The sequence below is a fragment of the Kribbella sp. NPDC002412 genome (assembly GCF_053592935.1).
The window spans coordinates 1-54223 of the sequence record NZ_JBSFBL010000054.1; the positions used below are offsets into that span (position 1 = coordinate 1).

The window sequence follows — 54223 nt, forward strand, 5'->3', positions numbered from 1 at the left end:
GCCGCCGACTCGTGGCATCACCTCGACCGCCCGGAGAGCGAGCTCTACCGCGGCGGCCTCGGACAGTCCCTCCAGCGCGTGCTTCGCCGAGTTGTATGCGCCGTACCCGGGATATGTCTTCAGCCCACCCAGTGAGCTCATCTGCACGATGGTGCCCGAGCCCTGCGCGTGGAACAGCGGCAGGACGGCCTTGGTGACCTCGGCGGCACCGAAGAAGACGACGTCGAACTGCTCGCGCAGCTCTGCCATCGACACCTCCTCGACGGCTCCCATCACCATCGAGCCGGCGTTGTTGACCAGGACATCGATCCGGCCGAAGACGGCCACCGTCGCCTGGACCGCGGCCTCGATCGAGGTGGGGTCGGTGACATCCAGGGCGGCCGTACTGACCCGGCCCTCGCCCAGCTCGGCCAAGTCGGCCAAGGTCTCGGGCCGGCGAGCGGTAGCCATCACGCGGTCGCCGGCGGCCAGTGCGGCCAGGACGAGCTCTCGGCCGAAGCCGGTGGAGCAGCCGGTGATCAGCCAGACCCGGCCTGGTTCGCTGTGGTTTTCGTGTGCGTTGTTCACGCTTCGAGTCTTCGTCCGGACCCCGGCCGGGACCAACATCGGCTACCTGGCGCGGCAGTAGCCTGAGCCTGTGACCCCTGAGCTTCGGCAGTTGCGGTACTTCGTCGCGGTAGCGGAGGAGTCGAGCTTCACCCGGGCCGCCGCGCGATTGACGATCGCGCAGCAGTCGTTGTCGCAGCAGATCACGCTGCTGGAGCGGATGGTCGGCGCGAAGCTGTTCGACCGCGACAGCCGGGGGACTTCGCTGACCGAGGTCGGCAGGGTCTTCCTTCCCGAGGCGCAGGCCGTGCTGGCGCGGGCGGATGCGGCCATGACCGTGGTCGGCCGAGCAGTCCGCGGCGAGACCGGCCAACTCAGGCTGGCCTTCCTGGCGACGACGGCGAACTACCTGCTGCCGCCGGTCGTCCGCGCCGTCCGTGAACGCTTACCCGATCTCCACCTGGCGACCGAGGAGACCACGATCGGCCGGCTCGTCGAAGGCATCACCAACGGTTGGTACGACGTCGCCTTCTCCCGCCCGCCGCTGGTCGACGGACTCGCGACCCGGACGCTGGTCACCGAGGAAGTCTGTGCCGTCCTGCCCGAGGGACATCCCCTGGCCGGCCGGACCGAGCTCAACCTGACCGAGCTGGCTGATGATCCGTGGCTCCTGACTCCGCGCAGCTCGTGGCAGCCGTGGCACGAGTTCTACGACGAGGAGTTCCGGGCCGCCGGGTTCGAGCCGAACGTGGTGCACCGCGACCCGAGCATCCAGGTGCTGCTGGGGATGGTCGCGGCCGGGGTCGGGGTGACCAAGCTGGCCCGGTCGGCGCAGAGCCTCCGGCGTACCGGAGTGGTGTTCGTGCCGTTGGCGGGGCAGACGGTGTCGACGCAGATGGTCTGGCTGCCGGGCAACACCTCGCCGGTCCTACCGGCCGTCCGGGCGGTGGTCGTGGAGCTGGCCGAAGCCGCCGCGATCACCACTACCGGCTAGGACAGTGACGCGGGACACGGCCCATGCGCAGGAAGTGAATTTGTGAATGGAAAAGGCGGCGGGCGACAATGGGTCGGTTATGACTACCTCCCTGCCCCTTGTTTTCGATGAGCCGCGCCGTGCCAAGAAGCCGCCGCGGCACCTGGCCGACCTGTCCGGGGAGGAGCGGCGTACGGCGGTCGCCGCGCTGGGCGAGCCCGCGTTCCGGGCCAAGCAGTTGTCGAACCACTACTTCTCCCGGCTGGTGTCCGACCCGGCCGAGATGACCGATCTGCCGGCCGCGACCCGGGACAAGCTGGTCGCCGAGCTGATGCCGCCGCTGCTCACCCGGGTCCGCGACCTGGAGTGCGACAGAGGGCAGACCCGCAAGACGCTGTGGAAGCTGCTCGACGGCTCGCTGGTCGAGTCGGTCCTGATGCGGTACTCGGACCGCACGACCATGTGCGTGTCCTCGCAGGCCGGCTGTGGGATGGCCTGCCCGTTCTGCGCGACCGGTCAGGCGGGACTGACGCGCAACATGACCACGGCGGAGATCGTCGAGCAGGTCGTCGACGGCGCCCGGGCGCTGGCTCGCGGTGAGATCGCGGGCGGGCCCGGCCGGGTCAGCAACATCGTGTTCATGGGCATGGGCGAGCCGATGGCGAACTACAAGGCCGTGATCGGCGCCGTCCGGCGGTTCACCGACCCGTCGCCGGAGGGACTCGGCATCTCGGCCCGCGGGGTCACGGTGTCGACCGTCGGCCTGGTGCCGCGGATCAACCAGCTCGCCACCGAGGGCATCCCGGTCACGCTCGCGCTGTCGCTGCACGCGCCCGACGACGAACTGCGTGACGAGCTGGTGCCGATCAACAACCGCTGGAAGGTCGACGAGGTGCTGGACGCGGCCTGGGGGTACGCGCAGCAGACCAAGCGCCGGGTCTCGATCGAGTACGCGATGATCCGCGATATCAACGACCACGCCTGGCGCGCGGACCTGCTGGCCGAGAAGCTGGCGGCGCGTGGCGACTGGGGCTGGGTGCACGTCAACCTGATCCCACTCAACCCGACGCCCGGCTCCAAGTGGACCGCGTCGGACCCGGCCGACGAGCGTGAGTTCGTCCGTCGCCTGCAGGCCGGTGGCATCCCGACCACCGTCCGCGACACCCGTGGTCAGGAGATCGACGGCGCTTGCGGCCAGCTCGCGGCCTCCGACAAGACATGACGGTCCGGGCCGTCGGCCGGCTCAGCGGTCGCTGAACACGTTCGGCCGGTCGAGGATCCAGCGCCAGCTGCCGTCCGGCTGACGGCGGGCGACCTCGGCGGTCGCGATCTCCGGGCTCAGCACCGTGGACGTCAGCGCCAGGTCACCGAGCACCAGCGCCTCGGAGCGCTTGCCGAGGGCGGCCTGTTGGCCCGGCAGTTGGGCGAAGTACGCGCGGATCGCCGCCGCACCCTTGGCCAGCGAGCCGTCGGGTAGCGCCAGCACAGCGTCCTCCTCGTACAGCGCGACGATGCCGTCGACGTCCCGTGCGTTCAGCCGGTTGACGAGCAGCCGGGCCAGGTCGTTGGGATGGTGTGCCTTCTCCATCAGGCCAGTGCGGTGAGGATCTTCGCCAGGGCGGCGGGTTGGGAGAACATCGGCCAGTGGCCGGTCGGCAGCTCGACCAGGTCCCACTCCGGTGACGTGAGTTGCTCAGCGACCTCGCGGGAGGGCTCGGCGCCGTCCATCAGGCACTTGATGTAGGTGGTCGGCAGCTCGCCGATCGGCCGGACCAGCTGGGCCGGCTCGGAGATGGCTCGCCCCGGGTGCGGCGTACTGCGGCTGACGATCAGGGCGATCGCCTCGTCGGACAGGTCCTGGTCGGCGTAGTCCTCGGCGGCGAGCGGCGGCCAGAACCCGCCGGACTCGGCGAGCTGCCCTTCGACCCACGCGCGGTCCTCCTGGGACCAGCCGTCGATGAACGACCGCCCGTCGACCGGGATGTTCGAGTCGACGTACACGACCCGCCGCAGCCGATCCCCGATCCGCGCCGCCGCCTGCCCGACCGGAATCCCCGAGTAGCTGTGCCCGGCCAGCACGACATCCCGAAGCTCGTTCCCCTCCACCACCGACACGATGTCGTCTACATGCTGCGCCTGACCCACCTGCGCCGAATCCGCCCCGTGTCGCTCAGCAAGCCCAGTCAGCGTCACCGGATACACGGAATGCCCGTCCGCCCGCAGGGCCTCCGCCACCTCGTCCCAGGCCCAAGCCCCCAGCCAGGCCCCCGGCACCAACACAAAATTCACCATGCCGCGCACCGTAAACGACCGCACCGACATAACTTGAACCATGCACACAGAAGTACGACGGTACGCGGAGACCGACCGCGAGGCGGTGCTGGCGCTGGCGCCCCGGCTCACCGAAGGAGTCGCGCAGTGGCGCTCGCCCGACCGGGTGCGACAGGCCGTCATCCGCTGGGTCGAGGACGCCCTCGCACGGGCCAACGCCCCGGGCCGCTTCGTCTACGTGGCCGAGGCACGCGGGCAGCTGGCCGGGTTTGCGGCGGGGGAGGAGCGTACGCACTGGACCGGGCAGGTCGACATCTACCTCGGGGAACTCGTCGTGGACGCCGCCTGCGAGGGCAAGGGCGTCGGCCGGGCGCTGGTCGAGGCTGTGGTCGAGCATGCTGCTCGGGCTGGTGTCGAGCGGATCACTCTGGAGACCGGGGCCGCCAACACCCAGGCGCGCCGGTTCTACGCCAGTCTCGGCTTCGCGGAGGAGGACGTTCGGCTCACCAGAGTCCTCAGCTGACCAGGGCGGCTGCCTCTTCGATGGTGTCGACCAGGTGGATCGTGGCAGACATGGCGCGGTTGGTGGCCAGGGACCGGAGCAGGGGCCAGACGGGGAGTTTGGTCGTCCAGTGGTCGATGTCGACCAGGATCAGGGGGACCTGGGTGGCGGGGTCGCCGTAGTAGTTGGGGGTGACGGCCTGGAAGATCTCCTGGACGGTGCCGGCGGCGCCGGGGAGGTAGAGGATGCCGCCACGGGCGCGGCTGAGGAGGACGTCCTCGCGCTGGGCGTTGGAGAAGTACTTCGCGATGGACGACGCGAACACGTTCGGCGGCTCGTGCCCGTAGAACCAGGTCGGGATGGACACTCCACCGTTGCCGGGGAACTCACGCCGTACGCCGAGACCCGCTGCAGCCCACGCGGCCACCGACGGGCGGAAGGACGGTACGGCGGCCAGCGTCCGGAGCGCCGTGTCGACGGCGGCATCGTCGTACCCGGACAGTGAGGCGCCGAGGTTGGCCGCCTCCATCGCACCCGGACCGCCGCCGGTGACGACGGTGTGGCCGGCCCGGGCGAGCGTGCGACCGAGCAGGACGGCGGAGCGGTACGCCGTACTGCCGCGAGCGATCCCGTGGCCACCCATGACGCCGATCCAGGGCCGGTCGTCGGGAAGCTCGGTCAGAGCGTCGGCGATGGCGTGGTCGTGCAGCGCTGCCGCGAGGGTGCGGCTGGTGTCGCCCTTCTCGTCGTGCTGCCGGGACCAGGCGTAGATCCTGGCGTCCGGAGTGGCGTCGTACCCGCTCTCCAGGCCGGCGTAAAGCTCCTCGGCGTCGTACAGCGTGCCGCGGTAGGCGTCGAACGGCAGCGACGGGATGGCGGGGAAGACCAGGCCGCCGCCGTCGCGGATCCAGGCCTCGGCCTTCTCCTCCAAGGCGCAGCCGAGGAACAGCGAGCCGCGCGGGTCCAGCTCGAGGAGCTCCGCCGTACGCCCGGACAGGTCGACGGACTGCACCCGCCAGCCCTCCATCGTCTGGGCCCCGGCGGCCACGATCCGGTCGAAGTGCCCCAGCGACTCGATGTCGACGTGCGGGATGCTCGGCAATGTCACGCAGAGCACCTTAGTGCGGATAGACCGCGACTATGAGCAAGCGCCGCGATGAGGTAATGCTTAGGACATGACACATGCGGAGCTCTGGGAGCGTCACAAGGCCGTCATGCCGGACTGGCTCGCGTTGTACTACGAGGAGCCGATCGAGATCGTGCAGGGGTCCGGCCGCCGGGTCACCGACGGCCAGGGCGCCACCTACCTCGACTTCTTCGCCGGCATCCTGACCAACGCGATCGGCTACGACATCGCCGAGATCTCCGACGCCGTCCGCGAGCAGTTGTCCAGCGGGATCGCGCACACCTCGACCGTGTACCTGATCCGCAAGCAGATCGAGCTGGCCGAGCAGATCGCCGAGCTGTCCGGGATCCCGGGCGCCAAGGTGTTCTTCGCCAACTCCGGCACCGAGGCGAACGAGACGGCGCTGCTGCTCGCCACCCAGAACCGCCGCTCCAACCAGGTGCTGGCGATGCGGAACTCGTACCACGGCCGCGCGTTCGGCACGGTCGCGATCACGGGCAACCGGGGCTGGTCCGCGAGCAGTCTGTCGCCGGTGAACGTGCAGTACGTGCAGGGCGCGTACCGGTACCGCAGCCCGTTCCGCGACCTGCCCGACGCCGACTACATCAAGGTGTGTGTCGAGGATCTGCGCAACGTCATCGAGACCACCACGTCCGGCGACGTCGCCTGCCTGATCGCCGAGCCGATCCAGGGCGTCGGCGGGTTCTCGTCCCCGCCGGACGGCCTGTACGGCGCCTTCAAGGAGGTGCTGGACGAGTTCGGCATCCTGTTCATCTCTGACGAGGTGCAGACCGGGTGGGGCCGGACCGGTGAGCACTTCTGGGGGATCCAGGCGCACGACGTGGTGCCGGACGCGATGACGTTCGCGAAGGGCCTGGGCAACGGGTTCGCGATCGGCGGCGTGGTGGCCCGGCCGGACCTGATGGACAGCCTGAAGGCGAACTCGCTGTCCACCTTCGGCGGCAACCCGATCTCCACCAGCGCGGCGAAGGCGACGATCGACTACCTGCTGGACAAGGACCTGCAGGCGAACGCTGCCAAGCGCGGCGCCCAGCTCGCCGACGGGTTGCGCGGGATCTCCGAGGAGTTCCCCGAGCTCGGCGACGTCCGCGGCAAGGGCCTGATGCTGGCCGCCGAGATCGTCAAGCCCGAGGACCGCAGCCCCGACGCGGCCACCACCGCCAAACTCCAGCAGGAGACCAAGAACCGCGGCCTGCTGGTCGGCAAGGGCGGCCTGTACGGGAACGTGCTGCGGATGGCCCCGCCGATGACGCTGACCGAGGCCGAGACCACCGAGGCGCTGGAGATCATCCGCGACTCCTTCAACACGCTGCGCTGACCCCCTGGACTCCCGCGGCGACCCATGACAGTGCCCCCGGTACGGCGTACCGGGGGCACTGTGGTTGTCAGAGCGGAGCTTCTGCCGACGTGGCTGCTTCGGCGGCCGACGGTGGGGGAGTCCCACGCACCTTGCGCTGACGGCGGGAGCGGCCTTCGAGGTAGCGGGCCAGGATCGACAGCAGCGAGCACAGGCCGATGTAGATGATCGCGATGACGATGTACGTCGGGATGTACGGGAAGCCGTACTGGAGCCGGCCACCCATCTGCTTGCCCACGTAGAGCAGCTCGGCGTAGGTGATGATGAAGCCGAGCGCGGTGTCCTTCAGCAGCACGACGAGCTGGCTGACGATGGCCGGCAGCATCGACGTGATGGCCTGCGGCAACAGGATCAGCCGGACCACCTGGTTCTTGCGCAGACCGGTCGCGTACGCCGCTTCACGCTGACCCTTCGGTACGGCGGCGATACCGGCCCGGAAGATCTCCGCCAGCACCGAGCCGTTGTACAGCGTCAGCCCGAACACGACCGCCCAGAACGGGCCCAGGCCGAGGTCGAACTGCAGGTTGCCGTAGTAGAAGAAGAACATCAGGATCAGCAGCGGGATGGCCCGGAACAGCTCGACGACGAAGGTCGCCGGCGCCCGGAACCACCAGTGGTCGCTGATCCGCGCCGCCGCGAACACGGCACCGAACACGAGCGCGAGCACCGCGGCCAGACCGGCCGCCTTGAGCGTGTTGAGCAGGCCGTTCCACAGTTCCTGCTGGATCGACGAGTAGGTGAACTGGATCCAGCGGCGTTCGGCGAACTGCCCGCTCTGGTTCAGCCGGTAGATCACCCAGCCGATGGCGGCCAGCAGCACGAGGATGACGACCGCGTTGAGGATCCGGTTGCGTGCCCTGGCGCGCGGGCCGGGTACGTCGTACAGCACCGCACTCATCAGGCCACCGCCGTCCGTCGCTCGGCCCACCGCTGGAGGAAGACCAGGGGAATGATCAGGATCAGGAAGCCGACGGTGATCCAGACCAGCGTGGCGATCTGGTTCTCACCGCGCTCGGCCATCACCGCCGGGATCGCACCGGCTTCCGCGACGGAGAAACCGGCCGCGATCGTGGTGTTCTTCAGCAACGCGATCATCACGCTGGTCAGCGGCGGCACGATCGCCCGGAAGGCCTGCGGGAGGACGACGATGCCCAGCACCTGCATGAACGTCATCCCGACCGAGCGGGCGGCCTCGGCCTGGCCGGCCGGGATCGTGTTGATGCCGGACCGCACGATCTCGCAGACGAACGCCGAGGTGTAGACGGTCAGCGCGACCACCGCGGACCAGAAGAAGTCCGGCAGCGAGATCTGCATCTTCGGGGCGCCGAAGACGAGGAACGCGAACACCAGGGTCAGCGGGGTGTTCCGCAGCACGTTCACGTAGCCGGTGCCGACGGCGCGCAGCGCCGGGACCGGGGAGACCCGGAATCCGGCCAGGATCGTGCCGAGCACCAGGCTCAGCACCGCGGCGATCAGGAACAGCCTGAGCGTGGTCCAGAAACCGTCGACGAACAGTTCCCAGTTGTCGGTGAGGACCGAGAGCATCGCGACCTTCCAAATGAGTGGAGCGCGCTCCCCGGCGAGCGGAGCGCAGGCCGGCCGCGACGCCCGTCAGGACGCCGCGGCCGGAGTGGATCAGTACTTCTCGAGCGGCGGCGGCGTCGAGTCCGAACCCGACTTGCCGAGCGTCTCGTCGTAGATCGCCTTCCAGGTGCCGTCGGTGGCCGACGTCTCCAGGATGGTGTTCACCTTCTCGCGCAGTGCCTTGTCGGCCAGCGGCAGGCCGATGCCGTACTTCTCGGTGCTGAACGGCTTGCCGACCACCCGCAGCTCGTCGGGTGCGGTCGCCGCGTAGCCCTTGAGGATCGCGTCGTCGGTGGTGACGGCGTCGACCTTGCTGTCCAGCAGCTGCGAGACACACTCGGAGTACGTCTTGAACTCGGAGATGTTGCTCGCCTCGGTGAGCTGCTCGTCCTTGACCCGCTGGATCGGGGTCGAGCCGGTCGCCGAGCAGACCTTCTTGCCCTTCAGCGCGGTCTTGCCGGCGTCCATCGAGGTGTCGTCCTTGCGGACCAGCAGGTCCTGGCCGGCGATGAAGTACGGGCCGGCGAAGCCCACCTGGGTCTTGCGCTTGTCGGTGATCGAGTAGGTGCCGACGTAGTAGTCGATCTCACCACCGGCCAGCGCGGTCTCGCGGTTCGCCGACGGGATCTCCTTGTACTCGATCTTGTCCGGGTCGAAGCCCAGGTTGGCCGCGACCATCCGGGCGACCTCGATGTCGAAGCCGCAGCGCTTGCCGTCGGCGTCCTTGTACCCGAGGTTCGGCTGGTCGGCCTTCACGCCGACGACCGGGGTGCCGCGGGACTTGATCTTGGTGAAGGTCGCGCTGCCGGCGACGTCGACGCCGGAGGCAGTCGTGAACTTGTGCAGTTCGCCGCACGCGTCGGACGCGGCGCCGTCTCCGGTGCCGCCGCCACCGGCCGCGGGCTCGTCCTCTCCGCAGGCGCCGACGGTCAGCGCGAGCGCCGCGACGCCGAGGGTGGCGACGAGGTTGCGCATTCTCATGATCTGGTTCCCCTTCGTGTGGTTGCTGGTACGGCAGCGGGCGGACGTCAGTGCTTCAGGATCTTGCCGAGGAAGTCCTGGGCACGCCGCGAGGTGGGGTTGGTGAAGAACTGCTCCGGGGTGGCCTCCTCGACGATCTCGCCGTCGGCCATGAACACCACCCGGTTCGCCGCGGTCCGGGCGAACCCCATCTCGTGCGTGACCACGACCATCGTCATTCCCTGCTTGGCCAGGTCGATCATCACCTCGAGGACCTCCTGGATCATCTCCGGGTCGAGCGCCGAGGTGGGCTCGTCGAAGAGGATGACCTTCGGGTCCATCGCCAGCGCCCGCGCGATCGCGACGCGCTGTTGCTGGCCGCCGGACAGCTGAGCCGGGTACTTCGAGGCCTGGTTGGCCACCCCGACCCGTTCCAGCAGTTCCATCGCCCGCTGCTCGGCCGCCTTCGGGTCCGTCTTGCGGACCTTGCAGGGACCGAGCGTGACGTTCTGCAGGATCGTCTTGTGCGCGAACAGGTTGAACGACTGGAACACCATGCCGACGTCGGCCCGCAGCCTGGCCAGGGCCTTGCCCTCGCTCGGCAGCGGCTGCCCGTCCAGCGAGATGCTGCCGGTGTCGATCGGTTCCAGCCGGTTGATCGCGCGGCAGAGCGTCGACTTGCCGGACCCGGACGGTCCGATCACCACGACGACCTCGCCCTTGTCGATGGACAGGTTGATGTCCTTCAGGACGTGCAGGTCGCCGAAATGCTTGTTGACGTCGGTCAGGGTCACCAGACCGGCCGCCCGACTGGTGTCCTGAGTCGAGGTTCCGGAATCGCTCATGGCCAGAACCTAGCGGAGGCGGGGGTGCCGTCGCAGCGCTGGTCGGTTCCACGGTGGTAACGATCTGCAATATAGGCGAGCAGCCTGTGACCGTCCGGTCACAGGCTGCTCGAAGAGTGTCAGCAGCAACCACCTGCGGGGATCGTGGCCGCCGTCGGAGGCTCTTGCACCGCCGCCTCGACCTCGGCGAGCATCCGCTGCCGCGCTGTGGGTGAGATCACCCGGCCGCGCGTGATCACGGTGTGGATCCGGCGGGTGTTGCGGATGTCCCGCAGCGGATCCGCGTCCAGTACGACGAGATCCGCGACCTTGCGTGGTTCGACCGACCCCAGGTCGTCGCGCAGGCCGAGGAACCGGGCCGGCTCGACGGTGGCGGCGTACAGGGCCTGGCGTGGGGTCGCGCCGGCGCCGACGAGGAGCTCGAGCTCGTCGTGCAGCGCGAAACCGGGGACCGAGTACGGCGTTCCGGTGTCGGTGCCGGCCAGGATCGGGACGTCGGACGCGAAGAGCTCGCGGACGAATCGTTGCCGCCACGCCCACATCTCGTGCTGCCGGGCGATCTCCTCGGCCGGGCGGTTGGCCTTGTAGAGGTTCTCGAGCGCGTAGTCGTAGGTGAACACCGCGTCCGCGCTCAGGTACTTCCTCAGCGCCGGGTCGAGGGTCGCATAGTCGGGTTTGTCGAGCACGCTGTGCATGGTGAGCGTCGGCGTGACCCGGGTGCGGTTGCGGCGCAGCGTGCCGAACACGTCGGCGGCGCGGGCGCGGCTGAAGCTGTTCGCCGCGAACCACTCGATCGGGTGCAGCTGGCGGAACCAGGCGTTGTAGTCACCGGGTTTCACCGTGATGTCGCGGACCATCCGCCGTACCTCCACCTCCCAGGCGGAGACGGCGAGGCCGAGCGAGTGGATGTGCTCGATGCTGCGCTGGCCGGCGTTGCTGACCTGCTGCGAGGTGAGCTGGTCGGGCCCGTGGCCGTGCACGGTCAGGCCGGTCTTGCGGGCCTCGTCGAGGATGGCGCCGTACGACGCGGGGCTCAGGCGCGAGTACACCTTGACGAAGTCGGCGCCTTCGGCCTTCACCCGTCGTACGGCGGCCCGCGCGGACGGCTCGTCGTCGACCACGATCACCTGGATCAGGTTCGGGTCCCACAGGGTGGGGTCACCGTCGATGATGTTGCTCGCGACCACCATTCGCGGGCCGAGCAGGGTGCCGGCCTCGATGCGGTCGCGCCAGTCGTACAGGGCCGGGTTGGTGCCGGCCATCTCGCGGACCGTGGTGACGCCGTTCGCCAGATAGAGCGGGGGAGACACCCGCTCGTCGCCGATGCTGTGGACATGCATGTCGGCCAGGCCGGGGATGACGAACTTGCCGGTGAAGTCGAGCTCGACGGCGCCGCGTGGGACCGGGAGGTGGCGGCCGACGCCGATGATCCGGTCCCCGCTGATCAGGACGGTCTGGTTGCGGTCCCGGCGGCCGGTCGCGACGTCGATGACGGTCACCTTGGTGAGGGCGGTGACGTGCTTCGGACTTCCCACAGCCTGACCGGCCGTGAAGGTCGTGCCGCCGGCGATCACAGCGGCGCCGGCGGCGGTGCGGGCGAGGAACTGACGGCGAGAACTGTTCATGCCCTTCACTATTCTCGCGCGGCGCGGCCTGGTCAGGGGGTGCAGGCTGCGCATCCCAGGTAGGGATTTGTCTACCGCGGCACGTACTCTTGGTGGCTGTCATGCGTACTTATGAGGTCCGCACCTACGGGTGCCAGATGAACGTCCACGACTCCGAGCGGCTGCGCGGCCTGCTGGAGGACGCGGGCTATGTCCGCGCGCCCGAGGGTGACCAGGCAGACGTGGTCGTCTTCAACACCTGCGCGGTCCGGGAGAACGCCGACAACAAGCTGTACGGCAACCTCGGCCACCTGGCGCCGGTGAAGGCTCGCAACCCCGACCTGCAGATCGCGGTCGGCGGCTGCCTGGCGCAGAAGGACAAGGCGTCGATCGTTCGCAAGGCGCCGTGGGTCGACGTGGTCTTCGGCACGCACAACATCGGTTCGCTGCCGGTGCTGCTGGAGCGGGCCCGGGTGCAGCAGGAGTCGCAGGTCGAGATCCTCGAGTCGCTCGAGGTGTTCCCGTCCACGCTGCCGACCCGGCGCGAGTCGCCGTACTCGGCCTGGGTGTCGGTCAGCGTCGGCTGCAACAACACCTGCACGTTCTGCATCGTCCCGGCGCTGCGCGGCCGCGAGAAGGACCGCCGCCCGGGCGACGTGCTGGCCGAGGTCGAGGCGCTGGTCGCCGAGGGCGTGCTGGAGGTGACGCTGCTGGGTCAGAACGTGAACTCGTACGGCGTCGAGTTCGGCGACCGCTACGCCTTCGGCAAGCTGCTGCGCGCCTGCGGCACGATCGACGGGCTGGAGCGGGTCCGGTTCACCTCGCCGCACCCGCGCGACTTCACCGCCGACGTGATCGAGGCGATGGCCGAGACGCCGAACGTGATGCCCTCGCTGCACATGCCGCTGCAGTCCGGCTCGGACCGGGTGCTGAAGGCGATGCGGCGCTCGTACCGGCGCGACCGGTACCTCAAGATCATCGAGGACGTGCGGGCGGCGATGCCGGACGCGGCGATCACGACCGACATCATCGTGGGGTTCCCGGGGGAGACCGAGGAGGACTTCGAGGGCACGCTCGACGTGGTCCGGCAGGCGCGGTTCGCGGGTGCGTTCACCTTCCAGTACTCGAAGCGTCCGGGGACACCGGCCGAGTCGATGGCGGACCAGGTTCCGCGCGACGTCGTACAGGAGCGGTACGAGCGGCTGGTCGCGTTGCAGGACGACATGGCCTGGGAAGAGAACAAGAAGATCGTCGGGCGGTCGCTCGAGGTGCTCGTGGCCGAGGGGGAGGGACGCAAGGACGCCGCGACCCACCGGCTGAGCGGGCGGGCGCGCGACAACCGGCTGGTCCACTTCGCGCTCCCCGAGGGCGTCGAGGCGCCGCGACCGGGTGACGTGGCAACGGTCGAGGTCACGTACGGCGCCCCGCACCACCTGGTCGCCGACGTCTTCGGCTCAGTACGCCGCACCCGCGCCGGCGACGCCTGGGAACGCGCCCAGGACAACCCGGCGGGCCCGGCGTCTCCCGGTGTGATGCTCGGCATGCCGACGATTGGCGCCAAGCCCCTCGAGCCAGCCGTCGGCGGCTGCCAGATCGGGTGACGGCCCTCCTCCCGCCTGACGCCGAGCCGTTTGCTGCTGGGCGGGATGCGGACGTTTACGCCCTCGACGAGTCCTGGGTGTTGAGGCGTTACCGCAACGGGCATCCGGTGCGGGACGAGGCCGACTTCATGCGGCACGTCGCGCAGTATGACTACCCGGTGCCCGCCGTCCGCGAGGTCGACGGGCCCGACATGGTCGTGCAGCGCCTCGACGGCCCGACCCTCGGCGACGCCGCGATCGCCGGCGACCTCACCGCCACCCAGGTAGGCGAGATCCACGCCGACCTGCACCGCCGCCTGCAGGCGATCCCCGCCCCAAGCGGTGCGCCGGGTCTGGTCGTCGTACACGGTGACCTGCACCCGCTGAACGTGATCGCGACCGCCGACGGCCCGGTCGTCATCGACTGGCGCAACGCCGAGGAAGGCACCGCCGCGTTCGATGTCGCGATGACCGCGATCATCTTCGCCCAGGTCGCGCTCGACTCCTCGTTCGAAGCCCTGACACCGCTCCTGCACGAAGCGCTCGGCGCCTACCTCGCCAACTCCATCGACCCGACCCCGGGTCTGCCCGGCGCCCTCGCCGTACGCGGGCGCAACGTCACCCTCACCCCGGAGGAGTTGGCGTTGCTGCCCGCGCAGGAAGAGCTGATCCGCTCCTACCTTTAGGCGTTGAGGAACTGCGACGGCTTGAGCGCGCGGGTGACGATCCTGAGCTCGCCGATGTGCCCGGCGAAGGCCTGCTCGATCACGTTGTCGTAGTGGTTCGCGCCCACCAGCCACGGCTGGCCCGCGGTCGCGAGCCCGTTCGACGGGGTCGCCGGATTGCGGAGTAGCGGCGACGAGTCGACGTACAGAGTGGAGTGCTGTCCGTCGTTGACGACTGCGAGGTGGAACCACCGGCCGGCGACCTGCTCGTGGCCCCAGTTGGTGAACGTGTCGTTGCGGTCGACCGGGTACACCGCCCACTGCAGTTGGCGACCGCCGGAGAACGCCAGGTTGACGACCGGCTCCAACGGGTCGCTGCCGGTCTTGCCCGCGTCCTTGCCGGTGCCCATCCGGCTCAGCAGTCCCTCCCACGCGTGGTCGGCGCCGTCGTCGGCGAGCTTCACGAACGCCTCGATCGTGTAGCCCTTGGTGAACGTCATCGCGTTGAGCGGCGCGTTGTCCGCCGTACGCAGATATCCTCCGCGAGCCGGCCGCTTGCCACCGGCAAACAACCAGCTGGCGTGACCCGGCTGGTCCGGGTGGAACTCGGTCGACGGGCGTGGCGGCTCGCCTGCGAGCTGGACTCTGGTCAGGTGGTTGCCCTGGCCGGAGTGGTCGGTCACCGTGTCCGCGAGCGGCCCGTCGAACCTCCAGTACGCCGCTGTGCCCGGGATCACGAGTTGCGTCGCCGGCCGGGCCGGCCGCACCGGGATCGGGGCGAACCCGGCGAACCGCTGCTCGAAGTCGATCGGCACACTGAACCGGTTGGTGTCGTCGGTCAGCTCGATCTCGCCATCGGCCAGCTCACTGCGCCGGGCCGGGTCCTGGCCGAGGATCCACGGCGCGATCGTCTCCACGTCGATCGTGTTCCGGGCCAGGTCGAAGTGGTAGAGCCGGACCATCGCCGACCCGCCGTAGTACCGGTCCTGGTAGTTGGTCAGATGCAGGTGCACGTCGTTGCCGGCGGCATTCTTCCGGACCACCCGGCCGGGCGGCCAGAAGTGCCCGTTCAGGGTGAGGAAGATCTGGTCGTTGTCATCGATCAGCTGGTCCCAGACCCGGTTGCCGTGGGCGGTGAAGTACGCGACCGGGTTGCCGTGGTCGGCGTTGACCAGCTCGTGTGTGGTCAGGATGACCGGCATCCGCGGGTGCGCCGCTATCACCCCGCGGGCCCAGGCGAAACTCGCGTCCGACGGCCGCCAGTCCATTGCCAGCAGCAACCACTGCCGCCCGGCCGCGCGGAACACGTGGTAGCTGTTGTACCCGTTCTGCGTGGATCCGCCGTACGTCGCCATCCGCTTGAACCGCTGCGGGCCGAAGGTTTTCAGGTACGCCGAATCGCCGCGCGTGTCGTCCTTGGACGCGTCGATGTCGTGGTTGCCGGCCAGCACGGAGTACGGCATCCAGGCCCGGTCGAGAACCTTGAACACCGGGTCGGCCTGCGCGAACTCGGACGCCTGCGCGTTCTCCACCACGTCCCCGAGATGCGCGACGAACACGATGTTCTCGTCCCGCCGCTGTTCCACCAGGTACTCGAAACTCGCCACCAACGGCGCCGAGTCCCCCCGATCCAGGTCGAACAAGTACTGCGTATCCGGCACCACAGCCACCGTGAACCGCGGATCATCGGTGTCGGCCCCTTGGCCCGCTGCCGCTTGTGACGCCGCTTGGCCTGCCGCCTTCGTTGCCGCCGCGGCCTCCTCCGCGCCGAGCAGACCGGGCGCGATCATCACCCCCGCCCCAAGCACCCCCGCCTGCAACACCCTGCGCCGACTGGTCCCGTCGTCCATCCCGCCTCCAAGTTCGCTGACCCAGCAGCGAACTCTAAAACGGTTAAGCCCCACCCCAGGTAAACCCCAGCCAAACGTTCCCCACGCCCCACCCGACGCATGGTGAACTCAGCTGATTGGATGCACCGCCCAACCCAGCCAACCGGCGGGACCTGCGGTTCGTGGCGCCACCTGTAGGCACAGGTGTGGATCTGCAGGGTCAGAAGCCCTGAGCGATCACCGCAGGCAGCCCACCGCCGTACAACCCAGCCAGCACCCGCGCCTCATGCGGCACCACCGGATCGGGCAGCTTGTCCAGCGCAAACCAGTCCAGCCCATCAGCCTTCCCCGGCTCCATCAAGCGCGGCTCACCCCGCCACTTCGACACCGTGAAGAAGAAGTCCACCCGCTCGTCGATCCACTCCCCGTTGCCCCCGGTCCGATGCATCGCAGTCACCGGCACCAGATCCCCCGGCTCGATCTCCACCCCAACCTCTTCCCGAGCCTCCCGAATCGCCGCCTCGAACACCGACTCGTCCTTCTCCACATGCCCCGCCGGCACCGCCCAGTACCCATCCATGTATCCGGTGTTGGCCCGCAGCAACATCAACACCTGATCCCCCCGCCGCAACACCACATAAGCCGCCGGCACCACCCGAAACCGATCCATACCCCGACCCTAACCACCCCCACCGACTCACCCCATCACGCAGCCAGAGGACACCGCTCCACGGCGGCAGTTCTTGCGGCGCACCGCGAACCGTGGACGCGGCCGCGCGTGAGGCGCGATGTGCTGCGGACCCGGGCCGGCGGGGGAGCGGTCGCCGCTTCGCGGCGGCAGTCTTGTCGGCGCCTCCGGCGCGGCGCGGACTGTTGATCCGTGCCCGGGTGGTTGGCGGATGGGCGTGGACCCGGACCGACGAAGAGCGGTCGTCGCTTCGCGGCGGCTGTTCTATCGGCGCATCGGCGCAGCGCGAACTGTTCGCGCGGCCGCCCATCGCTCGAGCGCGCATGGACCAGCGGATCCTCCAACGTCCGGTAGCCCAGCCACGTCGTACCAGCTGGAAGAACAGAACCTCGAGTAGATGCGACTACTCCGTCGGTCGACGTAGGCCACGTCAGCCGGCTGGATGTCGAGTCAGCACGCCTCGAGGACGAAGAAGATGAAGCTGATGAACCTCGCCGGGTGCTTCAGATCCTGCGGACGGAGTTCGCTCGGCGTGTCCGGGGAGATCGGCGGCTCGCTGACGACCGAGATTCGGAAGCCTGCCGCCGTGAAGGCGTCGGTCATCGACTGAAGTGGCCGGTGCCAGTTCGTGTAGACGACCGTGCGGCCGGCGTGCTCGGCGTCGTACGAGAACGCGGCGACGTCGAAGTAGTAGGCATCGGGGTTCAACGCCGTGTAGAGGATCGGGTGGTTCACCGACAGGATGAGGCGCCCGCCCGGCTTCAGCACCCGGCGGAGCTCTGCGAGCGGCTCGGTCCAGTCCTCCAGATAGTGCAGGACGAGGGAGGCCACCACGTCATCGAATGCGGTGTCGGCGTACGGGAGCGGCTTGGCCAGGTCGGCGACGGTCAGGTCGGCGTCCTCGCCCAGCCTTCGGCGGGCCAGTTCGATCATTGCCGGGCTCAGGTCGAAGCCGGTCATGATCGCGCCCCTGTCACGGAGCGCCGCTGTCAGCGGACCGGAGCCACAGCCGGCGTCGAGGATGCGACGGCCGGCCACGTCACCAGCAAGGCTCAGCATCGCCGGGCGTTCGTAGTGGCCGTTGAGCAGATTGACCTCGTTGTCCGCGGAGTACGCCTCGGCGAAGTCGTCGTAGTCGGTCGTCGGCACTGAGCGCTCCATCTGTCGGCAGGTCGCACCATCGGTGCGACTGGTCAAACCACCCGATCCAACAGCAACGCGCCAGGCGCTGTCGAGACTCGCCGGCATCACGTCACGCCGGCGCCAAGGCCCACGCCGAGGAGATGCTCAGCCGCCTGACCTAGAGGCTGAGCGTGCGCGGGTTTGCGCTATTGTCCGCAAGCATGTTCGGCGTGCGAGGTAGGACGGGCCATCTGGCGTGGTACCGGACCGATGAGGCGGCGGCCGAGGTGGCCTTCCTGCACGGGTTCTCCGACTCTGCGCAGTGCTGGGATCCGCTGATCGGCGCGATGCCTGGGATTCGGGCGCTCGCGATTGATGCGCGCGGGCACGGCGAGTCCGGGCTTCCAGACGAACCTTTGCGCTATGCGGCACACCGCGACGATGCCGCCCTTGTGCTGTCGAGCCAGCCCCGTGACGGCGGGGTGGTCGTGGTCGGCCATTCGATGGGTGCGATGGCGGCCGCCTACCTGGCTGCGTCGAGGCCGGACCTGGTTCGGGCGGTTGTGCTGGAGGACCCGCCGACTGGTGAGCCGTCTGGCAACCAGCCCGACGAACCGTGGTCCGAACCGGGATGGCTCGCGGACCTCCGAGCACTTGACCTGCCGGCACGGATCGCGCGGGGCCGATCCGACCAGCCCGCCTGGCCCGAGGACGAGCTCGAGCCCTGGGCTGTGTCGAAGGCGCAACTCAACCCGCATCTGTTCGAGCTGCCGTTTCAGCAAGCGGCCCCGCTGACCGACCTGCTGACCGAGATCACGTGCCCGGTACTGCTGATCCATGGGGACACTGAACGCGGCTCGCTGATCTCCACCGAGTACGCGGAGAGCTGTGCCCGAGCGGCGGCCGGCGACTTCCAGGCGGCACACATCGCCAACGCCGGCCATTCGGTCCGCCGCGACAACCGCCCGGAGTACGTCATGGAGCTCACCACGTTCCTCGACCGGCACCCCTGAGCCGTCGGCGCACCGGGCCCTGGACCGAGTCAGCAAAGGCTATGGACCAGCCCGGCAGATAACGATGGATTCTCGACATCCCTGGCCGAACGGACGGGGACGGAGCGCCGCTCGGCTTCGAGATCAGGGCGGATCACGCTGGCCAGACGACGGCGGCCTCGCTGTCCAAGGCCCTACCGTGAGCTGCTGGTTCATGCCTAGCATCCAGTTGTGGGGGCTGCAGACGACAAGGGGACCGGCGAGCGGGAGTGGTCGCTGCCGTTGGATGTGACGGGCGATGCCAGGTACTCGGAGGAGCGGGATCGGGTTCGCGCCGCGCTGAAGCATCTGCAGGCGTACGACGGGGGCATGCTGTGGGACGCATCGACGTCAACGCTGACGATCCAGATGACGACGGAGGATGCCCTTCAGCAGGCGCGACTCCTCCTGCTGGTCACGAGCCCGACTTGGTTGCGCGTGATGTTCGTGCAGGTTCAGTACTCCGCCCTGGAGCTGACGGAAGTCGCCGCCCGGCTCCTCGAGCATCAGACTGCCTGGGCAGGTGTCTCGGGTATCAGTGGCGGCGTCGACTATCGCGCGAACCGGGTGCGGTTCCTGGTCAACCGCAACCATGAACACGCCGACACGCTGATCCAGGCCATCAACCACTTGAACGATCCGAGAATCACCCTCGAGCTCTACACACTCACCGGAACCGAGCGCTGATCCCGCTGAACGAGTGGGCTGCGCGAGTATGTCCGACGCCGGCAAATCACAGATCCCGTGCCGCCGTGAGCTGAGAGGGGCGAGTTTACGGGGCCTGCGGCACGGAAACCGGGCGATCGATCGCAGCGCGGCCGCGCGCTCAGCTGATCTGCGGTCGATGAGGCTCGTACTGGCCGCGCAGTACGACGTCCACGTCGACGACTCGCGCTGCCCGCCTCCGGACAAGCCGGAGCAGCTCGGAGCGAAAGGAGCGATTCCGTGAAAACGCCACCTGTCGTGTCGGCCGAGGAGTGGAACGCGGCCCGCGAAGAGCTTCTGCGCAAGGAGAAGGAGCACACTCGCGCGAAGGACGCGCTGGCCGCCGAGCGCCGCCGGCTGCCGTGGGTCCGGGTCGAGAAGCAGTACACCTTCGAGGGGCCGGACGGAAAGGTGAGGCTGCCCGACCTCTTCGAGGGACGCCGCCAGTTGATCATCTACCGGCACTTCTTCGAGCCCGGGGTCGCTGACTGGCCCGCGGGCGGCTGCAGCGGCTGTGCGATGTTCACCGACAACCTCGGCCACCTCGCACACCTGAACGCCCGCGACGTCACGTTCGTGATGGTCTCCGCCGCTCCGCAGCCCGACATCAAGCGCTACCGCGCCCGCATGGGCTGGGACGGTGTGCCCTGGTACACGACGCAGGACGACTTCTCGAAGGACTTCGGCGTCGACGAGTACTTCGCCCTCAACGTCTTCATCCGCGACGGCGACGAGGTCTACCGCACCTACTTCACGAACGCGCGCTCGGCGGAACAGACCGGCAACGTCTGGAGCCTGCTCGACATCACCCCGCTCGGCCGCCAAGAGGAGTGGGAAGACTCACCCGAGGGCTATCCTCAGGAACCGCCGTACCAGTGGTGGCGCCGCCACGACGAATACGGCACCCCCGAAGACGCCGGCTGACAAGCGCAGACGCGGATCTCGAGCTGCCGTCGATTTTCTGCCTCAGGGGCCGGCGGTGAGGTCGAGGCCGATGCCGGTTGGGGTCATCAGGGTTAGGCGGTCGTGATCGATGGTGTAGGCGACTCTGGTCCTGAGGGTGGTCAGGATCGCGGTCTCGACCTCGGCAGTTTCCCCTGTGCACGCGCGGTCGGTGGCGACGACGCTGGTGAAGGTCAGCTCGTTTCCGGTACGGGTGATGGTGCCGGAGACTTCGTTGCATCCGGTCGAGCCGGTCAGGCGCTCGCCGTCGAAAGTGAGCCACGCCTCCTCGGCGCGATGGTGGTAGCGGAACAGGTCGCCGTTCGTGATGGTCGTGACGAGCTTCCATCTGGTCCCATCGAGCGGGAAGTCGGGTTCGGCGACCTTCCTGTCCAGCAGCGTGACCGTCGTACCAGCTGAGGTGAGGGTGAGGTGGTCACCGTCCAGGTGCCAGTTGGGTTGGCGCATCAGGAACTCGCACAGCCAATCGTCCTGGGCCAGGAGGGGCGGTTCGCCGCCGATCTGGGTGAGTTCGAATCCGTCGATCCGCAGCTTGCCGCCGGCCAGCAACTCACCCGCCGCGGCGGACGCACCGATCCAGTTGCAACCGGCGTACGCCCGCAGTACGTCGTACACGCGCGGACCCTCTTGGTTCGGGTTGGGCACTTCCTCGAACCCCAGCCGCACGCGTGTCTCCGAGACCAACTGCTTGGGATTACCGTCCTCCGTCACCGCCGTGGACAGATAAGTCTTCCCCATCGGCGAACCAGCCGACCCGCCCATGCCCAGCTCCTCTCCACATCCGGTCGAGCCTCTCCAGCATGCTGCCGGGGGAGCTGGCACTTCTCCGTCGGGCCGCGGGTGCCTGGTGGTCTAGAGACTGAGTCTCCAACCTGGGTAGGGCACGGGAGCGACTGCGTTTGTTCCGACCCTCGCAGTTCGCGCGTGCTCTCGGATCTTCACCAGCTGCCAGGTTGTTCGCGCCGATGCGGCTGGACCGGGACTGCGGGAGGCGGCCGATAGAACTGCCGCGCCGTAGGCGTGTCCTTTCATGGTGGAGGGCCGCAAGGGGTTCTCTTGCGGCCCTCCGGTACAGCTCAGGCGGGGCGGTTGGTGTCGGGGATGTCGTCGTTCTGGCCGTCGAGGTTGTCCAGGCCTTGTTTGGCCTTGTCGACGCCCTGGTCGATCTTGTCCCCGTACTTGCCGCCCGTCTTCTCGTCGATCAAGTCGCCGGCCTTGTCCAGGCCCTGGCCCACCTTGTCGCCGTGCTGGTCGACCAGGTCGCCGGCCTTGTCCTTCAGGTCCTCGGCCTTGCCCTTGAACTTGTCGAAGATGCCCATCTGCGGGGCTCCCATTCCTGCGTAGTTGAATGCTTACAGACAGCTAGCGGTGATCTTCGCATCTGCAACGCCGGAACTGTGGGATCTCCGCTGTGCTTGTCAGACTCCGGAGCCCTCGATGTCGCCACCGGACTCGATGTCGCCGCCCGACTCGATGTCGCCGCCGGAGTCGCCCTCGCCCCCGTCGCCGCTGACCTCGATGTCACCCCCGCTGGCCTTCAGCGCGTCGAGCTCCGGGCTGTCGCCCCCGAGGTCCACGGCTTCCTTCGCCTGGTCGGAGCCTTCTTCGATCGGATTCGTCACTGTGTTCGTTCCTCCCGTAATCAGTATTGCGATCTGCAGTGTTCCTATCCAAGATCCCGGGTCATCCACAAGACCGGCGGCACCCTCTTGGCGCAGTCTTCACCGCGGTGCTGCCAGACTGGAGTGATGGCCGAACCACTCGTCGTCGCGGTCGTCGGTCCCACCGCGGCCGGCAAGTCCGACCTGTCCGTTGCCCTGTGCAAAAACCTGGGCCAAAACCTGGGCGAGAGCCGGCGCGGTGAGGTGGTCAACGCCGACGCGATGCAGGTCTACCGCGGCATGGACATCGGTACGGCGAAGATCAGTACGGCGGAGCGCGACGGCGTACCGCATCATCTGCTGGACATCCTCGACGTGACCGAGACAGCGACCGTGGCCGAGTTCCAGCAGCTGGCTCGCGCGGCGATCGACGACTGCATCGGGCGGCAGGTCGTGCCGGTGCTGACCGGCGGGTCGGCGCTGTACGTGCGGGCGATCCTGGACGACTTCGTCTTCCCCGGCACCGACGCTGCGGTCCGGGAACGGCTGGAGGACGAGCTCGCGCAGGTGGGGTCCGGAGCGCTGCACCAGAAGCTCGCCGAGATCGACCCGGCGGCGGCCGCGCAGATCCTGCCGAGCAACGGGCGGCGGATCGTCCGGGCGCTGGAGGTCATCGAGATCACCGGCGGGCCGTACGTCGCGACGCTGCCCGAGCACCGCTACGTCTATCCCGGCGCGGTGCAGCTCGGTCTCGACGTGCCGCGGCCGGTGCTGGACGAGCGGATCGGGCGGCGGGTGGACCGGATGTTCGACGCGGGATTCGTGGACGAGGTGCGAGATCTGCTGAACAAGGGTTTGCTTGAGGGGAAGACCGCCAACCGGGCCCTCGGCTACTCGCAGGTGATCGCGTTGCTCGACGGTGAGATCAGTGAACCCGAGGCCCGGGAGCGGACCGCGCAGGCCACCCGCCGGTTCGCGCGGCGGCAGGACTCGTGGTTCCGTAAGGACCAACGCATCACTTGGCTGCAGTACGACGACCCCGATCTGGTGGAGAAGGCACGAAGAGTGATAGCCGAAGGCAACCGACGGGGGATCGGTGACGTAGTCGGGGTGCAGGAAAGCACAGGGCATGCGAGGGGGTGACCGTGAGGCGGAGTTCCGCGAGTACCTGCTCGCGGACCGAACCCGACTGATGAGGACGGCACTGCTGCTCACCGCGGGAGACGTGCACACCGCGGAGGACCTGGTCCAGACCGCCTGTACCCGGGTGTACGTGCACTGGCACCGGATCCGCCACGAGGGCGCCGGGCCGTACGCGCACCGCATCCTGGTCAACGCGTTCCTGGACGAGCGCCGCCGGGCCGGGCGCCACCCGGAGCTGGTGACCGCGGAGACGTTCGAGCCGCGGTTCACCGACGAGGTGGACCCGGTGGACACCGTCGCGGTGCGGCGGGCCCTGCTGGAGCTGGCGCCGCGGCAGCGCGCGGTCCTCGTGCTGCGGTACTTCCAGGATCTCGACGTGGCGAGCTGCGCGCGGATCCTGGACTGCACCGAGGGCACCGTGAAGAGCCAGACAGCGAAGGCGTTGAAGAGACTGAAGGATCTGATGAGTGAGGAATCGGATCCGGCGACGGGGAGTAGCTAGAAGTGGACGAGGTCAAGAAACTGCTGGAGGGGTTCGCCGATCAGGCGGCGGACGGGCTCCCGCCTGCCGACATCGACGCGGATGTCGCCCGCGGCCGGCGCGCGCTGCGCCGGATCAAGCGGCGCCGCCGGGTGACCGGTGTCCTGTGCGTCGCCGCGGTGTCGGCCGCCGTGCTCGCGGTCGGCAACCAGGTGAAGTGGTGGAACAACGGCGGCTCCCAGGTCGCGACCGGCGAGACCGAGCAGACCGCGGCCGCGAGCGAGACCGCGACACCGTCGCCGATGATCGCCCAGGGGGAGGAGTCGGTCTCGACGTACGCCGGCCCGATGGTCGAGCTGGTCGCGAACCAGCAGCCGTGGAACACGATCGGCTGCACGCTCACCCCGAAGGGCTGGACGCCGGAGACGCCGATCCCACCGAATCGCGTGGTGCTGTCCGCGACGGCGGTGCGGACCTCGGACGTCGCCACCAAGGTCGTGCTGCAGGCGGCCGCGCAGGCGCGCAGCCTGACCGACGTCCGGGTCGTCGACGCGGACGGCAAGACCTTCCACATCGGCACACTGAACGGCCGCCTCAGCGGCCAGGTCAAGCTCGCCGACCGCTGGCTCCTGGTCGAGCTCCCGGCCGGCAACGCAACCTGGAACGACGCGACCCTGCAACGCTTCATGGCCTCCTGCACCGTCAACTAGCGCCAACTAGCCGCGCCAGAACTGGCACAACCGCCGACTTCGGGATAGGCAGGGGCTTGTCCCTAGTACGTCGACGCCTGCGGGAGATCCGGTGACACCGAAGAAGCTGGTCGCATCCCTGTCTGCTGGTGCGCTTGTCCTGTCCGTCCTGACCGCCGGTACGGCGGCCGCACGTCCACCGCAGCCGCCGGTGAAGACGCCGACCTCGATCGGGTTCGGCGGAGCCGTGTCCTCGGTCGACCCGGAGGCCACGAAGGTCGGGCTGGACGTCCTGCGCCGGGGCGGCAACGCGGTCGACGCCGCAGTGGCCACCGCGGCCGCGCTCGGCGTGACCGAGCCGTACTCCGCCGGCATCGGCGGTGGCGGGTACTTCGTCTACTACAACGCCAAGAAGCGCAAGGTCTCCACGATCGACGGTCGCGAGACCGCCCCGGCCGGGATGAGGATCGACTCGTTCGTCGACCCGGCGACCGGCGCGCCGTACCCCTTCGCGCAGCTGGTGACGTCCGGCCTGTCGGTCGGCGTGCCGGGGACGCTGGCGACGTGGGACTCGGCGCTGAAGCAGTGGGGTTCGCTGTCGCTGGGCAAGGCCCTGAAGCCGGCCGCGGACCTGGCCGACCGCGGTTTCGTGGTGGACGCGACGTTCCGCGGCCAGACGCTCGACAACAAGGCCCGGTTCGCCCAGATCGTGCCGACGGCCGAGCTGTTCCTGCCGAACGGCGACGCGCCGGTGGTCGGCTCGGTGTTCAAGAACCCGGACCTCGCCGACACCTACCGGCTGATCGGGAAGAAGGGCCCGTCCGCGTTCTACAACGGCCCGCTCGCGGCGGAGATGGCGGCGACCGCGCAGAACCCGCCGAAGACCGCGACCGCGACGCTGCCGGTCTTCCCCGGCAAGCTCACCACCGCCGATCTGGCGGCGTACGACACGATCGACCGGGCGCCGACCAAGGTCCGGTACGACGGTCTGGACGTCTACGGGATGGCGCCGTCGTCCTCTGGTGGCACGACGGTAGGTGAGGCGCTCAACATCCTCACGCCGCAGCACCTGCGGCAGATGACGACTCCGCAGGCGCTGCACACCTACCTCGAGGCGTCCGCGCTCGCGTTCGCGGATCGCGGTGCGTACGTCGGCGACCCGGCGTACGTCGACGTGCCGACCAAGGAACTGTTGTCCCGTGGCTTCGGCGCCGAGCGGTCCTGCCTGATCGACCCGGACAAGGCGGCCGTCAAGCCGGTTGCGGCCGGCTCGCCCGACGGCGACTACGAGCCCTGTGCGCCGGCAACCACCGTCACCGACCGGCCGGACACCGAGGGACTGTCGACGACGCACCTGGTCGCCGCGGACAAGTGGGGCAATGTCGTCTCCTACACGCTGACGATCGAGCAGACCGGCGGTAGCGGCATCACCGTCCCGGGCCGCGGCTTCCTGCTGAACAACGAGCTGACCGACTTCTCCGCCGTACCGAATGTCAACGACCCGAACCGCATCGAGGCCGGGAAGCGGCCGCGGTCGTCGATGTCGCCGACGATCGTGCTGCGCGGCGGCAAGCCGTTCCTGGCGCTCGGCTCGCCAGGTGGTTCGACCATCATCACCACGGTCCTGCAGACGCTGACCAACCGGCTCGACCGCGGCATGACGCTGCCCCAGGCGATCGCCGCGCCGCGGGCCTCGCAGCGCAACACCGCCAACGTGACGGCTGAGCCGCCGTTCATCACCGCGTACGACGCCGTGCTCAAGCCGTACGGTCACGTCCTCGTCCCGTCCGGCGACGCGTTCACCTCGGCCGCCGAGATCGGTGCGGTCGCGGCCCTGGAGTTCCTGCCCGGCGGAGCGATCCTGGCGGCGGCCGAGCCGACCCGACGGGGCGGCGGCTCGGCCGGCACGGTCAAGGAGGTCTACCCGCGCTAGCTCAGCGGGATCTCTAGATCGTCCTGATGATCGCGGCGACCAGGTCGGCCCGTTCGGCCAGGCTCGCCGCGATCACCTGCTCGTGGCTCGCGTGGGCGCCCTTCCCACGCGGGCCGAAGCCGTCGAGCGTCGGCACCCCCAGCCACCCGGTCAGGTTGGTGTCGGCCGCACCCGAAGCCGCCTTCCCGCCGACTTCCTGACCAACCGATCGGCCGGCCTCGGCGACCTGAGCCAGCAGCTCGTTCACGGCTGCTGACGGCTGCCAGGCCGGCCGGTTCGACATCACAGACACGGTCAGTACGGCGTCCCGCCGTACCGGCTGGAGTCCGGTCACGGCATCGAGCACCGCACGCTCGGTCTCCGGATCGACGAACCGGAACCCGAGCTCGGCCGACGCCTGACCTGGTACGACGTTCGTCCGGCCGCCACCCGTGATCGTGCCGACGTTGCACAACACGTCGCCGTACCGGGCGACCAAGGCCCGGACGACGATCAGCTGGTCGACGAGCTCGTCGATCGCCGAGACGCCGCGGCCCGGGTCGAGGGCCGCGTGCGCTTCGCGGCCGGTGACCTCGATCCGGACCCGGCTGCTGCCGCGGCGGGACGTCTTCACGTCGCCGTTGGGATGCGGCGGTTCGAGGCCGAGCGCTGCGACCACGCCGGCCGACTCGGCGGTGACCAGCTCGCGGGCCGACGGTGAACCGACCTCCTCGTCGGCCGTCACGATCACCCGGACCGGGCGGTGGTCGTGGCCGGCGACCTGCTCGAGCGCGGTCTCCAGGACCACGAGGCCGCCCTTCATGTCGAACACGCCGGGCCCGTGGATCACGCCGTCCTGCTCGCGCCACGGCATCTGCTCCAGCCTTCCGATCGGCCAGACCGTGTCGTGGTGCCCGAGGAACAGCAGCGGTGCTTCACCGGCGCGTGGACCGTGGCCGGGGAAGTCGGCGACGACGTGGTCGCCGGTCGCTGCCGGCACGCGCCGGGCGGTGCCGCCGAGGTCGCCGTACCGATCCAGGAGGCGGTCGGCGAAGGCATTCAGGGCGTCTGCCGCCCCGGTCGGGGTCTCATGCTCGACGTACTCGCGCAGGCGGTCGATGATCCTCATGGATAGTCAACGTATCATCATTCGGTCACCGATTGACTGCCTCTGTCTGTGAGGGATTTACTCAAGACGGCATCAAGATCCGTTTCATATCTTTGAGGAGACCGTAGTGGCGTTCCGGCCCGTCACGCTCACCACCGCAGAGCGGTTCGCGGAGGCGGCCGCGCTGTACCGCGCGGTCTTCGGCTACCAGGACCCCGAGTACGCGCTGAACCCGCGACTCCTCGGCGCCCTGGTCAGCAACGGCGGCTCGGTCGTCGGCGTCCTCGACGAGGACGATCGGCTCGTCGCCTTCGCCTACGGCTTCTGCGGCACCGACCGACGCGGCTTCTACCACTACTCGCAGTCGGCCGTGGTCGCCGCCGACCAGCAGGGCCACGGCCTGGGCCGCCTGCTCAAGCACGCTCAGCGCGAGGTCGCGCTCAGCCACGGCTTGAGCCGGATGCGCTGGACCTACGATCCGTTCCAGATCCGCAACGGCCACTTCAACCTCGACGTGCTCGGCGCCCGCGGCCGCTGGTACGCCCCGGACATGTACGGACCGGGTGGCGACCGGGTGGTCGTCGAATGGGACCTGCATGCGCGGCCGCGCGCACAGGACGACCTCGAGCTGGAGCTGACCGAGGCGGACTGGGGAGTCCTGGGCGGCGCTGGGGACCGCCCGTGGCTGGCCCTGCCGTCCGATCCGGCTGCGGTCACGCCGGAGATCGCCGAGCGGGTGCGTCAAGGTTTCCTGGACCTGCTCGGCAAGGGGCTGGCGGCCGACTCCTGCCGCCGGCTGCCGAGCGGGACCGCGGTCTACCTCTTCGGGGCGGCGGACGATGGCCGGAGCTGACGAGGCGCGCAACCGCGAGCTGGCCAGTCCGCACGAGCGGTACGACGCCCGCCTGCAACGGCGGTCGTCGACGCTGCTGCAGCGCCGGGTGGTCGAGCAGGAGCGGGCGTCGATCGAGGCGGCCCTGGACCGGATCCTGGCCGACGACTCGATCGCCCAGGCGGCGGCCCGGATCGTCGCGGCCCGCCGGCGCTTCATCGCCGGCTCGGCGAAGTCGTTCTCGTACGCGTCGCTGCTCGCCTTCGACCTCAGCGCCGGCCTGTCCCAGGTCACGCTGATCGACGGCACGGTGGTGCGCGCTATCGACGTACTGTCCGATGTCCGGTCCAGCGACCTCATGGTGGCGTTCTCGCTGCGTCGCTATCGCCGCGACACGGTCGAGCTGGCCCGCGCGTTCGTCGAGGCCGGTGGTGAGCTCGTCGCGGTGACCGATTTCGAGGACGCGCCGCTGGCGAAGATCGCGGACCAGTGCATCTACGTTGCGACCGGCAGCGCGTCGTACGTCGACTCGCCGACAGTCGTCGCGTCCGTCCTGCACGTGCTGGCGACCCTGACCACGGCCAGCGCGAAGGGCGCCCGCCGACGACTCGGCGAGCGCGACCGGCTGAACACGGAGTTGGGACTGTATGTCAACTGAGCTGACCGTCACCACGGCCCGGCTGCACCGGGTGCGGTTGCCGCTGGTGCACGCGTTCCGCACCAGTTCGCACCGCAAGACGATGCTCGACCACATCCTGGTCGAGCTGATCGACGGTTCAGGTGCGGTCGGCTGGGGCGAGATCGCGTCGTCGTCCGATCCGTACTACGCGCCGGAGACAGTCGAGACCTGCTGGCACCTGGCCGAGCACTACTTGCTCCCGGCGGTGCTCGGGAAGCCGTGGAAGCGGCCGGAGGACGTGCCGCCGTTGTGGGCCAAGGTCCGCGGCAATCAGTTCGCCAAGGCCGGTGTGGACGTGGCCGCCTGGGTGCTCTGGTCCGCGGCGCAAGGCGTCCCGCTCGCGCAGGCGCTCGGTGGCACGCGCACCGAGGTCACGGCCGGGGTGTCCTTGGGCATCGAGCCGACCATCGCCGACCTGCTCACCGAGGTACGGCGTCAGGTCGCGGCCGGCTACCCACGGATCAAGCTGAAGATCGCTCCGGGGTGGGACGTCGAACCCGTCCGCGCGGTTCGGGCCGACTTCCCCGATCTGGACCTGCATGTCGATGCCAACGGCATCTACACCGAGTCGGCCGAGCACGTGGCCGCACTGCGAGCGCTCGACGAGTACGAGCTGACCATGATCGAGCAACCGTTCGCGCCCCGCGACCTGCTCGCCCACGCCCGGCTGCAACGGCACCTGGTGACGCCGATCTGCCTGGACGAAAGCGTGGAGACGCTCGCCGATCTGGAGACGGCGCTCGCGCTGGAAGCCGTGCGGGTGCTGAACATCAAGGTGTCGCGGATGGGCGGCCTGACCGCCGCTCGCGCCGCGCACGACCGCGCGCAGCGGGCCCGCATCCCGGTCTGGTGCGGCGGCATGCACGAGTTCGGCATCGGCCGGGCCGCCAACGTGGCGATCTCCAGCCTGCCCGGTTTCAGCCTCCCGTCGGACGTGTCCGCCTCGGACAAGTACTACGCCCAGGACGTGATCACGCCACCGGTGATCGCCAAGCAGGGCGTCGTACAGGTGCCGACGGCAACTGGTCTCGGGCATGACGTCGACACCGACCTGATCGCCGCGCACACCGTGGCGACGCTCGAGGTGAAGGCTTGATCGCGATCACGGGCGGCCAGGTCCTGGACGGCACCGGGACTGACGCCGTACCCGCAACGGTGCTCGTCGACGGTGAGCGGATCGTCGACGTCGTACCGCCGGAGACACAAGTCGCCGACGTCGAGGTGATCGATGCCACGGGCAACGTGGTCGTGCCCGGGTTCATCGACCTGCACTCGCACGCGGACTTCACCGTGCTGGCGGCGCCGGACGCGACCACCCAGCTCCACCAAGGCGTCACGACCCTGGTCACCGGGAACTGCGGCTGGTCGCCGTTCCCGATCACGGATCTCGAGTCCTTGAAGGCAGGTACGGCGTTCCTCGCCCCCGAACACGACTGGTCCTGGCGGGACACCGGCGGGTTCGCCGACGTGGTGGAGTCAGCGGTGAACATCGCGCTCCAGGTCGGCCACTGCTCGCTGCGGCTGGCGGTCATGGGCGGTGCCGACCGAGCGCCGTCGCCGGACGAACTGCGGCAGATGCAAGCGCTGTTGCGGGAGGCCGCGGACCAGGGAGCCGTCGGGTTCTCGACCGGGCTGATCTACGCGCCGGGGACCTACGCCGCCGCGGAGGAAGTGGCGGCGTTGGTGGCGACGGCGGGGGAGTGCGGGCTGCTCTACTCGACCCACATCCGCAACGAAGGCGCTCAGCTGATCGACGCGCTGGACGAGGCGATCGCGGCCGCCCGGGCCGGTGGCGCCCGGTTGGAGGTCTCCCACCTGAAGGCCGTCGGTGCACCCAACCACGGCCTCGTGACCGCCGCGCTCGAACGCCTCGACCAAGCCCGCGCCGACGGCCTCGACCTCGGCTGGGACGCGTACCCGTACACCGCCTCGAGCACGACCCTCACGACCCGGCTCCCCAGTTGGGCCCTGGCCGATGGCACCGCATCGCTGCTGGCCCGGTTGAAGGACCCGACCGAGCGAGAGCGGATCGCTAGGGATCTGCGGACCGCCGACCTGTTCGACCCGCAAGCTGTCGTGATCGCGTCCCTGCCGCCCGGGCGCTACGAGGAGTGCCGTGGCCTCAGCGTCGCCGAGATCGCTCGCCGCGACGACGTGGACGCGGCCGAGGCGGTCCTCCGCGTGCTCGAGCACCACCAGGCCGCGGTCAGCGTGGTGAACCACGCGATGAGCGAGGACGACGTCGTGACGGTCCTGCGGCATCCGTGCACCAGCGTGGCGAGCGACGGCTGGGTCCTTGCCGGCTCCGGATCCGGGCATCCGCACCCCCGCAACTTCGGAACGTTCCCGCGGGTCCTCGGCCGGTACACCCGCGACCAGGGCGTCCTCACGTTGCCCGAGGCAGTCCGCCGGATGACCTCGCTACCGGCGTCCAGGCTGGGCCTCGACGACCGGGGCGTGGTGCGACCGGGTGCTGTGGCGGACCTCGTCGTACTCGACCCGGCTGAGGTTGCCGACCGGTCGACGTACGACGATCCGTGGCAGCTGTCGGCCGGGATCGAGCATGTCCTCGTGGCGGGCGATCCGGTGCTGCGGCACGGCGTACCGACGGGGCGTCGGCCGGGGTGCGTGCTCAGGGCTTCTTGAAGCGCTTTGGAGCTGTCGGCAAGGGCGTCGGGGCCGCCGACTGCTCGTCAGGCGTCTCCAGCCAGCCGTCGTGTTGGGTGAGGAGCTCGTCCAGCACGGCCTGATCGGGATCCTGGAGTACGACGATCCACGGGTGGTCCTCGTCGTCGTCCTCACCGTGGAAGTGGCCCCGCCGGACGGCACCGTGCAGCCGCTCCGCCACCGCCTCGGCGTCGTCCGGCTCCCAGAAGTAGGCGATCTGCTCCATAGGGCACACCGTACGATCTTCCCCATGACCACCTTTCCCTGGCTGAAGGGCCACGGCACCGAGAACGACTTCGTGCTGCTGCCCGACCCCGACGGCACCATCCACGGGGACCTCGACGCCGGGCTGGTGCGGTTCCTCTGCGACCGGCACGCCGGGATCGGCGCGGACGGCGTCCTGCGGGTGATCGAGGGCGGCAAGCAGTCGTACGTCGAAGACGGCGGCGACTGGTTCATGGACTACCGGAACTCCGACGGCTCGATCGCGGAGATGTGCGGCAACGGGATCCGGGTGTTCGTCCGGTACCTGGTGGACGCCGGGCTGGCCGGCGACAAGCCGGTCCGGGTCGGCACCCGCGCCGGGATCAGGGAGGTCGTCCAGAACGACGACGGCACCTTCACCGTCGACATGGGCGAGCCGGTGCTGCCCGGGCCGGCCGGCATCGTGGTCGAGGCCAACGGGCACCAGTGGCCGGCCACGCACGTCGACATGGGCAACCCGCACGCCGTCGCGTTCGTCGACGACCTGAGCGAGCCCGGTCACCTGGTCGACCAGCCGCTGTGGTCGCCGGAGGATGCTTTCCCAGCCGGCGCGAACGTGGAGTTCGTCGTACGGCGTGGGCCCAACGACGTCGACATGCGCGTCCACGAGCGAGGCTCGGGGGAGACGCGGTCCTGCGGGACCGGCACGTGCGCGGTGGCGGTGGCGTCGGCCCGCCAGGCCCGGCAGGCGAAGCCGGTCACCTACCGTGTCGGCGTACCCGGTGGTTCTGTGACCGTCACGTGGCGTGCGGACAACCACATCGAGATGACCGGACCGGCCGTGATTCACGCTCGCGGCGACTTCGACCGGGCCTGGTTGCCTGCCTGAACGGGAATTCAGCCGGGGCGTGGGGCGTTGACGTCTGAAATCGGGTCGCCTGTACTGGTGGCCCGTGCCACGATGGAAGGTATATGACGACCCATTCGAACTTTTACGACGAGACCACCGACGTCGAACTCGACCTGATCCAGGGCGATGACTCCGGCGATTCGTTGACGGGTCAGGACTCAGACCTGGGCCCCGAAGGCTTTGGCACCGGGGGCCTCGAGCTCGAGGAGCGCCAGGCGCTCCGCCGCGTGGTCGGCATGTCGACCGAGCTGACCGACATCAGCGAGGTCGAGTACCGCAAGCTGCTGCTCGAGCGGGTGCTGCTGGTCGGCGTCTGGACCGAGGGCAGCGCCGAGGACGCGGAGAACTCGCTGGCCGAGCTGAAGCTGCTCGCCGAGACCGCCGGCTCCGAGGTGCTGGACGGCGTGATCCAGCGCCGCAAGAAGCCGGACCCGGCGACCTTCATCGGCTCCGGCAAGGTGGCCGACCTGCGCGACCTGGTCGCCTCGCTCGGCGCCGACACCGTGATCGCCGACGGCGAGCTCGCTCCCGCGCAGCTGCGCAACCTGGAGGACCGGCTCAAGGTCAAGGTGGTCGACCGGACCGCGCTGATCCTGGACATCTTCGCCCAGCACGCGAAGAGCAAGGAAGGCAAGGCCCAGGTCGAGCTGGCCCAGCTGCAGTACATGAAGCAGCGGCTGCGGGGCTGGGGTGGCAACCTGTCCCGCCAGGCCGGTGGGCGCGTCGGCGCGGCCGGCGGCGGTATCGGTGGCCGTGGTCCCGGTGAGACCAAGATCGAGACCGACCGGCGCCGGATCAACACCAAGATCGCCAAGCTGCGGCGCGAGCTGAAGTCCATGCAGGGCACCCGGTCGACGCTGCGCCAGGAGCGCCGCCGCAACCTGGTCCCGTCGGTCGCGATCGCGGGCTACACCAACGCGGGCAAGTCCTCGCTGCTGAACAGCATCACCGGCGCCGGCGTCCTGGTCGAGAACGCGCTGTTCGCGACCCTGGACCCGACCACCCGGCGGACCACCACGTCCGACGGCCGGGTGTTCACCCTCACCGACACCGTCGGGTTCGTCCGGCACCTGCCGCACGACATCGTCGAGGCGTTCCGCTCGACGCTGGAGGAGGTCGCGGACGCGGACCTGCTGCTGCACGTGGTCGACGGTTCGCACCCCGACCCGCTGGCGCAGATCCAGGCGGTCCGCGAGGTGCTGGCCGAGATCGGCGCGTCCGACGTGCCGGAGATCATCGTGATCAACAAGGCCGACGTGGCCGACCCGATCGCGCTGGCCCCGATCCTGCACCGCGAGTCGCGGGCGCTGGTGGTGTCGGCGCACACCGGCGAGGGCATCGACAAGCTGCGCACGCTGGTCGAGGCCTCGCTGCCGCAGCCGGACGTGGCCCTCGACCTGCTGCTGCCGTACGAGCGCGGCGACCTGGTCTCCCGGATCCACTCCGAGGGCTCGGTCGACCAGCTCGAGCACACCGCCGAAGGCACCCGGGTCAGCGCCCGTGTCCACCCGGCGCTGGCCGGCGACCTCACGCCGTACCAGGTGGCGGCCGCCCAGCAGTAACAGGCTCTCAGCAACGGAAAACGGCCCCCGGGAGAACCCGGGGGCCGTTTCCGTCGGCGCTCAATGCATCAGCTGCGCTTGGACACCATGACCTTCATGGTGGTGCCGTTGCGCTCGAGAACCTTGATGTTGACCCCGTTGTTCGGGACCTTCACCCCGGCGCTCGGCTGCTCGGCGTACCAGTAGGTCTTGCTGTCGTTGAAGGTGGACACACCGGCCTGGCCACGGATGTAGCTCGGCTGGCCGTTCGTGTGCAGCGTGAACGAGTCCGCCTTCTCCAGACCGAACGGAGCGTCGTACCCGCTCACCCGCGGACGCCAGAGCGTGCCGTCGAGCTTGTTGATCGGGACCGGGTGCGAGTCGATCGGCAGGATCAGACCCGAGCCGGGGTGCTCGTTCGTGTTGTTGTCGTCCACCGAGGTGTCCCAGTAGGAGACCAGCAGGCCGTCCTGGTACGGGAAGTGCTCGACCCAGTCCGGCTTCGTGTTCGTGAAGCCGAAGTTGTACGGGCCGGTCTGCAGGTGCTGGTCGTAGGCCACGTAGTTGATGTGCGACGCCAGGTAGAAGTTGTCGTGCAGGCTGGTGAAGCTTGCGCCCATCGAGCTGAAGCCGTTCAGCGTCCAGCCCTCGGGGGTCGCCTCCGCACCGGACGTGACCAGCGTGGTCGAACCGTTGGTCACCTTGATCTCGTCGGCGAAGAAGCCCTTGCCACCCGCCGCCGGGTCGGTGCTGTACCGGAACTGCAGGCCGACCGTCTTGTTGGCGAACGCCGACAGGTCGAAGGTCGCGTCGACCCAGCCGTTGCTGGTGCCGTCGATACCGTTGCCCTCGGCAGCGTTGGCGATGCTGCCCGGGATCGCCTTGTAACCGGTGCCGTCGTTCACCTCGACGTAGGCGTAGTCACAGGCCGTCGTGCCGCAGTCCTCGATGTCCCAGTTGGCCTTGAAGCTCAGCGTCGTGGTGCCCGCCGGGATCGCGACCTGCCGGCTCATCGTGTTGTTGAGCATGTGGCCGCGGCCACTCCACCAGGACTTGCTGCCTGCCGCCGGCGGGACGAGCTCGTTGACCCGTTCCTTCTTCGGCAGCGTGACCACCAGGCCCTGGGCCCTCTTCGAGTTGTACTCGTGCGGGCCGAGCTCGAGGGTCCGGTTCTGGCCGGCCTTGACGATCTCGTAGTCCAGCCAGCCCAGCTGCAGCTTCTCCCAGGCGCCGAAGTCGGCCGCCTGCTCGCCGATACCGCCGTCGGTGGGCTTGCCGACCCGGCTCTGCGCCATGATCGACCACCAGTTCACGTGGTTCTCGACCGCCGGGCCGGAGGTGTCGTAGAGGTCCGGCAGACCGAGGTCGTGGCCGTACTCGTGCGCGAAGACGCTGATGCCGCCGTTCTCCGGCTGGATGGTGTAGTCGCCGACCCACATCCCGGTGTCGCCGAGCTGGGTGCCGCCGGCCGGGTTGTTGGCCGGGCCGCCGGCCAGACCGACGTACCAGCGGTGCGACCAGATCGCGTCCTCACCCTGCCACGGGTCACCGTCGGCCTGGTCGCCGCCGGAGTGCACGATCTGGAAGTGGTCGATGTAGCCGTCGGCCTCGTTGAAGTTGCCGTCGCCGTCGAAGTCGTAGCGGTCCCACTGGTCGAATGTCTTCAGCTCGGCGGTGATCTCCGCGGTGGTGCGGCCGGCCGCCTTCTGGTCGGCGACCCACTTGTTCACCGCGTCCCGGACCAGGGCCCAGGTGTTGTTGCAGACGTTGCCGCCGCACGGGAACCCGTTGGACCGGCCGTAGCGGGCCTCGTTGTACTGGACCTTGACCCAGTCGGTGACCTCGCCGTCGACGCTGTAGCGCCCGGACGACTGCTTCTCGTAGTACTTCTTCACCGAGTTGCCGGTGCCGAAGTACATGTCCTGGAAGTACTGGCGGTTGTAGTCGGGGTGCCAGACGGTCGAGTTGTCGACCGAGCGGTCCGGCTCCGGGATCGCGTTGTGCAGCGGCCCCTCGAACGTCGCCGGGCCCGGGAACGCCGCCGAGGTGTCCTGGTCGGGATAGCTCGGGTGCCGCTCGTTGCCGAACTCCGCCAGCACGACGAAGATCCGGTCGGTCTTCTCCCGGCCCAGCTCGACGTACTGGTCGACCCGGCCGGCCGCGTTCTTGACACCCGTCGCGCCCTTGGCCTTAGGACCCAGGTTGACCACGGTGCTGGCACCGCGCTTCTCGACCTTGGCCTGGCCGTTCAGCACCTTGGTCAGGGCCTCCTGGCGCAGCTCGCGACGCTTGTCCTCGAGCGGACTCGGTAGTTCGTCCCGGCCGGACGCCTCGCCCGCGACTTGCGCGGCGTCCACCTGCTGGGACGGCTGTGCGGCGTTACCGGCTGTGGCGAGACCCACCCCAGCAGTCGCCGCCAGTGCCAGGCTGAAAAGCCCGGCGGGTAGCTTGCGCACGATTCCCCTCCGTAGTTATATGGACACACGCCGCGCTTGGTGACGCGGCGTGTTCAGAGCTCCCCCGAGCGTGTTCTGCGCGACAGTAGGTCAAAATCGGCGATTCCTGAAGCACATACCGGAAAATCCCGGAAACCCGCGGGGAATCCTGCATCGTCACGGGGAACTACTCAGGCGGCCGGACCGTTGCGGTTGGCAGACTGTCCGCGTGGAGCGTGACTCGGTCGACCTGCTGCAGCCGTTGTGGCGCGCGCTGGTCGTCTTCCGGCTGATCACCTGGGTGTTCGCGTGCTTCGGCGTCTGGACCAGGTGGGACGGGATCGTCCGGCCGTCCGGGGCGGTCCTCCAGTTGGCGATCATGGGCATCTGGACGGTGATCTCCTCGATCGGCTACAGCCGACGGTGGGGGCGGCGCAACACCAGGCTCGCGTTCGCCGACCTGGTCATCACGGTCGGCTGCATGTACGCGACGCTGCTCGCCCAGCCGCTGCTGGACATCCGGGCCGGCGCCTCGGTGCTGACCTCGGTCTGGGCGGCCGGGCCGGTGATCGCGCTGGCGATCTCGCGCGGCCGCGACGGCGGCCTGCTCGGCGCCGCGACGATCAGCCTGGTGCTGCTGTCGCTGCGCGGCGTCGACAACGTCTCCAAGATCCTCAGCAACGTCCAGCTCCTGCTGGTCGCCGGTCTGGTCGTCGGGTACGCCGCTTCCACCATGCGTCAGGCGGGAGTCCGGCTCCGGAAGGCCATCGCCGCCGAGAGCGCGACCGCCGAGCGGCTCCGGCTCAGCCGGTCGATCCACGACGGCGTGCTCCAGGTGCTGGCCCAGGTGCAGCGCCGCGGCACTGCGATCGGCGGCGAGGCGGTCGAGCTGGCCAGGCTGGCCGCCGAGCAGGAGGTTGCCCTGCGCACCCTGATGTCGTCCCGGCCGACGGTGGCCGAGGGCGACCGGACCGATCTCTGCGGCCTGTTGCTGCCGTTGGCCACCACGCGGGTGGACGTCGTCGTGCCGGCCGGGCAGGTGCTGATGCCGGCCGCCGTCGCCGAGGAGCTGGTTGCCGCGGTCAAGGAAGCGCTGAGCAACGTGGACAAGCACGCCGGCTCCGACGCCCGGTCCTGGGTGGTGGTCGAGGACCTCGGCGACGAGGTGCTGGTGTCGATCCGCGACGATGGAGCCGGTACGACGCCGGCCCGGCTGGAGCAGGCCCGGACCGACGGGCACCTCGGTGTCAGTCAGTCGATCCGCGGCCGGATCACCGACCTGGGCGGCTCGGTCACGGTCAGGACCGCCCCCGGCGAAGGCACAGAGTGGGAACTGAAGGTAGGAACGGCATGACGCGCGTAATGATCGTCGACGACCATCCGATGTGGCGCGAGGGCGTCGCTCGGGACCTGGGCAGTCGCGGGTACGACGTGTGCGCGACCGCCTCGGACGTCGCGGGCGCGGTGAAGATCGCGCTCGCGACCCGGCCGGACGTGGTGGTCATGGACCTGCAGCTGGGCGACGGCTCCGGTGTCGACGCGACCCGGGAGATCACCACAGCACTGCCCGACACCCGGGTCCTGGTGCTCTCGGCGAGCGCTGAGCAGGACGACGTACTGGCCGCGGTGAAGAACGGCGCGTCGGGCTATCTGGTGAAGTCGGCGTCGCTGGACGAGTTCGACGACGCAGTACGGCGTACTGCCGAAGGCGATGCCGTGTTCAGTGCCGGACTGGCCGGCCTGCTGCTGGGGGAGTACCGGCGACTCGGGACCGACTCGTCGGGGCCTGAGGTGCCGAAGCTGACCGAGCGGGAGACCGAGGTGCTCCGGCTGGTCGCGCGAGGGCTGACTGCCCGGCAGATCGCCACCCGGCTGGTGCTGTCGCACCGGACGGTGGAGAACCACGTGCAGAACACCCTGCGCAAGTTGCAGCTCCACAACCGGGCCGAGCTGGTCCGCTACGCGATCGAGCACGGGATAGACGCCCCCGAGTGACCTCGGGGGCGTCCCCGTGGCCTACAGGCCGTTGCTGTACAGCAGGCGGTTCACAGTGCCGCCGGTGGAGCCTCCGCTGATCACGTTGGGCGTGGCGTTGGTCTCGATGTACGACTTCACCGTGGCCGGGCTCGCCGACGGGCTGCCCTGCAGGTAGAGAGCCGCGACACCCGCTACGTGCGGCGTGGCCATCGAGGTGCCGTTGTAAGACCCGGTGGTGTTGCCGGGCAGCGTGGACACGATCGCCGAGCCCGGAGCGTAGATGTCCACGCACGCACCGGTGCTCGAGTACGACGCCCGCGCGTCCGTGCTCGTGGACGCCGCGACCACGAGGGCGGTCGAGATCTTGCGCGGCAGCCGGTCACACGAGTTGGCGCCGGTGTTGCCGGCCGACGCGGCCAGGAAGACGCCGGAGTTGATCATGGCGCGCAGCGAGTTCTCCAGCGTGGTGTTCGCGCTGAAGTTCCACGACGCGTTGGCCACCGCGGGCTTCACCGCGTTGCGGGTCACCCAGTCGACCGCGGCGATCGCCGAGGACGCCGTACCGCCGCCGCTGCAGTTCAGCCACTTCACGCCGTGCAGCCGGACGTTCTTGGCCACGCCGTACGACGCCGAGCCGATGGTGCCGGCCACGTGGGTGCCGTGCCCGTTGCAGTCGGTGTTGTTGGAGTCGATGCCGTTGAAGTCGAAGGTGGCCCGGCCGCCGAAGTTCGGGTGCGACGGGTCGACGCCGGAGTCGATGATGTAGGCGTGCACGCCGGAGCCGGTTCGGTTGTAGGTGAACGACCGCGACAGCGGCAGGTTGCGCTGGTCGATCCGGTCGATCCCCCACGACGGCGGGTTGGTCTGGGTCGCGTCGAGCACGTTCTGCACGTACACGTCCTGCGAGATCGCGACCACGTCCGGGCTCTTCTGCAGAGCCGCGACCTGAGCCGCGCTGAGCTTGGCGCTGAACCCGTTGACCGCCGTGCTGAACTGGCGCTGCGGCGCGATGCCGAGCCCGCTCTTCAGCCGGACGCCCTTCTTGAGCTCGACGATGTAGGTGTCCTTGACCGCGGTCACGCCGGCCTCGGCCTTGGCGAGCTGGACCGGGACGATCCGCTGCGGTTCGGGCGTGGGCGCGGCGCCGGCGGTGCCGGCGGTGGCCAGGGCGAGTGCCGGTGCCAGAGCGGCGGCGGCGAGGGACAGACTGATGCGATGACGCACGGTTCCTCCTCAGGGAACTCATCACCCACCGGGGCGGAGGGGTGATCACCGTCGGTCCGCAGGTGACTACGGAACGAGGGTGCTGAGAAGCTAGGGCGTGCTCACCTGACGCGTCAATCAGTTCGGTTGCGACCTGATGCCATGGCACTCCCTGGCCGCGCCGATACGCTTGAATGACTTCGTACACTGTGCGTTCCACGCCGGCCGTGGTGTGCTCGTTCTCATGACACCCGCGCGGCGGGTGCCCAGCTCCGGAGGCAGTTGTGAACCGGTCGTCCATCATCCGTGCGCTGCTCGCGCTCGTCGTGCTGGCCCTGTCGACGTACGTCGTCCTGACGGCCCAGCCGAAGCTCGGGCTCGACCTGCGCGGCGGCACGCAGATCGTGCTGCAGGCGAACGACTCGCCGACGGTGAAGGCCGACAAGACCAACACCGACAAGGCGATCCAGGTGCTGCACCGCCGGATCGACGCGCTCGGCGTCAGCGAGCCGAGCGTGACCCGGCAGGGCGAGAACCGGATCATCGTCGAGCTGCCCGGTGTGCAGGACCCGCGCGAGGCGGCCGAGGTGATCGGCAAGACCGCGCAGCTCACCTTCCACGAGGTGCTCGACCAGGTCGCGACGAAGCCGGCCAAGCCGGCCGCCGGGGAGACCTACCTGCCTCCGGAAGCCGGTGGCCAGGGGTTCCTGCGACTGGCCAAGCCGGCGATGACCGGTGAGCTGGTCAGTGGCGCCGAAGGCCGGCTCGACCCGCAGCAGGCCGCCCAGGGCTGGTTCGTGGAGATGAACTTCCAGGGCGACGGCGGCAAGATCTGGGCGAACATCACCGGCAAGGCGGCCTGCCAGCCGGTCAACACGCCCCAGCGGCAGATCGCGATCGTGCTCGACAACGAGGTGATCAGCGCGCCGCAGGTCGATCCGAACGGCGGCAACCAGCTCTGCAACGTCGGGATCGGCGGCGGCACCACCACGATCACCGGCTCCTTCACCGAGCTGGAGGCCAAGGATCTGGCCGCGCTGATCTCCGGCGGCGCGCTGCCGCTGCCGGTCGAGGTGATCGACCAGCGCACGGTCGGCCCGTCGCTGGGCAAGGACGCCATCCAGGCCAGCGCGACGGCCGCGATCATCGGCCTGGCGCTGACCGCGGTGTTCATCATCCTGGTCTACCGCCTGGTCGGCCTGATGGCCGTCCTCGGCCTGATCGCCTACTCCGGAATCTCCTACGCCGCGCTGACCGCGCTCGGCGCGACCCTCACCCTGCCCGGCCTGGCCGGTTTCGTCCTCGCCATCGGTATGGCGGTCGACGCGAACGTGCTCGTCTTCGAACGGGCCCGCGAGGACTACATCGCCGGTCGCACCGACGGCCTGCGCCGATCCTTGCGCAGCGGCTTCCAGAACGCGCTGTCCGCCATCGCCGACTCCAACATCACCACCCTGCTGGCCGCCGGCCTGCTGTTCGTCCTGGCCGCCGGCCCGGTTCGCGGTTTCGGTGTCACGCTGAGCATCGGTGTGATCGCGTCGCTGCTGTCCGCCCTGGTCGTGGTGCGGGTCCTGGCGGAGTTCCTCGTCTCCCGCAAGTTCGTCATGAAGCGCCCGGGAATCAGCGGTATCGCCGGCCACGGACGGGTCCGGACGTGGCTGGAGGCGAAGCGTCCGTCGCTGATGCAGCACAGCCGGCGCTGGCTGCTGATCACGGCCGCGGTGATCGTCGTCGCCGTCGCCGGGATCGTGGTCCGCGGGCTGAACCTCGGCATCGAGTTCACCGGCGGCCGGCTCCTCGAGGTCAGCACGGCCCAGCGGATCACGCCGGACCAGGCCCGTGCCGCGGTCGCCGAGGCCGGCTACCCGAACGCGGTGGTCCAGGCGTCCGGCACCGACGACATCACTGTGCGGACCCAGACGATCAGCGACGACGAGGCCGAGAAGATCCGCGAGTCGATCTCCCGGATCGGCGGCGGGTCCGAGCTGATCCGCAACGAGAGCATCGGCCCGTCGCTGGGCACCGAGCTGCGCAACAAGGGTCTGATCGCTCTCGGCATCGCGTTGCTCGCGCAGCTGCTCTACCTGGCCGCGCGATTCCGCTGGACGTACGGCGCGGGCGCCGTACTGGCCCTGCTGCAGAACGTCGCGGTCGTGATCGGGGTGTTCGCCTGGACCGGCAAACCGATCGACGGCATCTTCCTGGCCGCGATCCTGACCATCATCGGCTACACGGTGAACGACTCCGTGGTCGTCTTCGACCGGATCCGGGAGACCCGCAGCGCCCGGTCCACCGAGAACCTCGGCCCGGTCATCGACACCGCGATCGTGAACGTGCTGCCGCGAACCATCAACACCGGTATCTCGACGCTGTTCATCCTGAGCGCGCTGCTGTTCCTGGGCGGTGACTCGCTGGCCGACTTCGCGCTCGCGCTGCTGCTCGGCATCCTGGTCGGGACCTACTCGTCGAACCTCACGGCAGCACCGTTGCTGCTGGAGCTGGAGCGCCGCTACCCGGCGCCGCCGCCGCGGCCGAAGCGTCCGCAGGTCGACCGGGACGCGCAGCCAGACCGCGGGGCCGTCGTCTAGCTTGCGGGGTTGTCCACAGCCTGGCCTGGCGGACCGGAAATCTGTCCGTGCCGCGGGCTAGGGTGTGGCGGTGGGAGTTGACGTACGCGAACTGCTCGAAGCCGCTGTCTCCGGAATCAACGGTCAGACCCGGCCTGGACAGGTGGAGATGGCCGAGGCCGTCAACACCTCGATGCATGACGGCTCCCACCTCCTGGTCCAAGCCGGCACCGGCACCGGCAAGTCGCTGGGCTACCTCGTGCCCGCGCTGGTGCACGCGATCGAGGACCGGCGGGTCGTCGTCTCCACCGCGACCCTGGCGCTGCAGTCCCAGCTGGTCGACCGCGACGTGCCTGCGCTGCTCGACGCGACGGAGAAGCTGCTGCCGCGCCGCCCGAAGTACGCGATCCAGAAGGGCCGCAACAACTACGCCTGCCTGCACCGGATCCGCGAGGGCGCGCCGGACGACGACGGCATGCTCATCGACGTGCCGCCACCCGGCCAGATCGGCCAGCAGGTCCTGGAGTTGCGCGACTGGGCCGAGCAGCAGCTGGTCGACGGCGAGGCCGGCGACCGCGACCACGCGCCCTCCCACCAGTACCAGGCCTGGCAGCAGGTCGCGATCGCGGCTCGCGAGTGCCTCGGCGCCCAGAAGTGCCCGTACGGCGAGGAGTGCTTCGCCGAGAAGGCGAAGGACGAGGCCCGTAAGGCCGACATTGTCATCACGAACCACGCGCTGCTGTCGATCGACGCGTTCGAGAACCGCACCGTCCTGCCCGAGCACGACGTCGTCATCGTCGACGAGGCCCATGAGCTGCCGGCCCGGGTGACCGGCGCCGCCGGGGACGAGCTGTCGCCGCAGATGGTCGAGCGCGCCGCGAAGCGGGCCCGCCGGTTCGTCGACGACGACAAGGCCGACGACCTGATCGACGCCTCGGACGCGCTCCGGGCCGCCCTGGACGGCACCCGCGAGGGCCGGATCGAACCGTCGAACGCCCCCGTGCTCGAGGCAGCCGCGCTGGTCCGCGACGCCGCCCGCGCGCTGTATTCCGACCTCAACAAGAAGTCCGACGACAAGGACGACGACCCTGACGGCGCCAAGCGGCAGTCGAAGGGCGCGGTGAAGGAGATCTTCGACGTCTCCGAGCGGGTGGCCGCGCTGAGCGACGCGGACGTCGTCTGGATGGCCGACCGCGATCGCTTCGGCCGCGAGCTCCGGATCGCGCCGCTGACGGTCGCCGGTCTGCTGCGCGAGCTCGTGCTGAAGGACCGCACCGCCGTATTGACGTCGGCGACACTCACGCTCGGCGGTGACTTCGACGCGATCGCCCGGCAGGTGGGCCTGCGGCCGGCGGACAAGCTGGCCGACGACGACGAGATGCCGGATCTCGGGGAGACCTCGGAGACCGGTCCGCTGCCGTGGCGTGGGCTCGACGTGGGTTCCCCGTTCGAGTACGAGAAGCAGGCGATTCTGTACGTCGCCAAGCACTTGCCGCCGCCGCATCGCGACGGGCTCGGCCAGAAGCAGTTCGACGAAATCATCGACCTGGTGACCGCCGCCGGGGGCCGGACGCTCGGCCTGTTCTCGTCCCGCCGGGCCGCCGAAGCTGCGACGGCAGCGGTCCGGGAGGCGACCGATCTCAAGGTGCTGTGCCAGGGCGACGCGCAGTTGGGGGAGTTGGCCCGCGAGTTCGTCGACGACCCGGAGACGTCCCTGTTCGGCACGCTGTCGCTGTGGCAGGGCATCGACGTGCCGGGCTCGACCTGCAACCTGGTGATCATCGACCGGGTCCCGTTCCCGCGCCCGGACGAGCCGTTGATGGCCGCTCGCCAGCGCGCCGTCGACGAAGCGGGTGGGAACGGCTTCATGGCCGTCGCGGCGACGCACGCCGCGCTGCTGCTGGCCCAGGGGACCGGCCGGCTGATCCGCCGCAGCTCCGACCGGGGCGTTGTCGCCATCCTCGACCCCCGCATCGTCACCCAGCGGTACGGCGCCTTCCTGCGCGCCTCCTTGCCGCCGATGTGGCCCACTGCCGATCGTGAGAAGGTGCTCGGCGCGTTGAAGCGATTGCAAGCGACATGAGTCCGGTGACCAGCCCGCCGGTGCTGCCGATGATGGCGACGTCGGGGGAGATGCCGACCGGGGCCGGCTGGTCGTACGAGATGAAGTGGGACGGCATCCGGGTGATCGCCGAGGTGGACGACGGCGTCTGCCGGTTGTGGTCGCGCAACAGCCGCGACGTGTCCGGCGGGTACCCCGAGCTGATCGGTGTCGCGCAAGCGCCAGGACTGCGGCTGCCCGCCGTACTGGACGGGGAGATCGTCACCCTGGACGAGAACGGCGCACCCTCGTTCGGCCTGCTGCAGCGGCGGATGCACGTCCGGGACCCGCGGCAACTGCGGCGCCTGATCACCGAGGTGCCGGTGTCGGTGCGGCTGTTCGACCTGCTCCGGTTCGACGGCAAGTGGTTGCTAGAGGCACCGTACGACGACCGGCGCGGGCTGCTCGACTCCCTCGACATCGGCGACCCGTTCTGGGAGACCCCACCGGCGTACGACGACGGCGACGCGGCGCTGGAGCTGTCCGCGTCGACCGGGCTCGAAGGGGTGGTCGCGAAACGCCGGAAGTCGCGCTACCTGCCGGGCCGGCGCAGCGCGGACTGGATCAAGGTCAAGCCGGTGAAGACCCGCGACGTGGTCCTCTGCGGCTGGCACCCGGGGGAGGGCAACCGGGTCGGCAAGATCGGCTCGTTCTACTGCGGCGCCTACACCGAACCCGGGGGTGAGCTGCTCCTGATCGGCAAGGTCGGGTCCGGCCTCGACTTCGCCACGCTGGACATGCTCGGCGCCGAGCTCGCCGGCCTCGAGATCGACCGCCCGGCGTTCGATCCTGCCACCATTCCGACCTCCGACCGCCGGATCGCGCACTGGCTCGACCCCGTCCTGGTCGCCGAGGTCACCTACTCCGGCTGGGCCGCCGACGCCCGCCTCCGCCACCCCGTCTGGCGCGGCCTCCGCCTCGACATCGACGCCGAGACCGTGGTGGTCTGAAACGCTGGTTTGATCGGCGCCAGTCTGATCGGCCTCGTCTGATCGGCCCGGTCTGCTAGGCCCGGTCTGGTCCGCAATTGCCGCGCGACACGCCGAAGGCCGTTCTCGTCTCAGTAATTGGACATCCCGGGCGAATGCACGCGAATGTGCGCGTGCGCGGGGAGAAAGTCCGGCAGCGCCGGCTCGGCGGAATGGTCCGGAATGCGACCGGAAATCCTGTGCCGGTGCGACGGATGGTGTTCAGGTGTCTCATTGCCGGGATGATTTCAGGCAATGCCAACAGGAACTCTGGTGCTTTTCACGTCAACGCCGGCCGCTGCGGAATCGCCGCCACGATTCCGCACGGGTGAGTCAGTCGTTCGCTTCCCGGGAGGGTGCGGGAACCGCGAGGGCCGCCTCGATCTTGTCGGCCAATTTCTCGGGGGAATGGGTCGGCGCGTACCGTGCGATCACCTCGCCGTCCCGCCCGATCAGGAACTTGGTGAAGTTCCACTTGATCCGCCCGCCCAGCAGGCCGCCCTGCTCACGCTTGAGCCAGTTGTACAGCGGCAGCGTCTTCGAGCCGTTGACGTCGATCTTGGCGAACATCGGGAACGTGACGTGATAGATCGTCGAACAGAAGTTCGCGATCTCGTTCTCGTCACCAGGCTCCTGGTGGCCGAACTGGTCGCAGGGGAAGCCAAGCACCGAGAAGCCCTGACGCCGGTACGTCTTGTAGAGCTTCTGCAATCCGGTGTACTGCGGGGTCTGGCTGCACTGCGACGCCGTGTTCACCACCAGGAGCACCTGGTCGCGGAAATCGGCAAGAGACTGTTCATTGCCTTCTATCCGCCGTGCGCTGAAGTCATAGACAGTCATGACTCAATGCTGACACGACACGCCCGACTTCGCTCGCCGTCTGAGATGTCAGACTCGGCGCAGAACTGTTACGACCTTTCCGAGAATGATCGCGTCCTTGCCGTCGATCGGTTCGAACGCTTGGTTGTGTGGTAGCAGCAGGATCTCGGTCTTGGTCTTCTTGAACGTCTTCACCGTCGCCTCGCCGTCGATCATGGCAGCGACGATGTCACCGTTCTCCGCGGTCGGCTGCTGGCGGACCACGACCCAGTCGCCGTCGCAGATCGCCGCGTCGATCATCGACTCACCCTTGACCCGGAGCATGAACAGCGTGCCCTCGCCGACCATTGCCTTGGGCAACGGGAAGACCTCTTCGATCTCCTGCTCGGCCAGGATCGGCCCACCGGCGGCGATCCGGCCGACCACCGGCACGTAGGCGGCGTCCGGGTGCGCGTCGCCGGCGCCGGTCTCGTCGTACGTCGTCTGGCGCACCGAGCCGAGCGTGGACCGGCGCGCGGCAGCGTCGACCTCACCCGGGTAACGGACCTCGATCGCGCGCGGCCGGTTCGGGTCGCGGCGGAGCAGGCCCTTCTGCTCCAGCACGCGGAGCTGGTGCGACACCGAGGAGGAACTGGTCAGCCCGACCCGCTCGCCGATCTCGCGCATCGACGGCGGGTAGCCGCGGCGGTCGACGGAGTCGCGGATGACGTCGAGGACCCGGCGCTGGCGCGGAGTCAGCCCGGTCGCGTCGGCCGGGCCGTCGGGCAGCTCGGTCACGGTCTGCTCCGCGACGGTCTGGTCCGTGGACGAGTCGTCCTTGCTGGAACCGCTCGGCGTCCTGGCCATCGGTGGTTGCTCCTCGGGTCGGGCCGGCGCTCCGCCGGCCGAGCTTGCTCGACTGACATGACCGTAGACCGAATCCTGAGATTCTTCAAACATCTGTTCGAAGGCGTGTCGGTTCGTACGTCTGTTCGTGTGTCCGGTTATAAGGCGCGCGCGAGCTCCGGGAATTTCCTGGGCGTGTCCTGGTTGGAGGTGGTTGCGCGACGGGCGCCACTCGGTTAATCATTCGTACAGGCGTTCGATCGAACAGGTGTTCGGGCCGGGTCGCCGACGGAGCTTCCGAACCGACCGGGGCGGTCGGGGCAGTTGAAAAACTGTCGGAGGCGGCCGGTAGACAGGGATCGACACCGCAGGACGAGGTCTGAACGAGGTCTGGAGGATCCGATGAGCACAGCGGCGACAGGCGCGGCGGCGCTGGTGACCGACGGCGCGACGGCCTTGGCGCCGACGGTCCCGGTGCGGCGCTGGTCACCCGAGACGACCCCTGACGCCCGGCCTCGCCGCAAGCCGCGGATCGCCGGCACGACGACCGAGCGGCTTCCGGTCCGTGCCTGCTCCGGGGACGAGATCGGCCGCCACCATCGGAGTCAAGCGGTCGCCGAGCCGCCGCTGCGGCTGACACGCCGCGGGCGGATGCTGCTCACCGCGCTCTCGGTGCTGGTGTTCGGCTCGGCTGTCGTCGTCCTGGGCTTGCGGATCACCGGCGTCCTCGAGCCGGGTCCGAACTTCACCCACACCGTCCCGGTCCAGGTCGCGCCCGGCGAGTCGCTGTGGTCGATCGCCCAGGAGACGAACCCGACCCAGGATCCCGCCATCGTGGTCGAGAAGATCGCCGACCTGAACAACCTGGGCACCGCCGCCGACGTAGTCCCCGGCCAGACCCTGCAGATCCCAATCGCCCGCTGACCCGCAGCCCAGGCCGAGCCGAGGCCAGGCTGGGTGGCGGCCCAGGCTGCTGGCTGACTGTCGGCCAGGCTTCGTGGCGGCCCAGGCTGAGCGGACGCCAGGCTGAGCGGAGGGCAGGCTGAGCGTCAGTCGGTTTTGACGGCGTAGCCCATGTAGGAGACCGAGGTGTCCTTCACCTCGCCGACGTCCATCGAGCGGCTGAGCTGTCCGAAGCTGATCCGCCCGCGCCGGGCCTGGGCAAAGTTCCACAGCAGCGCCGCCTTGTTCGACCGCGGCCCGAGGCCGGTGATCTCGCCGAGCCGCATCCGGTGCCGGCGCAGCACCTCCGCGAGCTCCGTCGGCTTGATGAACAGCTCCCAGGAGTGCAGTTCGGCGTCGACGACCCGGGTGAGGCGCCACTCCTGCATGACCTTGATCGCCAGCACCTTCGACGCGCTGGTCCGGTTGATCGTGTCGAACAGGTAGACCCCGCCGGGCTTGAGAATCCGCGCGGTCTCCCCGATCACACGGTCCAGGTCGGACACGTGTTCGAGGACGTCACAGCAGTACGCCAGGTCGAAGGTTTCGTCGGCCAGCGGTAGCCGCTCGCCCGTGGCGATCGCGTAGTCGATCCCGAGCCCGCCCGAATCGGCGTGCCGCCGCGCGGTCCCGACCGAGACCGCGGACGGGTCGATGCCAGTCACCTCGCACCCGAGCCGCGCGAACTCCTCGGCCATGAACCCACCGCCGCATCCGACGTCCAGCGCCCGCAGCCCGGCCGGATCCACCCCGACCCGCTCCAGCGCGGCGCGGAAGTACGCGAACCGTCCCGGGGTGAAGCTCCCGTGCAGCATGTTCAGCGGGTTGGCCTCGTCCCACCAACTGTCGCCGATCCGGTTGTAGATCTGGTTGTCGATCCCCACCGCAACCACCCCCGCCACCAGTAAAGCAGCAGGTCAGGAGCGCGTACGGCGCCATTCGTCCGCACGCAGCGCGTAGACGTACTCGCTGGCCCACGCGCCCTTGAAGAACGCGCACTCGATCAGATGCCCCTCCCGGCGCATGCCGAGTCGCTCGAGCAGGATCGCCGACGGGGTGTTGCGGTCGTCGAGAATCGCGCAGATCCGGTGCAGTCCGAGCTCGTCGAAACCGAGCCGGAGGACCTCGCGCGCCGCCTCGGAGGCGTAGCCGTTGCCCTGGTAGTCGGTGTGCAGCGCGTACCCGATCTCGCCCTGACGATCGGTGTCGCTCGCCCACTTGAGCAGCGCCTCGCCGATCACCGTTCCCGTCTCGCGCAGCTCGACCGCGAGCACGAGCCACTGACCGGGCTCGGTCAGCGCATCCTGGGTGAGCTTGGCCTCGAGCGCCTTCCGGGTCTGCTCGCGGTCCCGCACCGGCCATGGCGTGTACCGCACCACCTCCGGTCGCGAGTGGAACGCGAACAGGTCGTCCAGGTCGTCCATCCGGTGCGGCCGCAGGTCGAGCCGTTCGGTGCGCAACGGATAGGTCGGGCGTAGTCCAGGCACGGTGCGGTCCTCCGGGGTAGGCTGTCTAACGACATTAGACAGCCCGAAGGGGCCGGCCGACAACGAGGTTTCGTGAGCGAACGACGTCATCCTTCGTCCCACACGGCCGCAGGCATCTCGGTGAGCGCGATCGCCGACGCGGCGCTCGCGGCCATTCGGACCGACGGTGTGAACGGCCTGACCATGCGGTCGGTGGCCGAGCGCCTCCGGGTCCGCGCGCCGTCGCTCTACCACCACGTGCGCAACAAGGACGAGCTGCTCGACCTGGTCGCCCGGAACGCCTTCGACCAGTTCGTGGCCGCGGACCGAACGGCGTACGACGAGGTCCGCAGTGTCGACGACTGGATCGCGGTGACGACGGCCGGTGCGCTCGAGTTGCGCGACTTCTACGCCGGCCATCCCGGTCTGGCCGGGCTGATCCAGGCCAAGGCGACGCCCGATCGCGACCAGGGCGACGGATCGCGCGCGGAACTCGTTCGCACGCAGATCCGGTCCCTTGTCGCTCTCGGCGTACCCGAGTCGCAGGCGCGGGCCGTCTTCGAGACCAGCGCACACTGGACGCTCGCGGCCGTGGTGGCCGAGCCGACTGAACCCGACCGCTTCGCCGCCGGGCTCGAGCTGTTCATGGCCGGTGTCCGCGCCCGGCTGAAGGAACTGCTGGCTACTTGACCGTGCCGAGCCAGAGGTCGGCGTACCGCGCGCTGTCCACCGCCGTCGCCACCTGTACGACAGTCGGCGAAGGCCCATGTGGATCGGTGGTGAGGTCGGCGGTCCAATCGCGGGTGTCGACGATCGTCCGTCCCCGCGACCAGCTGCCGGACAACTCGACTCGCAGCGGGAATGCCTGGGTGGTGAGCCCGGCCGGGTCGATCACCGCGCAGACCGCGCCGCCGTCGCCGATGCTCGCGCCCTCGGCCGCGTACAGCTCGCTGCGCTTCTCGATCAGCTTCCGCGCCAGCTCGGCACTCGGTGACCCGCCCAGCGACCGCGCCTGGTCCAGCGAGATCACCACGTCGTAGAACACGTCCAGCCCATACATCGTGACCGGTACGCCGAGCTCCGCGGCAGCAGTGAGCACGATCGCCGCCGCCTCCGGATCGGTCCAGATGTTGAACTCCGCCGAGGCGGTCGCGTTGCCGATCCCGGCCGCGCCACCCATGAAGACGATCTCGCGCAGGCCCGCCGCCGCGTCCGGATAGGTGCGGAGCAGCAGCGCGATGTTCGTCATCGGCGCCAGCGGGATCAGCGTCACCAGCTCGCCTGACGCGGCGGCCGCACGCAACGCGTCGCGGAGTAGTTCCACCGCGTGGCCGGCGCCCGCCGTACGTGTGGAGCGTGGCCAGTCGAGGTTGCCGAGTCCGTCGGCGCCGTGCACGTGGGGCGCGGTGCGGACGGGTTGCAGCAGCGGCACCGCGGCTCCGGCCGCCACTGGTACGTCGGGACGCCCGGCAGCGTCCAGGACGGTCAAGGTGTTGGCCACAACGTCGTCCAGCCCGACGTTGCCGCCGACGCACGTCACTGCCTTCAGGTCGAGCTCGGGGTGGCGGGCGGCGAGCAGGAGCGCGCAGGCGTCGTCCAGCCCGGTGTCGACGTCGAGAATCACCGGTTTCATGCCGCCATCCTCACCCATCGGTGGATCCACCCGGCGTTGGCGGTTAATTCATCACCTGCTCTGGTGCTGTTGGCGCCGGTTTCCTACGGTCCTGGCCATGATGCTCATGTCACGCCGCCCCCGTGCAGTACTGGCCGCTCTCGCCACCGGAGCCACCATTACCGCCTTCCTAGCCGCACCGACGGCCGTCGCGGAGCCGCTTGCTGAGCCCTATGCCGGGCAGCAAGCCGAGCCCACGCCGACGGTCAAGGAGACCTTCGACGGTACGACGTTGCCCGCCGGCTGGACGCCCGTCGACGGCACCTGGAAGGTGCAGAACGGCCGCCTGGTCGGCACCTCGGCCAGCTCGAGCCAGCAGAGCCGGATCACCTTCGGCAGCCCGCTGGCCGACTTCCGGATCGAGGGCCACCTGCGCTTCGAGTCCGCCCTCGACGCGGGCCGCTGGGTCGCGTTCGGGCTCGACCTCGCCCCGAGCGGCGCGGTCCCGTGGTCGATCGCGACGCTCCGGAACGGCTCCACCGCCACCAACGGTCTCGAGTTCGCCCAGCGCACACCCACCAACACCTGGAACGTCACCGACACCGCCGCCGCGCCGATCCAGGTCGGTGTCGGCAAGGAGGTCGCCGTCGCGGTCGAGGTCCGCGGCACGCGTGCCACGTGGTACGTCGACGGCCGCGAGTCGCTCCGCACCACGATGGTGAACCGCAGTACGACGGGAGTGCAGGGACTGCTCGTCAACGGGGCGACCGTCTCGTTCGACGACCTGACCGTCACGCCGCTGGCGAAGGAGTCGTTCATCCGCAAGCCCGGTGCGCCGCTGCGGGTCTGGGCACACCGAGGTGGTTCGTCGGCGGCTCCGGAGAACACCGCCGCGTCGGACGAGGTCGCCCGCCGGGCCCGGGCCGAGTGGATCGAGAACGACGTCCAGCCGACGAAGGACGGCGTACCAGTGATCCTGCACGACACCACGGTCGACCGGACCACCGACGGAACGGGTGCGGTCCGGTCGCTGACTTCGGCGCAGGTCGCCGGGCTGGACGCCGGGTCCTGGTTCGCGCCTGCGTACGTCGGTCAGCGGGTGCCGACTCTGGCGTCGCAGCTGGACGGACTCAAGACGCGTGGCGGCAACCTGCTGCTGGAGGTCAAGGGTGAGCACACGCGCGCTTCGGTCGAGCGGATTGTGCAGGAGATCCACAGCCGGGGGATGAGCAGCCGGGTGTTCGTGCAGAGCTTCGAGCCGCAGCACCTGCGGTGGGTCGGTGAGCTCGCGCCGGAACTGCCGCTCGGCCTGCTGCGGTCGACGCTCGACCCGGATCCGCTCGCGATCGCCAAGGACCTGGAGCTGTCGGCGTACAACCCGTCCGACGCCGCCTTCCAGACCCGCCCGGGGATCATCGCCGACCTGCACGCGGCCGGGGTCGCGGTGAACGTGTGGACCGTGGACGACGCGACTCGCTGGAACGTGCTGGAGAAGGCGGGCGTGGACGGCATCATCACGAACCGTCCGGCCGAACTGGCCGGCTGGAACGCCGCCTTCGCGCAGCGGGTCAAGCCGGCCGCGACCATCCTCAGCCCGGCGGCGGGGGAGCGGATCGACCGCGCCCAACAGCTGCGCGTTGCTGTCGGCAACAATTCCGCGGAGCCGCTGGCGATCACGCTCGACGGCACGCCGATTGTCAACGGTTCGATTGTCGACACCATGGCACTGACGGCCGGCCGGCACGTGCTGAAGGCGACCGTCGCCGGCTCGACGGTCGAAAGCAGCTTCGACGTGATCGCGACCCCGACCGGGCTCGCCAACCTGATCCTGACTTCCGACGCGACCCCGTCGGCCGTCTCGACGATGACCACGCTGCTCGGTCAGAAGCAGTACGCCGTCCTCGCGACCTACGCGAACACGCCGGCGGCTCGCGGCCTGACCGCCGTACGCCGCCAGCAGATCATCGCCGAGGCAACCGCGCTCGCCGTCCGCTGACACAACCCCCACCCGCACACAAGCCCACCCGCACGCAAGCGCCGCCGGCTAGCCCCGCCCGCCTGCAAGGCGTGTCTGCCTGCAAGGTGCGTCTGCCCGCAAGCCGCCCGTCGCCGCGCTCAGCTGTTGTGCCGCGCGGCGATGAGGCGGTGGTAGGCGCCGGTGAGGTGGTTGTCGATCGCCTCGGCGGCGGCCGTCGCGTCGCCGCCGGCGATGATGTCGCGGATCGCCTTGTGCTCGGCGTACGCGATCTCGTGGAAGTCCGGCCGGGCGACGTGCCGTGAGTACAGGAACATCGCGACCTGGCTGCGGATCTGCTGCCAGGCGCGATCCAGCCGGGCGTGCGCGGCGGCCTGGTACAGCACGTCGTGGAACGCGAAGTCCAGGTCCAGCGCGGTCTGCGGCTCGTAGTCCGGCCCGAGCGCCCGCATCTTCTCGAGTACGTCGTCCATCGCCGCCAGATGGGCTTCGGTCAGCCGGGGGAGTGCCCGCTTGACCGCCAACTGCTCCAGGCTCAGCCGGAGCGTGTAGATCTCCTCGACGTCCTCGTCGGTCAGTGAGATGACCTGAGCGCCGCGGTGCCGGCGCAGCACGACGAGACCCTCTCGCTCCAGCTCGATCAGCGCCTCGCGGATCGGGCCCCGGCTCATGTCCAGCGCGGTCGCCAGCTCACCCTCGGGCAGGTGCTGACCCGGCGCGAGCGCGCCGCTGACGATCATCTGCCGCAGTGCCGGCACAACAGTCGCCCACAACGCCGGGCTGCGCTCGGCCTGCCGGGCGAGCTGATCGAGCGGTCCGCCCACGATCTTCCTCCATCGGTGTAAATCGTCGATTGTTAACCATTGACATTTGACAACGCCGAGACCAGGCTAACTGCCAGACCCCCAAACGGCGAGCCCCACGCCGGCGACCCCAGCCCCGCGCTCACCCCGAAGCCGACCGGCGTTGGCTCGACGCCGAGCCGTTCCGCGTGACCGGCCCTCACCCCACCCTCCACTCGACCCGCCCGCGTCAGAGGGAGATCCCGTGCTGCCCACCCGCTCCCACCCCACCCGTCCCCACCCACCAACCCGGCAGTCGGCCGCGACCCCCCGCCCTCCAGGCCCCGGCGCGCCCGGCCGCCCTCCGGGCCCCGGCGCGACTGCCCGCCCTCCGGGCCCCGGCGCGACTGCC

Annotated in this window: 52 protein-coding genes; 27 read left to right on the top strand and 25 right to left on the bottom strand. The window is 69.3% G+C overall.

Annotation, left to right across the window (positions count from 1 at the left end; genetic code table 11):
* Positions 1-567 (bottom strand): SDR family oxidoreductase (locus tag ACWCOV_RS33055; RefSeq protein ID WP_449833272.1); only part of this gene is annotated, 567 nt, incomplete at its 3' end.
* A 70-nt stretch (positions 568-637) separates the two neighbouring features.
* On the opposite strand from ACWCOV_RS33055, the gene ACWCOV_RS33060 reads away from it, so the two are divergent.
* A complete protein-coding gene (locus tag ACWCOV_RS33060; RefSeq protein WP_449833273.1) occupies positions 638-1540 on the top strand; it encodes a LysR family transcriptional regulator in 903 nt (300 codons plus the stop codon).
* Positions 1541-1619: 79 nt separating this feature from the next.
* Positions 1620-2741, top strand: a complete 1122-nt coding sequence (rlmN, locus tag ACWCOV_RS33065) for a 23S rRNA (adenine(2503)-C(2))-methyltransferase RlmN (RefSeq protein ID WP_449833274.1) — start codon at positions 1620-1622, stop codon at positions 2739-2741.
* Positions 2742-2762: 21 nt separating this feature from the next.
* Here rlmN and ACWCOV_RS33070 read toward each other — a convergent pair whose 3' ends face one another.
* Positions 2763-3107, bottom strand: a complete 345-nt coding sequence (locus ACWCOV_RS33070; protein ID WP_449833275.1) for a YybH family protein — start codon at positions 3105-3107, stop codon at positions 2763-2765.
* On the bottom strand, positions 3107-3811 hold the full coding sequence (locus ACWCOV_RS33075) for an alpha/beta fold hydrolase (RefSeq protein ID WP_449833276.1): 705 nt from the start codon (positions 3809-3811) through the stop codon (positions 3107-3109). The genes ACWCOV_RS33070 and ACWCOV_RS33075 overlap by 1 nt, the downstream gene beginning before the upstream one ends.
* A gap of 40 nt (positions 3812-3851) precedes the next feature.
* Here ACWCOV_RS33075 and ACWCOV_RS33080 point away from each other — a divergent pair, with 40 nt between their 5' ends.
* Positions 3852-4313 carry an N-acetyltransferase family protein gene (locus ACWCOV_RS33080; protein ID WP_449833277.1) on the top strand — a complete coding sequence of 154 codons (462 nt, stop codon included), beginning with the start codon at positions 3852-3854 and terminating at the stop codon, positions 4311-4313.
* Here ACWCOV_RS33080 and ACWCOV_RS33085 read toward each other — a convergent pair.
* Positions 4306-5400 (bottom strand): LOG family protein, encoded by a 1095-nt coding sequence (locus ACWCOV_RS33085; RefSeq protein ID WP_449833278.1) that lies wholly within the window; start codon positions 5398-5400, stop codon positions 4306-4308. The genes ACWCOV_RS33080 and ACWCOV_RS33085 overlap by 8 nt on opposite strands.
* Positions 5401-5467: 67 nt before the next feature.
* On the opposite strand from ACWCOV_RS33085, the gene ACWCOV_RS33090 reads away from it, so the two are divergent.
* Positions 5468-6757 carry an aspartate aminotransferase family protein gene (locus tag ACWCOV_RS33090; RefSeq protein ID WP_449833279.1) on the top strand — a complete coding sequence of 430 codons (1290 nt, stop codon included), beginning with the start codon at positions 5468-5470 and terminating at the stop codon, positions 6755-6757.
* 67 nt (positions 6758-6824) lie between these two features.
* Here the strand turns inward: ACWCOV_RS33090 and ACWCOV_RS33095 are convergent, their stop codons facing one another.
* The 5 genes from ACWCOV_RS33095 to ACWCOV_RS33115 form a co-directional block, all read right to left on the bottom strand.
* A complete protein-coding gene (locus ACWCOV_RS33095; RefSeq protein WP_449833280.1) occupies positions 6825-7694 on the bottom strand; it encodes an amino acid ABC transporter permease in 870 nt (289 codons plus the stop codon).
* Complete coding sequence (locus ACWCOV_RS33100; protein ID WP_449833281.1) at positions 7694-8341, bottom strand: amino acid ABC transporter permease; 648 nt, start codon at positions 8339-8341, stop codon at positions 7694-7696. The genes ACWCOV_RS33095 and ACWCOV_RS33100 overlap by 1 nt, the downstream gene beginning before the upstream one ends.
* A gap of 90 nt (positions 8342-8431) precedes the next feature.
* Positions 8432-9361, bottom strand: a complete 930-nt coding sequence (locus ACWCOV_RS33105) for a glutamate ABC transporter substrate-binding protein (protein ID WP_449833282.1) — start codon at positions 9359-9361, stop codon at positions 8432-8434.
* Positions 9362-9408: 47 nt separating this feature from the next.
* Positions 9409-10185: an amino acid ABC transporter ATP-binding protein gene (locus ACWCOV_RS33110; RefSeq protein WP_449833283.1), complete on the bottom strand. Its 777-nt coding sequence runs from the start codon at positions 10183-10185 to the stop codon at positions 9409-9411.
* Between the two features lie 119 nt (positions 10186-10304).
* Positions 10305-11810, bottom strand: coding sequence for an amidohydrolase family protein (locus ACWCOV_RS33115; RefSeq protein WP_449833284.1), 1506 nt, complete (start codon positions 11808-11810; stop codon positions 10305-10307).
* A gap of 101 nt (positions 11811-11911) precedes the next feature.
* Here ACWCOV_RS33115 and miaB point away from each other — a divergent pair, with 101 nt between their 5' ends.
* Complete coding sequence (miaB, locus tag ACWCOV_RS33120) at positions 11912-13390, top strand: tRNA (N6-isopentenyl adenosine(37)-C2)-methylthiotransferase MiaB (protein WP_449833285.1); 1479 nt, start codon at positions 11912-11914, stop codon at positions 13388-13390.
* Positions 13387-14055, top strand: coding sequence for a phosphotransferase (locus ACWCOV_RS33125; protein ID WP_449833286.1), 669 nt, complete (start codon positions 13387-13389; stop codon positions 14053-14055). The genes miaB and ACWCOV_RS33125 overlap by 4 nt, the downstream gene beginning before the upstream one ends.
* Here ACWCOV_RS33125 and ACWCOV_RS33130 read toward each other — a convergent pair.
* The 3 genes from ACWCOV_RS33130 to ACWCOV_RS33140 all read right to left on the bottom strand — a co-directional run bounded on the left by ACWCOV_RS33130 (position 14052) and on the right by ACWCOV_RS33140 (position 17700).
* Positions 14052-15884 carry a LamG-like jellyroll fold domain-containing protein gene (locus tag ACWCOV_RS33130; protein ID WP_449833287.1) on the bottom strand — a complete coding sequence of 611 codons (1833 nt, stop codon included), beginning with the start codon at positions 15882-15884 and terminating at the stop codon, positions 14052-14054. The genes ACWCOV_RS33125 and ACWCOV_RS33130 overlap by 4 nt on opposite strands.
* 199 nt (positions 15885-16083) lie before the next feature.
* Complete coding sequence (locus ACWCOV_RS33135; protein ID WP_449833288.1) at positions 16084-16533, bottom strand: NUDIX hydrolase; 450 nt, start codon at positions 16531-16533, stop codon at positions 16084-16086.
* 468 nt (positions 16534-17001) lie between these two features.
* Entirely contained in the window at positions 17002-17700 is a 699-nt protein-coding gene (locus tag ACWCOV_RS33140) for a class I SAM-dependent methyltransferase (protein WP_449833289.1), read from the bottom strand.
* A 203-nt stretch (positions 17701-17903) separates the two neighbouring features.
* On the opposite strand from ACWCOV_RS33140, the gene ACWCOV_RS33145 reads away from it, so the two are divergent.
* The 3 genes from ACWCOV_RS33145 (at position 17904) to ACWCOV_RS33155 (ending at position 20333) form a co-directional block, all read left to right on the top strand.
* Positions 17904-18686 (top strand): alpha/beta fold hydrolase, encoded by a 783-nt coding sequence (locus ACWCOV_RS33145; protein ID WP_449833290.1) that lies wholly within the window; start codon positions 17904-17906, stop codon positions 18684-18686.
* 210 nt (positions 18687-18896) lie between these two features.
* Positions 18897-19391, top strand: coding sequence for a hypothetical protein (locus ACWCOV_RS33150; protein ID WP_449833291.1), 495 nt, complete (start codon positions 18897-18899; stop codon positions 19389-19391).
* 258 nt (positions 19392-19649) lie between these two features.
* Entirely contained in the window at positions 19650-20333 is a 684-nt protein-coding gene (locus ACWCOV_RS33155) for a DUF899 domain-containing protein (protein WP_449833292.1), read from the top strand.
* Positions 20334-20375: 42 nt separating this feature from the next.
* Here ACWCOV_RS33155 and ACWCOV_RS33160 read toward each other — a convergent pair whose 3' ends face one another.
* The 3 genes from ACWCOV_RS33160 to ACWCOV_RS33170 form a co-directional block, all read right to left on the bottom strand.
* Complete coding sequence (locus ACWCOV_RS33160) at positions 20376-21110, bottom strand: META domain-containing protein (protein WP_449833293.1); 735 nt, start codon at positions 21108-21110, stop codon at positions 20376-20378.
* A gap of 338 nt (positions 21111-21448) precedes the next feature.
* Positions 21449-21691: an antitoxin gene (locus ACWCOV_RS33165; protein ID WP_449833294.1), complete on the bottom strand. Its 243-nt coding sequence runs from the start codon at positions 21689-21691 to the stop codon at positions 21449-21451.
* A 99-nt stretch (positions 21692-21790) separates the two neighbouring features.
* A complete protein-coding gene (locus ACWCOV_RS33170; protein ID WP_449833295.1) occupies positions 21791-21994 on the bottom strand; it encodes a hypothetical protein in 204 nt (67 codons plus the stop codon).
* 126 nt (positions 21995-22120) lie between these two features.
* Here ACWCOV_RS33170 and miaA point away from each other — a divergent pair, with 126 nt between their 5' ends.
* The 4 genes from miaA (at position 22121) to ggt (ending at position 26219) form a co-directional block, all read left to right on the top strand.
* The gene (gene miaA / locus ACWCOV_RS33175; protein ID WP_449833296.1) at positions 22121-23116 is read left to right on the top strand and encodes a tRNA (adenosine(37)-N6)-dimethylallyltransferase MiaA; all 996 of its coding nucleotides are present in this window, start codon (positions 22121-22123) and stop codon (positions 23114-23116) included.
* Positions 23103-23618, top strand: a complete 516-nt coding sequence (locus ACWCOV_RS33180) for a SigE family RNA polymerase sigma factor (RefSeq protein ID WP_449833297.1) — start codon at positions 23103-23105, stop codon at positions 23616-23618. The genes miaA and ACWCOV_RS33180 overlap by 14 nt, the downstream gene beginning before the upstream one ends.
* A gap of 2 nt (positions 23619-23620) precedes the next feature.
* A complete protein-coding gene (locus ACWCOV_RS33185; RefSeq protein WP_449833298.1) occupies positions 23621-24307 on the top strand; it encodes a hypothetical protein in 687 nt (228 codons plus the stop codon).
* Between the two features lie 91 nt (positions 24308-24398).
* Complete coding sequence (ggt, locus tag ACWCOV_RS33190; protein WP_449833299.1) at positions 24399-26219, top strand: gamma-glutamyltransferase; 1821 nt, start codon at positions 24399-24401, stop codon at positions 26217-26219.
* Between the two features lie 13 nt (positions 26220-26232).
* Here the strand turns inward: ggt and ACWCOV_RS33195 are convergent, their stop codons facing one another.
* Positions 26233-27327 (bottom strand): M20/M25/M40 family metallo-hydrolase, encoded by a 1095-nt coding sequence (locus tag ACWCOV_RS33195; RefSeq protein WP_449833300.1) that lies wholly within the window; start codon positions 27325-27327, stop codon positions 26233-26235.
* Between the two features lie 106 nt (positions 27328-27433).
* Here ACWCOV_RS33195 and ACWCOV_RS33200 point away from each other — a divergent pair, with 106 nt between their 5' ends.
* From ACWCOV_RS33200 to ACWCOV_RS33215, 4 genes are read left to right on the top strand one after another with little or no spacing between them, the layout of a single operon-like run.
* Positions 27434-28159, top strand: coding sequence for a GNAT family N-acetyltransferase (locus ACWCOV_RS33200; RefSeq protein ID WP_449833301.1), 726 nt, complete (start codon positions 27434-27436; stop codon positions 28157-28159).
* Positions 28146-28796 carry a MurR/RpiR family transcriptional regulator gene (locus ACWCOV_RS33205; RefSeq protein WP_449833302.1) on the top strand — a complete coding sequence of 217 codons (651 nt, stop codon included), beginning with the start codon at positions 28146-28148 and terminating at the stop codon, positions 28794-28796. Before ACWCOV_RS33200 ends, ACWCOV_RS33205 begins: the two co-directional genes overlap by 14 nt.
* Entirely contained in the window at positions 28786-29913 is a 1128-nt protein-coding gene (menC, locus tag ACWCOV_RS33210) for an o-succinylbenzoate synthase (protein WP_449833303.1), read from the top strand. Before ACWCOV_RS33205 ends, menC begins: the two co-directional genes overlap by 11 nt.
* Entirely contained in the window at positions 29910-31463 is a 1554-nt protein-coding gene (locus ACWCOV_RS33215) for an N-acyl-D-amino-acid deacylase family protein (RefSeq protein WP_449833304.1), read from the top strand. The genes menC and ACWCOV_RS33215 overlap by 4 nt, the downstream gene beginning before the upstream one ends.
* Here ACWCOV_RS33215 and ACWCOV_RS33220 read toward each other — a convergent pair.
* On the bottom strand, positions 31450-31710 hold the full coding sequence (locus ACWCOV_RS33220; RefSeq protein ID WP_449833305.1) for a hypothetical protein: 261 nt from the start codon (positions 31708-31710) through the stop codon (positions 31450-31452). The two genes, ACWCOV_RS33215 and ACWCOV_RS33220, sit on opposite strands and share 14 nt — an antisense overlap.
* Before the next feature lie 24 nt (positions 31711-31734).
* Between ACWCOV_RS33220 and dapF the strand changes: the two genes are divergently transcribed.
* Together dapF and hflX are read left to right on the top strand one after the other, a co-directional pair.
* Positions 31735-32577, top strand: a complete 843-nt coding sequence (dapF, locus tag ACWCOV_RS33225) for a diaminopimelate epimerase (RefSeq protein WP_449833306.1) — start codon at positions 31735-31737, stop codon at positions 32575-32577.
* 83 nt (positions 32578-32660) lie between these two features.
* Positions 32661-34160 (top strand): GTPase HflX, encoded by a 1500-nt coding sequence (gene hflX / locus ACWCOV_RS33230; protein WP_449833307.1) that lies wholly within the window; start codon positions 32661-32663, stop codon positions 34158-34160.
* A gap of 68 nt (positions 34161-34228) precedes the next feature.
* On the opposite strand, the gene ACWCOV_RS33235 is transcribed toward hflX, so the two are convergent.
* Positions 34229-36595 (bottom strand): immune inhibitor A domain-containing protein, encoded by a 2367-nt coding sequence (locus ACWCOV_RS33235; RefSeq protein WP_449833308.1) that lies wholly within the window; start codon positions 36593-36595, stop codon positions 34229-34231.
* A gap of 208 nt (positions 36596-36803) precedes the next feature.
* On the opposite strand from ACWCOV_RS33235, the gene macS reads away from it, so the two are divergent.
* Both macS and ACWCOV_RS33245 read left to right on the top strand, forming a co-directional pair.
* On the top strand, positions 36804-37928 hold the full coding sequence (macS, locus tag ACWCOV_RS33240; RefSeq protein ID WP_449833309.1) for a MacS family sensor histidine kinase: 1125 nt from the start codon (positions 36804-36806) through the stop codon (positions 37926-37928).
* Entirely contained in the window at positions 37925-38569 is a 645-nt protein-coding gene (locus tag ACWCOV_RS33245; protein WP_449833310.1) for a response regulator, read from the top strand. The genes macS and ACWCOV_RS33245 overlap by 4 nt, the downstream gene beginning before the upstream one ends.
* 21 nt (positions 38570-38590) lie before the next feature.
* On the opposite strand, the gene ACWCOV_RS33250 is transcribed toward ACWCOV_RS33245, so the two are convergent.
* Positions 38591-39775: a S8 family peptidase gene (locus tag ACWCOV_RS33250; RefSeq protein WP_449833311.1), complete on the bottom strand. Its 1185-nt coding sequence runs from the start codon at positions 39773-39775 to the stop codon at positions 38591-38593.
* Between the two features lie 263 nt (positions 39776-40038).
* Here ACWCOV_RS33250 and secD point away from each other — a divergent pair, with 263 nt between their 5' ends.
* The 3 genes from secD to ligD all read left to right on the top strand — a co-directional run bounded on the left by secD (position 40039) and on the right by ligD (position 45372).
* Positions 40039-42342: a protein translocase subunit SecD gene (gene secD, locus ACWCOV_RS33255; RefSeq protein WP_449833312.1), complete on the top strand. Its 2304-nt coding sequence runs from the start codon at positions 40039-40041 to the stop codon at positions 42340-42342.
* Positions 42343-42406: 64 nt separating this feature from the next.
* Positions 42407-44404, top strand: coding sequence for an ATP-dependent DNA helicase (locus ACWCOV_RS33260; RefSeq protein ID WP_449833313.1), 1998 nt, complete (start codon positions 42407-42409; stop codon positions 44402-44404).
* Positions 44401-45372: a non-homologous end-joining DNA ligase gene (gene ligD, locus ACWCOV_RS33265; protein ID WP_449833314.1), complete on the top strand. Its 972-nt coding sequence runs from the start codon at positions 44401-44403 to the stop codon at positions 45370-45372. Before ACWCOV_RS33260 ends, ligD begins: the two co-directional genes overlap by 4 nt.
* Before the next feature lie 351 nt (positions 45373-45723).
* Here the strand turns inward: ligD and ACWCOV_RS33270 are convergent, their stop codons facing one another.
* Entirely contained in the window at positions 45724-46230 is a 507-nt protein-coding gene (locus ACWCOV_RS33270) for a glutathione peroxidase (protein WP_449833315.1), read from the bottom strand.
* A 48-nt stretch (positions 46231-46278) separates the two neighbouring features.
* Positions 46279-47055: a transcriptional repressor LexA gene (gene lexA, locus ACWCOV_RS33275; protein ID WP_449833316.1), complete on the bottom strand. Its 777-nt coding sequence runs from the start codon at positions 47053-47055 to the stop codon at positions 46279-46281.
* 381 nt (positions 47056-47436) lie between these two features.
* Between lexA and ACWCOV_RS33280 the strand changes: the two genes are divergently transcribed.
* Complete coding sequence (locus ACWCOV_RS33280) at positions 47437-47958, top strand: LysM peptidoglycan-binding domain-containing protein (protein ID WP_449833317.1); 522 nt, start codon at positions 47437-47439, stop codon at positions 47956-47958.
* A 125-nt stretch (positions 47959-48083) separates the two neighbouring features.
* Here the strand turns inward: ACWCOV_RS33280 and ubiG are convergent, their stop codons facing one another.
* Both ubiG and ACWCOV_RS33290 read right to left on the bottom strand, forming a co-directional pair.
* The gene (gene ubiG, locus ACWCOV_RS33285; protein ID WP_449833318.1) at positions 48084-48860 is read right to left on the bottom strand and encodes a bifunctional 2-polyprenyl-6-hydroxyphenol methylase/3-demethylubiquinol 3-O-methyltransferase UbiG; all 777 of its coding nucleotides are present in this window, start codon (positions 48858-48860) and stop codon (positions 48084-48086) included.
* 33 nt (positions 48861-48893) lie between these two features.
* On the bottom strand, positions 48894-49463 hold the full coding sequence (locus tag ACWCOV_RS33290) for a GNAT family N-acetyltransferase (protein ID WP_449833319.1): 570 nt from the start codon (positions 49461-49463) through the stop codon (positions 48894-48896).
* A 72-nt stretch (positions 49464-49535) separates the two neighbouring features.
* Here ACWCOV_RS33290 and ACWCOV_RS33295 point away from each other — a divergent pair, with 72 nt between their 5' ends.
* A complete protein-coding gene (locus ACWCOV_RS33295) occupies positions 49536-50132 on the top strand; it encodes a TetR/AcrR family transcriptional regulator (RefSeq protein ID WP_449833320.1) in 597 nt (198 codons plus the stop codon).
* Here ACWCOV_RS33295 and ACWCOV_RS33300 read toward each other — a convergent pair.
* A complete protein-coding gene (locus ACWCOV_RS33300; protein ID WP_449833321.1) occupies positions 50125-51075 on the bottom strand; it encodes a nucleoside hydrolase in 951 nt (316 codons plus the stop codon). The two genes, ACWCOV_RS33295 and ACWCOV_RS33300, sit on opposite strands and share 8 nt — an antisense overlap.
* 97 nt (positions 51076-51172) lie before the next feature.
* On the opposite strand from ACWCOV_RS33300, the gene ACWCOV_RS33305 reads away from it, so the two are divergent.
* Positions 51173-53050, top strand: coding sequence for a glycerophosphodiester phosphodiesterase (locus tag ACWCOV_RS33305; RefSeq protein WP_449833322.1), 1878 nt, complete (start codon positions 51173-51175; stop codon positions 53048-53050).
* A 119-nt stretch (positions 53051-53169) separates the two neighbouring features.
* Here the strand turns inward: ACWCOV_RS33305 and ACWCOV_RS33310 are convergent, their stop codons facing one another.
* Positions 53170-53853 (bottom strand): GntR family transcriptional regulator, encoded by a 684-nt coding sequence (locus ACWCOV_RS33310; protein WP_449833323.1) that lies wholly within the window; start codon positions 53851-53853, stop codon positions 53170-53172.
* Positions 53854-54223 lie beyond the last annotated feature (370 nt).

Excerpts from the sequence above, each read along its gene's own strand:
- ACWCOV_RS33075 (WP_449833276.1), bottom strand. The coding sequence starts at position 3,811 with ATGGTGAATTTTGTGTTGGTGCCGGGGGCCTGGCTGGGGGCTTGGGCC.
- ACWCOV_RS33110 (WP_449833283.1), bottom strand. The coding sequence starts at position 10,185 with ATGAGCGATTCCGGAACCTCGACTCAGGACACCAGTCGGGCGGCCGGT.
- ACWCOV_RS33135 (WP_449833288.1), bottom strand. The coding sequence starts at position 16,533 with ATGGATCGGTTTCGGGTGGTGCCGGCGGCTTATGTGGTGTTGCGGCGG.
- hflX (WP_449833307.1), top strand. The coding sequence starts at position 32,661 with ATGACGACCCATTCGAACTTTTACGACGAGACCACCGACGTCGAACTC.
- ACWCOV_RS33245 (WP_449833310.1), top strand. The coding sequence starts at position 37,925 with ATGACGCGCGTAATGATCGTCGACGACCATCCGATGTGGCGCGAGGGC.
- ACWCOV_RS33280 (WP_449833317.1), top strand. The coding sequence starts at position 47,437 with ATGAGCACAGCGGCGACAGGCGCGGCGGCGCTGGTGACCGACGGCGCG.
- ACWCOV_RS33165 (WP_449833294.1), bottom strand. The coding sequence starts at position 21,691 with ATGGGCATCTTCGACAAGTTCAAGGGCAAGGCCGAGGACCTGAAGGAC.
- ACWCOV_RS33305 (WP_449833322.1), top strand. The coding sequence starts at position 51,173 with ATGATGCTCATGTCACGCCGCCCCCGTGCAGTACTGGCCGCTCTCGCC.
- ACWCOV_RS33130 (WP_449833287.1), bottom strand. The coding sequence starts at position 15,884 with ATGGACGACGGGACCAGTCGGCGCAGGGTGTTGCAGGCGGGGGTGCTT.
- ACWCOV_RS33070 (WP_449833275.1), bottom strand. The coding sequence starts at position 3,107 with ATGGAGAAGGCACACCATCCCAACGACCTGGCCCGGCTGCTCGTCAAC.
- menC (WP_449833303.1), top strand. The coding sequence starts at position 28,786 with ATGTCAACTGAGCTGACCGTCACCACGGCCCGGCTGCACCGGGTGCGG.
- ACWCOV_RS33160 (WP_449833293.1), bottom strand. The coding sequence starts at position 21,110 with ATGGGGAAGACTTATCTGTCCACGGCGGTGACGGAGGACGGTAATCCC.
- lexA (WP_449833316.1), bottom strand. The coding sequence starts at position 47,055 with ATGGCCAGGACGCCGAGCGGTTCCAGCAAGGACGACTCGTCCACGGAC.
- ligD (WP_449833314.1), top strand. The coding sequence starts at position 44,401 with ATGAGTCCGGTGACCAGCCCGCCGGTGCTGCCGATGATGGCGACGTCG.
- miaB (WP_449833285.1), top strand. The coding sequence starts at position 11,912 with ATGCGTACTTATGAGGTCCGCACCTACGGGTGCCAGATGAACGTCCAC.
- ACWCOV_RS33180 (WP_449833297.1), top strand. The coding sequence starts at position 23,103 with ATGCGAGGGGGTGACCGTGAGGCGGAGTTCCGCGAGTACCTGCTCGCG.
- ACWCOV_RS33115 (WP_449833284.1), bottom strand. The coding sequence starts at position 11,810 with ATGAACAGTTCTCGCCGTCAGTTCCTCGCCCGCACCGCCGCCGGCGCC.
- ACWCOV_RS33300 (WP_449833321.1), bottom strand. The coding sequence starts at position 51,075 with ATGAAACCGGTGATTCTCGACGTCGACACCGGGCTGGACGACGCCTGC.
- ACWCOV_RS33270 (WP_449833315.1), bottom strand. The coding sequence starts at position 46,230 with ATGACTGTCTATGACTTCAGCGCACGGCGGATAGAAGGCAATGAACAG.
- dapF (WP_449833306.1), top strand. The coding sequence starts at position 31,735 with ATGACCACCTTTCCCTGGCTGAAGGGCCACGGCACCGAGAACGACTTC.
- miaA (WP_449833296.1), top strand. The coding sequence starts at position 22,121 with ATGGCCGAACCACTCGTCGTCGCGGTCGTCGGTCCCACCGCGGCCGGC.
- ACWCOV_RS33205 (WP_449833302.1), top strand. The coding sequence starts at position 28,146 with ATGGCCGGAGCTGACGAGGCGCGCAACCGCGAGCTGGCCAGTCCGCAC.
- ACWCOV_RS33095 (WP_449833280.1), bottom strand. The coding sequence starts at position 7,694 with ATGAGTGCGGTGCTGTACGACGTACCCGGCCCGCGCGCCAGGGCACGC.
- ACWCOV_RS33090 (WP_449833279.1), top strand. The coding sequence starts at position 5,468 with ATGACACATGCGGAGCTCTGGGAGCGTCACAAGGCCGTCATGCCGGAC.
- rlmN (WP_449833274.1), top strand. The coding sequence starts at position 1,620 with ATGACTACCTCCCTGCCCCTTGTTTTCGATGAGCCGCGCCGTGCCAAG.
- ACWCOV_RS33220 (WP_449833305.1), bottom strand. The coding sequence starts at position 31,710 with ATGGAGCAGATCGCCTACTTCTGGGAGCCGGACGACGCCGAGGCGGTG.
- ACWCOV_RS33105 (WP_449833282.1), bottom strand. The coding sequence starts at position 9,361 with ATGAGAATGCGCAACCTCGTCGCCACCCTCGGCGTCGCGGCGCTCGCG.
- ACWCOV_RS33195 (WP_449833300.1), bottom strand. The coding sequence starts at position 27,327 with ATGAGGATCATCGACCGCCTGCGCGAGTACGTCGAGCATGAGACCCCG.
- ACWCOV_RS33100 (WP_449833281.1), bottom strand. The coding sequence starts at position 8,341 with ATGCTCTCGGTCCTCACCGACAACTGGGAACTGTTCGTCGACGGTTTC.
- ACWCOV_RS33080 (WP_449833277.1), top strand. The coding sequence starts at position 3,852 with ATGCACACAGAAGTACGACGGTACGCGGAGACCGACCGCGAGGCGGTG.